Annotated in this window: 33 protein-coding genes and 1 pseudogene; 19 read left to right on the forward strand and 15 right to left on the reverse strand. The window is 57.5% G+C overall.

The features are described 5' to 3' along the window. A pseudogene (locus Q1K07_RS19810) lies at positions 1-513 on the reverse strand (transketolase); the annotation flags it as partial. A gap of 342 nt (positions 514-855) precedes the next feature. Here Q1K07_RS19810 and metK point away from each other — a divergent pair. Next, on the forward strand, positions 856-2076 hold the full coding sequence (gene metK, locus Q1K07_RS19815) for a methionine adenosyltransferase (protein ID WP_300315208.1): 1221 nt from the start codon (positions 856-858) through the stop codon (positions 2074-2076). 105 nt (positions 2077-2181) lie between these two features. Here metK and Q1K07_RS19820 read toward each other — a convergent pair whose 3' ends face one another. Then, positions 2182-3870, reverse strand: a complete 1689-nt coding sequence (locus Q1K07_RS19820) for an amidohydrolase (RefSeq protein ID WP_300315210.1) — start codon at positions 3868-3870, stop codon at positions 2182-2184. A gap of 314 nt (positions 3871-4184) precedes the next feature. Between Q1K07_RS19820 and ligB the strand changes: the two genes are divergently transcribed. The 3 genes from ligB (at position 4185) to Q1K07_RS19835 (ending at position 8605) form a co-directional block, all read left to right on the forward strand. Further along, complete coding sequence (gene ligB / locus Q1K07_RS19825; protein ID WP_300315212.1) at positions 4185-5966, forward strand: NAD-dependent DNA ligase LigB; 1782 nt, start codon at positions 4185-4187, stop codon at positions 5964-5966. Between the two features lie 129 nt (positions 5967-6095). Continuing rightward, positions 6096-7517 (forward strand): adenosylhomocysteinase, encoded by a 1422-nt coding sequence (gene ahcY / locus Q1K07_RS19830; RefSeq protein ID WP_300315214.1) that lies wholly within the window; start codon positions 6096-6098, stop codon positions 7515-7517. Positions 7518-7783: 266 nt separating this feature from the next. Beyond that, positions 7784-8605, forward strand: a complete 822-nt coding sequence (locus Q1K07_RS19835) for a UDP-2,3-diacylglucosamine diphosphatase (RefSeq protein ID WP_300315216.1) — start codon at positions 7784-7786, stop codon at positions 8603-8605. On the opposite strand, the gene Q1K07_RS19840 is transcribed toward Q1K07_RS19835, so the two are convergent. After that, positions 8575-9168 (reverse strand): TetR family transcriptional regulator, encoded by a 594-nt coding sequence (locus tag Q1K07_RS19840; RefSeq protein ID WP_300315219.1) that lies wholly within the window; start codon positions 9166-9168, stop codon positions 8575-8577. The genes Q1K07_RS19835 and Q1K07_RS19840 overlap by 31 nt on opposite strands. Positions 9169-9323: 155 nt before the next feature. On the opposite strand from Q1K07_RS19840, the gene Q1K07_RS19845 reads away from it, so the two are divergent. From Q1K07_RS19845 to Q1K07_RS19860, 4 genes are all read left to right on the forward strand, one after another. Continuing rightward, on the forward strand, positions 9324-9977 hold the full coding sequence (locus Q1K07_RS19845) for a glutathione S-transferase family protein (RefSeq protein ID WP_300315222.1): 654 nt from the start codon (positions 9324-9326) through the stop codon (positions 9975-9977). A 132-nt stretch (positions 9978-10109) separates the two neighbouring features. Next, complete coding sequence (locus tag Q1K07_RS19850; RefSeq protein WP_300315225.1) at positions 10110-10925, forward strand: IclR family transcriptional regulator; 816 nt, start codon at positions 10110-10112, stop codon at positions 10923-10925. A gap of 7 nt (positions 10926-10932) precedes the next feature. Then, the gene (locus Q1K07_RS19855; RefSeq protein WP_300315228.1) at positions 10933-12222 is read left to right on the forward strand and encodes an FAD-binding oxidoreductase; all 1290 of its coding nucleotides are present in this window, start codon (positions 10933-10935) and stop codon (positions 12220-12222) included. Between the two features lie 43 nt (positions 12223-12265). Next, positions 12266-13684 carry a Na+/H+ antiporter NhaC family protein gene (locus tag Q1K07_RS19860; protein WP_300315231.1) on the forward strand — a complete coding sequence of 473 codons (1419 nt, stop codon included), beginning with the start codon at positions 12266-12268 and terminating at the stop codon, positions 13682-13684. A 55-nt stretch (positions 13685-13739) separates the two neighbouring features. Here Q1K07_RS19860 and Q1K07_RS19865 read toward each other — a convergent pair whose 3' ends face one another. Further along, positions 13740-14669, reverse strand: coding sequence for an AEC family transporter (locus tag Q1K07_RS19865; RefSeq protein ID WP_300315233.1), 930 nt, complete (start codon positions 14667-14669; stop codon positions 13740-13742). 250 nt (positions 14670-14919) lie between these two features. Between Q1K07_RS19865 and metF the strand changes: the two genes are divergently transcribed. Then, the gene (gene metF / locus Q1K07_RS19870; protein WP_300315236.1) at positions 14920-15765 is read left to right on the forward strand and encodes a methylenetetrahydrofolate reductase [NAD(P)H]; all 846 of its coding nucleotides are present in this window, start codon (positions 14920-14922) and stop codon (positions 15763-15765) included. Positions 15766-15852: 87 nt separating this feature from the next. Here metF and Q1K07_RS19875 read toward each other — a convergent pair whose 3' ends face one another. From Q1K07_RS19875 to Q1K07_RS19900, 6 genes are all read right to left on the reverse strand, one after another. Further along, positions 15853-18039: a TRAP transporter fused permease subunit gene (locus Q1K07_RS19875; protein ID WP_300315238.1), complete on the reverse strand. Its 2187-nt coding sequence runs from the start codon at positions 18037-18039 to the stop codon at positions 15853-15855. 108 nt (positions 18040-18147) lie between these two features. After that, positions 18148-19128 carry a TAXI family TRAP transporter solute-binding subunit gene (locus Q1K07_RS19880; protein WP_300315241.1) on the reverse strand — a complete coding sequence of 327 codons (981 nt, stop codon included), beginning with the start codon at positions 19126-19128 and terminating at the stop codon, positions 18148-18150. A 306-nt stretch (positions 19129-19434) separates the two neighbouring features. Continuing rightward, positions 19435-20439: a GTP-binding protein gene (locus Q1K07_RS19885; protein ID WP_300315244.1), complete on the reverse strand. Its 1005-nt coding sequence runs from the start codon at positions 20437-20439 to the stop codon at positions 19435-19437. A gap of 137 nt (positions 20440-20576) precedes the next feature. Then, entirely contained in the window at positions 20577-22313 is a 1737-nt protein-coding gene (locus Q1K07_RS19890; RefSeq protein ID WP_300315247.1) for an amidohydrolase, read from the reverse strand. 79 nt (positions 22314-22392) lie between these two features. After that, a complete protein-coding gene (locus Q1K07_RS19895) occupies positions 22393-23784 on the reverse strand; it encodes a YjiH family protein (protein WP_300315249.1) in 1392 nt (463 codons plus the stop codon). Between the two features lie 55 nt (positions 23785-23839). After that, entirely contained in the window at positions 23840-24580 is a 741-nt protein-coding gene (locus tag Q1K07_RS19900) for a class II aldolase/adducin family protein (RefSeq protein WP_300315251.1), read from the reverse strand. Positions 24581-24816: 236 nt separating this feature from the next. On the opposite strand from Q1K07_RS19900, the gene Q1K07_RS19905 reads away from it, so the two are divergent. Continuing rightward, positions 24817-25764, forward strand: coding sequence for a LysR substrate-binding domain-containing protein (locus Q1K07_RS19905; protein WP_300315254.1), 948 nt, complete (start codon positions 24817-24819; stop codon positions 25762-25764). 10 nt (positions 25765-25774) lie between these two features. On the opposite strand, the gene Q1K07_RS19910 is transcribed toward Q1K07_RS19905, so the two are convergent. Both Q1K07_RS19910 and prlC read right to left on the reverse strand, forming a co-directional pair. Then, complete coding sequence (locus Q1K07_RS19910; protein WP_300315257.1) at positions 25775-26020, reverse strand: YheV family putative zinc ribbon protein; 246 nt, start codon at positions 26018-26020, stop codon at positions 25775-25777. A 58-nt stretch (positions 26021-26078) separates the two neighbouring features. Next, positions 26079-28127, reverse strand: coding sequence for an oligopeptidase A (gene prlC, locus Q1K07_RS19915; protein ID WP_300315259.1), 2049 nt, complete (start codon positions 28125-28127; stop codon positions 26079-26081). A 109-nt stretch (positions 28128-28236) separates the two neighbouring features. Between prlC and Q1K07_RS19920 the strand changes: the two genes are divergently transcribed. From Q1K07_RS19920 to Q1K07_RS19935, 4 genes are all read left to right on the forward strand, one after another. Further along, on the forward strand, positions 28237-29577 hold the full coding sequence (locus Q1K07_RS19920; protein WP_300315262.1) for a sodium-dependent transporter: 1341 nt from the start codon (positions 28237-28239) through the stop codon (positions 29575-29577). A gap of 73 nt (positions 29578-29650) precedes the next feature. Beyond that, entirely contained in the window at positions 29651-30679 is a 1029-nt protein-coding gene (locus Q1K07_RS19925; protein ID WP_300315265.1) for a patatin-like phospholipase family protein, read from the forward strand. 60 nt (positions 30680-30739) lie between these two features. Beyond that, complete coding sequence (locus Q1K07_RS19930; RefSeq protein ID WP_300315268.1) at positions 30740-31312, forward strand: gamma carbonic anhydrase family protein; 573 nt, start codon at positions 30740-30742, stop codon at positions 31310-31312. A gap of 111 nt (positions 31313-31423) precedes the next feature. After that, positions 31424-32095 carry a metal-dependent hydrolase gene (locus Q1K07_RS19935; protein ID WP_149286482.1) on the forward strand — a complete coding sequence of 224 codons (672 nt, stop codon included), beginning with the start codon at positions 31424-31426 and terminating at the stop codon, positions 32093-32095. Here the strand turns inward: Q1K07_RS19935 and Q1K07_RS19940 are convergent. Genes Q1K07_RS19940 through Q1K07_RS19950 form a run of 3 tightly spaced genes read right to left on the reverse strand, consistent with a single transcriptional unit; the run spans position 32071 to position 36190 of the window. Beyond that, the gene (locus Q1K07_RS19940; protein WP_300315271.1) at positions 32071-33447 is read right to left on the reverse strand and encodes a sigma-54 dependent transcriptional regulator; all 1377 of its coding nucleotides are present in this window, start codon (positions 33445-33447) and stop codon (positions 32071-32073) included. The two genes, Q1K07_RS19935 and Q1K07_RS19940, sit on opposite strands and share 25 nt — an antisense overlap. Next, positions 33440-35410: an ATP-binding protein gene (locus tag Q1K07_RS19945; RefSeq protein WP_300315274.1), complete on the reverse strand. Its 1971-nt coding sequence runs from the start codon at positions 35408-35410 to the stop codon at positions 33440-33442. The genes Q1K07_RS19940 and Q1K07_RS19945 overlap by 8 nt, the downstream gene beginning before the upstream one ends. A gap of 6 nt (positions 35411-35416) precedes the next feature. Next, a complete protein-coding gene (locus Q1K07_RS19950) occupies positions 35417-36190 on the reverse strand; it encodes a GntR family transcriptional regulator (protein WP_300315277.1) in 774 nt (257 codons plus the stop codon). Between the two features lie 191 nt (positions 36191-36381). Between Q1K07_RS19950 and Q1K07_RS19955 the strand changes: the two genes are divergently transcribed. The 5 genes from Q1K07_RS19955 (at position 36382) to Q1K07_RS19975 (ending at position 44428) form a co-directional block, all read left to right on the forward strand. Next, positions 36382-37137 (forward strand): (Fe-S)-binding protein, encoded by a 756-nt coding sequence (locus Q1K07_RS19955; protein ID WP_300315280.1) that lies wholly within the window; start codon positions 36382-36384, stop codon positions 37135-37137. Next, positions 37134-38591, forward strand: a complete 1458-nt coding sequence (locus Q1K07_RS19960; RefSeq protein ID WP_300315283.1) for a LutB/LldF family L-lactate oxidation iron-sulfur protein — start codon at positions 37134-37136, stop codon at positions 38589-38591. The genes Q1K07_RS19955 and Q1K07_RS19960 overlap by 4 nt, the downstream gene beginning before the upstream one ends. Further along, positions 38588-39268, forward strand: a complete 681-nt coding sequence (locus tag Q1K07_RS19965) for a lactate utilization protein (protein WP_300315285.1) — start codon at positions 38588-38590, stop codon at positions 39266-39268. Before Q1K07_RS19960 ends, Q1K07_RS19965 begins: the two co-directional genes overlap by 4 nt. Positions 39269-39440: 172 nt before the next feature. Then, complete coding sequence (locus tag Q1K07_RS19970) at positions 39441-41555, forward strand: hypothetical protein (protein WP_300315288.1); 2115 nt, start codon at positions 39441-39443, stop codon at positions 41553-41555. 11 nt (positions 41556-41566) lie between these two features. After that, entirely contained in the window at positions 41567-44428 is a 2862-nt protein-coding gene (locus Q1K07_RS19975; RefSeq protein WP_300315291.1) for an FAD-binding and (Fe-S)-binding domain-containing protein, read from the forward strand. Positions 44429-44604: the final 176 nt, after the last annotated feature.

Raw genomic sequence — 44604 nt, forward strand, 5'->3', positions numbered from 1 at the left:
GGCCAGGGAAGCCACTTCGTGGGAAATGCCTTCCATCAGGCAGCCATCGCCGAGGAAGCAGTAGGTGTAGTGATCGACGATGTCATGGCCGGGGCGGTTGAACTGAGCGCCGAGGGTACGCTCGGCCATGGCCATGCCGACGGCATTGGCCAGGCCCTGGCCGAGAGGGCCGGTGGTGGTCTCGATGCCACCGGCGTAGCCGTATTCGGGGTGACCGGCGGTCTTGGCATGCAGCTGGCGGAAGTTCTGCAACTCTTCGAGGCTCATGTCCTCGTAGCCGGTGAGGTGGAGCAGGGAGTAGAGCAGCATGGAGCCGTGGCCGTTGGACAGCACGAAGCGGTCACGATCGGCCCACTTGGGATCGTTCGGATTGTGGACGAGGTAATCGTTCCACAGCACTTCGGCGATGTCAGCCATACCCATGGGGGCGCCGGGGTGGCCGGAGTTGGCCTTCTGGACGGCATCCATGGATAGGGCGCGAATGGCGTTGGCCAGTTCGAAACGGGACGGCATGGGGGCAACTCCTCGCCTGTGGCGACAATATGCTATGACACGGCCTGGCCTGGGGCGCGACCGGACGTATTTCTGAACATTCTGGCTAGTGCGTGCCAATGTGGCACAGTCAAATACGGTGGCTTATTGTCGCCGAGAAGTGGCTGGCCTTCAAATATCCTTGTGTAGTGCTTGTGTAGTCAGCCAGTGTGAGGGTCATCCAGGCTGTGAACATATACAGCAAACGTGTAGAATCCGCGGGCAGCCAGTGTGTCTGGTTATGATGACACATAGGCCCCTCATCTTATCCCTGGCATCGAGCCCAGGCGCTGTCACCCAATCATGTAGAGGGTCTAGGACGCCATGAGCGAATACTCCCTGTTCACCTCCGAGTCTGTGTCCGAAGGACACCCGGACAAGATCGCCGACCAGATTTCTGATGCCGTGCTCGACGCGTTGATCGCCCGCGACAAGAACGCCCGTGTCGCTTGTGAAACCCTGGTCAAGACCGGTGTGGCCATCGTGGCAGGCGAAATCACCACCTCTGCCTGGATTGACCTGGAAGAGCTGGTACGCAAGGTGATCACCGAAATCGGTTATACCTCTTCCGACGTTGGTTTTGACGGTGAAACCTGTGGCGTACTCAACCTGATCGGCAAGCAAAGTGTCGAGATTGCCCAGGGCGTCGATCGCGAAGACCCTGATGATCAAGGGGCTGGCGACCAGGGCCTGATGTTCGGCTATGCCACCAACGAGACGGACTCCCTGATGCCGGCGCCGATCCACTACAGCCATCGACTGGTGGAGCGTCAGGCTGAGATGCGCAAGAGCGGCCTGCTGCCGTGGTTGCGTCCGGATGCCAAGAGCCAGCTGACATTCCGCTATGACGAGCACGGCAAGCCTTGTGCTGTCGACGCAGTGGTGCTTTCCACGCAGCATGATCCTGACATCGATCAGGAAAAGCTGCGCGAGGTGGTCAAGCGCGAGATCATCGAACAGGTGATTCCCGAGCAGTGGCTGAGTGACAGCACGCAGTACCACATCAACCCTACAGGCAAGTTCGTCATTGGCGGACCCGTTGGTGACTGTGGCCTGACAGGCCGCAAGATCATCGTCGACACCTATGGCGGTATGGCGCGTCATGGTGGCGGTGCTTTCTCTGGCAAGGACCCCTCCAAGGTCGACCGCAGTGCGGCTTATGCCGGGCGCTATGTGGCCAAGAACATCGTCGCTGCCGGTCTGGCCGAACGCTGTGAAATTCAGGTGTCCTACGCTATTGGCGTGGCTGAGCCGACTTCCGTATCGGTCAATACATTCGGGACCGGGAAAATCGGTGACGAGCGTATCGTCGAACTGGTGCGTGAGCATTTTGACCTGCGCCCCAGTGGCATTACCCAGATGCTTGACCTGCTGCACCCGATGTACCAGCTGACCGCTACTTACGGTCATTTTGGCCGCGAACCCTTCGAGACCAGCTATACCTGGACCGACACGGACGGGAAGACGCACACCGAGACGTTCACTGCCTTCCCCTGGGAGAAGACAGATCGTGCGGATGTATTGCGTGCCGCGGCTGGCTTATAAGGAAAAGCATCGCCCAAGAAGTACGCAGCCTGGAAACAACACAGCCCCACTGGCAGCTAGCCAGTGGGGCTGTGTTGTTTCAGGAAATACTTCAGGGCTGGACCACTACATCTCCTGCCCTTGGGAGGGGGCGTCTTTGGCCTGATGGATAGGTTCGCCACCAATCCAAGTCTCAAGCACCTGAGTATCGGCAACCGTGGCAGGGGCATCGCGAATGATGTCCCTGTCGATAATGATGAAGTCTGCCCATTGGTTTGGCAGCAGGCTACCAAGGCGCTCCTCCTGATGGGCGGCAAAGGCGGCATCTGCGGTGAAACTGCGCAGGGCCTCCGCCATGGTCAGCTTCTGGCCGGGAAGCCAGCCTCCGGGTGGTTGGCCGTCGCGATCCTGGCGGGTGACCGCGGCATGCAGGCCATAGAACGGGTTGGCAGGCTCGACCGGGAAGTCCGAACCACCTGCGATGAGGCTATTGCTATCCAGGAAATAGCGCCAGGCATAAGCGCCAGCCAGACGTGCTTCACCCAGGCGATCGCCGGCCATGTTCTTGTCACTGGTGGCGTGAGTCGGCTGCATAGAGGGAATGACGCCAAGTTCGGCGAAGCGCGGAATGTCCTCCACGCTCACCACTTGGGCGTGCTCGATGCGGTGACGCAGGTCGCGGCTCTGAGGGACCTGCTCCTGTTCGGCCTGATAGATGTTCAGGGCGATGTGGTTGGCTCGATCCCCGATGGCATGCATGTTGGCCTGGAAGCCATGCTGCACGGCCTTGTCGACCAGCCTGGCCAGCGTGTCCTCGTCTTCGATCAATAGCCCACGGGAGTCGTGGCGGTCGCTGTAGGGTTCGGTGAGAGCCGCACCACGGCTGCCCAGGGCGCCGTCGGCGAAGATCTTGATACTGCGAATGTCGAGCCAGTCCTGCGGGTCATCGATGATGCCCTGTTCCAGCCATTCCTCCAGCTTGTCGTCATTGGCCGAGATCATCGGATAAAGACGAATCCCCAGGGATTCCTGCGCCTTGCGCTGACGGTAGAAATCCAGCTCCTGCGAACTGGAGCCAGCGATATGGACACCTGTGATGCCGAGTTGCTGAACATGCTTTACGGCAGTGTCGTAGGCTTCGTTCATTTCCGCCTCCGTGCGGGCCGGAATCTTGTCAGTGATCAGCGCCTCGGCATTATCGATGAACACACCGGTAGGCTGGCCGCTTTCATCACGCAGGATTTCTCCACCTTCTGGCGCCTGGCTGTCGGCGTCGATACCGGCAAGCTCCATTGCACGGCTGTTGACCCAGATGGCGTGACCGTCGACACGCTGAAGCACCACGGGACGATCCGCTATGTGAGCGTCCAGATCCGCAGCGGTGGGAAACTGCTTGCTCTCCCATAGCACCTGGTTCCAGCCACCCCCACGCACCCATTCGAAGTCAGGATGTTCAGCAGCAAACTCGGCAACGGCAGCGGCACTTTCCTCGGCCGAACCGATACCCCGGAGATCTGCTTCAAGCAGGCTGTATCCCAGTCCCATCAAATGGGTATGAGCATCGATGAGGCCCGGTATCAGCGTCTTGCCCTGGACATCGATACGCTGCTCGGCTTCAGGATATTTCTCCGCGAGGCTCTCGCCACCACGAGCGACGACCTTGCCGTCTTCCAGATAGAGCGTGGAAAACGCCACCAACTGACGGTTCTCGTCGAAACCGTAGCCATTGGCATTGACCAGGAGAGAGGAGGCTGCTTGAACCCCAAGGCTGGCTGATGCCAATGAGATGCCCAGAAGAACCTTGTTCCATCGCATTGCATGGCTCCATTGTTGTCATGACCGGCTTGTACTGACCGGCTTGTCATTAATGAGTTGTTATGACTGGGCCGTAAAGCGAATGTGGTCGCTGAATGGCTCAGTAATGAGCTACGGAAGCTCCAGAACAGCATTGTCGCTATCTGAGATTTAGCCATGTCTAAATCAGCAAACAATGTATTTCCTGTCGCATTCATGAAACCTGTTGCTATGCCAAACAAGCTGTTGCTGTGACGCTTTTTGTTCGTGTCAGGCGTGCTATCTCCATTCCCGCCCAATTTTTCCTAGCCTCAGGATGGATAAGGAACGTCGGCATGGAGGATGCGATGGGAGCACAAGGACGTGTAGCGGTGCCGTTGAGCAGGGTGGTGAACTTAATGGTTGTGTGGCTGGCCATCGTGTCAGCCCCGCCGTCATGGGCGGCGTGCCCGGGATGGGGTGCGGAGCAGGCACGGCAGGAAATACGTGAGCTTGGCGCACGTCTGGAAGCCTGGAATCAGGCCTATCGTCATGATGGCAGCTCGCCCGTGGGTGATGATATCTATGATCAGGCCCTGCGGCAGTGGCAAGCATGGCGTCGCTGCTTCCCGGATGTCGTGGTGCCCCAGGATATGACGTTGCCGACACCGGAAGGTATCACCATTGCTCACCCGATCGCCCACACCGGAGCAAGAAAAGCCGTAGGGCGGACTGAAGTGAGTACCTGGATGGCGCATCACTCGGATGTCTGGATTCAGCCCAAGGTCGATGGAGTGGCGGTGACCCTGGTGTATACACAGGGGCGCCTGACACGAATGATCAGCCGTGGTGATGGTCTGCGTGGACAGGACTGGACGCGCCATGCCTACCGTATTGCCGCCATTCCCCAGCGTCTGCCTGCTGTTTGGCGAGATTATGCCGTCGACGGTGAACTGATCTTCCAGGGAGAGCTGTATCAGCGTCTTGATGGGCATCGCCAGCATGATGAAGGGGGCGCTGGCGCCCGTAACCGGGTGGCCGGATGGCTGGCTCGGGATAGTCTGGAAATGTCCACCGCAAAAGAGATCGGCTTTTTCCCCTGGGCCTGGCCGCTGGGGCCGGAAGACATGCCGGCACGGCTTGCCGGGCTCAAGCGCCTGGGGCTGGGTGATCTGAACGCCTATACGCAGCCGGTATTGGACATCAACGATGTCAGTGCCTGGCGAGAGCACTGGTATCGTCAGCCATTGCCCTTCGCTACGGATGGCATCGTATTGCATCAAGGACAGCGGCCCGATGGCAGTCACTGGGATAGCCAACCACCTGACTGGATATTGGCCTGGAAGTATCTACCCCGTGAGGCCTTGGCCGAGGTGCGTGACATTCGTTTCACCATTGGACGTACAGGGCGCATTACGCCATTGGCTCGCCTGATGCCGGTCAATCTGGATGGGCGCACCCTGCGCCAGGTCAGCCTGGGAAGCGTGGCTCACTGGCGGGAACTGGATGTGTTGCCTGGTGATCATGTGGTGGTGCAAATGGCCGGGCTGACCATTCCCCAGGTCAGTCGTGTGGCATGGCGAACAGGTACCAGGGTGACGGTTACGCCGCCGGATGAAGGGCGATACAACCTGATGAGCTGCTGGCACCCGATTGAAGGCTGCCGACAGCAATTCCTTGCCCGCCTGGCATGGCTGGGAGGGGCCAAGGGGCTGAACCTTTCAGGCGCAGGACCCGGAGTTTGGGAAGCGCTAGTGAATGCCGGCCTGGTGGATGGCCTATTGGACTGGCAGTCACTCAATGTCGAGCAATTGACGCAGTTATCAGGATTCGGGGTATCCAGGGCTAGTGTGCTGGTTGATCAATTTCGACGCGCCGAGCAGCGAGGTTTTCATGCTTGGCTGGTGGCTCTGGGAGCACCCCCGGGATGGGATGCAGGAGCGGTGATGAGCTGGAGTGAGCTGAGTGGGCGAAGTGAACAGACATGGCGCCGGTTACCAGGTATCGGGTCTGTTCGAGCTGCGGATCTCGTCGCTTTTTTCTCCCATCCTGAAGTGCAACGTCTGGCTGCCACTCTATCGGCGCAGGGGGTCGATGGCTTTGCCATGAGCACTGGAAATACACGAGGGAGTGGATGAATGCAGGGGCGGCCATTGGTGAAGGGAAACTAGGCTTAAGGGGCTCGGGGTTAGTGGTTGGCGAGCTAATGGAATCGCCGCCTATAGTGAGGTAAGCAAAACTTCCCGTCACAGCAGCAGGAGGCAGCGATGACCCAGATGCAGCAGGTAACCCCCATGGATCACTCCTTCAACGATTATCGTGTCGCCGATATCGGTCTCGCTGAGTGGGGGCGGCGTGAAATCCGTATCGCCGAAAGCGAGATGCCGGCGTTGATGGCGATTCGCGCTAAATATCATGCCGCCCAGCCGCTCAAGGGGGCGCGCATCGCCGGCTGCATCCACATGACCATCCAGACGGCAGTGCTGATCGAAACGCTGATAGATCTGGGCGCCAGTGTGCGCTGGTCATCCTGCAATATCTTTTCCACTCAGGACCATGCTGCTGCAGCCATTGCCGCTGCAAATATCCCCGTATTCGCCTGGAAAGGGGAAAGCGAGGACGAGTTCTGGTGGTGCATCGAGCAGACCGTAGAAGGTGCCGATGGCTGGACGCCGAACATGGTGCTCGATGATGGAGGTGATCTCACTCAGCTGTTGCATGAGCGGCATCCCCAAAAGCTGGATGTAATTCACGGCATCAGTGAAGAAACGACAACAGGGGTCCATCGCCTGCTGGAGATGTGGGCTGATGGCACGCTTCGGGTGCCTGCCATCAACGTCAACGACTCCGTGACCAAGTCCAAGAACGACAACAAGTACGGTTGCCGCCATAGCCTGAATGATGCCATCAAGCGGGGACTTGACCACCTGCTGGCAGGCAAGCAGGCCCTGGTCATGGGGTATGGTGACGTCGGCAAGGGCTCCGCGGCGTCATTGCGTCAGGAAGGCATGATCGTGCGGATCGCAGAAGTTGACCCCATCTGTGCCATGCAGGCATGCATGGATGGCTATGAGGTCGTGTCTCCTCATCGCGGAGGGATCAACCAGGGAGAGGCCAGTGTCGACCGTGAATTGCTTGGCAGGACCGATCTGGTCGTGACCTGTACCGGCAATATCTCCGCCTGTGATGCCGCCATGCTGGGAGCGCTGAAAAATGGTGCCGTAGTGTGCAACATTGGGCATTTCGATAGTGAAATCGATATCGCCTATATGCGCGAGAAGTGGCAATGGGAGGAGGTCAAACCCCAAGTCCACAAGATCTATCGTGACGCCGCACCAGGCCAACCCATTGATGCGGATAGTCGCAATGTGCTCTACCTGCTGGCGGAAGGGCGGCTGGTCAACCTGGGCAATGCTACCGGGCATCCATCCCGGGTCATGGATGGCTCTTTTGCCAACCAGGTATTGGCGCAGATGCATCTGTATGAGAGACGTTTTGCCGACCTTCCTGCATCCGAGAAGCAGGACGCCATCGATGTCACGGTATTGCCACGTCATCTGGACGAGGAAGTCGCGCGTTACATGGTGGAAGGATTCGGTGGCGTGATTACCCAGTTGACAGAAGAACAGGCCAGATACACCCATGTGCCTGTGGAGGGCCCTTTCAAGCCTGAGCATTATCGATACTGAGCGACGAGTAAACTAAGCCATAAGCTGTAGAGCTATAAGCTATAAGCTATAAGCTATAAGCTATAAGCGAAGGAATCTTTACACGGTTCTGTGAAGCGTTTTGACTCACTGGCTTACGGCTTACGGCTTACGGCTTACGGCTTACGGCTTACGGCTTACGGCTTACGGCTTACGGCTTACGCTTTGGAAACAGGATCGTCATTAAGCCGCCATGGGGTCGTCATGGCGGCTTGTCAGTCTAAATGAGCGCAATCAGGAGAACGCTCATGGCTACCACGCTGACGGTTCGTACCCTTTTCATTTCCGATCTGCATCTCGGCACTCGGGATTGCCAGGCGGAGCTGCTTTCTCGCTTGTTGCGCAGGGTGCGGCCCGAGCGCCTGTACCTGGTCGGTGATGTCATTGACCTGATTGCCATGCATCGCCGTGCGGCATTGCCTGCTCAGCAGCAGCGCCTGGTCGCACGTATTCTTCGCCTTGCTCGCAGTGGCTGCGAAATCATCTATATTCCTGGCAATCACGATGCTGCCTTGCGCCGTCTGTGCGGGCTGAAGGTTCATCGGGTCAGCATCGAACGCAGGGCCATTCATGAAACGGCTGATGGGCGCCGCTTGCTGGTCAGTCATGGCGATGAATTCGATACCCATGTGCGTCTGGCGCCCTGGGTGATGGCGCTGGGCGATGGCATGCACCAGTTCGTGCTATCCCTGAATCGCTGGGTCAACCGAGTACGTTCTGCCCTGGGGATGCCCTATTGGTCCTTGTCCGCAGCGGTCAAGGGGCGAATTGGTGCCGCTCAGCGTTATGTTGCCCAGTTCGAACAGGCAGCACTCCATCAGGCGGGTCGTGAAGGTCTCGATGGTTATGTCGGTGGGCATATCCACCAGGCCGGCTTCCGTGCCCGAGATGGTGTGCTCTATTGCAACGATGGCGATTGGGTCGAGCATTGCACGGCTCTGATCGAGCGCCCTGACGGTCGGCTGGCCCTGATCGATTGGCAAGGTGAAGTGATCGAACATGAGCCGGCGATGGAAGCTCAGCCAGCGGGAGGCCGGGCTCAGGATGACACCGATCTGGTCCGGGCCTGAGCCTGTTGTTCTCCCGTGCCAGGCACGCACGATGCCAGTGAGAGGCCTGCTTCCATCAGTTCTTCAGCGAAAACAGGGTCATTGACACTGCGGGCAATGGCCAGGCTGCCGATCATGGCGACGGCTTGCATGAGTGCGCGCTGTCTGGAGGCTGGCGAGCGATTCTCTTCACATAGAAAGCGGCAGATGAATCCTTCCAACAGGTCGGTATAGGTATCGCGTACCTGACCATCGCGATGGGCCACATCGCTGACGAGACAGGCAAGAGGACACGAAATCTCGCTTGTGTGCGGTGCCAGGCTCAGGTAAGCGGCAATACGTCGTTCGGTATCTGGAAGGGCTGCTAGGTGCTGGGCGCCCAACTGGGCTGCGTGGCGCATGGCACAGGCATACAGGTCCGACTTGCTGCTGAAGTGGGCGTAGAAGGCTCCTCGTGTCAGGCCGGCAGCAGCCATGATGTCATCGATTCGAACACCATCGAAGCCTCTCTGAGTGAAACAACGTGCGGCGGCATCGAGGATTCGCTCGCGACTCTCCTGCTTGTGTTCAATGTGCCATGGCATGGCGTATCTCCTATGGGAGTACTCGTGAGAGCGGGTATCAGTTTGGTTCAGGTTCCAAAAATGAGAGCTTGTCTTGCACCAGAATATGTTCTTGAACATATTCTGGTGCTTGTCATGCTGCAGGGGAAGTTTCTCACCCTACACAGGAGTTGATCATGGCGGCTGTACATCTTCTTGGGCCTGCGTTCAGCAACTTTGTACGCAGTGCGATGCTGGTGTGTGAAGAAAAAGGCATCGACTATAGTGTCGGTCTCGAGCACTCAGGCCGTCAGTACCAGATGCATTCTCCAGAACATCTCTCGGTCAACCCTTTCGGTAAGGTGCCGGTATTGTTCCATGGAGAACGGAAGCTGTATGAAACGGTTGCCATTTGTCGTTATCTCGACGCTGGCTTTGATGGTCCGAGCCTGCAGCCAGCAGACCCTTGGCAGCGTGCCTTGGTGGATCAGTGGTGTTCGGCGCTAGCGGTACAGGTCGACCAGGCTCTGGTTCGCCGCTATCTGCTGGAATTTGTCATGCCCCAGATCATGGGGGGTGAAGTGAATATGGACAAGGTTCGTGAAGCCGAGCCCGGAGTGGTCAATATGCTCGCCATTCTGGAAGACCAACTGCATGGTGATGGGTATCTGGTAGGGGACAGCTTTACCCTGGCCGATGTCATCGCGGCACCCATACTGGATTATCTCGTCGGCATGCCCCCTGCCCAGCCTCTGGTCAATGAGGCACCCAAGGTGCAGGCTTACGTCGCACGCATCAAAGATCGAGTCTCCGCACAACGCGTACTGGTAGAGCCAGTGTTTTCCGTCTGACCTGGTTGTCGATGGCGAGCCTTCAGGGCTCGCCAACATGCGGCATTATCCTGAAAGTCTCAATATACGAGACGAACTTTCGATTCTATCTCGCTAATCTGTGGTCTGGTTCCGCGACATAGGCGTTCAGTCATGACGCCCAGACCTACAACGACAGGCCAAAGTCCAGCTACAGGCCAAAGCCCATCTACGCTCATGCACGCCATGCAGGTGCTGCAGGTCACGGCTGCGTGTGGCTACCGTGGTGCAAGCATCGAAGATTATCTGGATGCCCTGGAGCTCAGCCGACCGACGATCTATCGCCTGCTGAAAGGCTTGAAGGATCAAGGGTTCCTCAGGGCTGCTCCGATACGGGGGCGTTACCTGCTCGGTTATGAATTACTGGTACTCGGATCCCAGGCGGGCAATGGCGCTGGCTTGCGGGATCTTACGCGTCCGCGTCTGCTGTCTCTGGCCCAGCGTCTCGGGGACAGTTTCTACCTGTTTGCTGCTGATGGCTTGAATGCTGTCTGCTTGGAAGTCCAGAACGGTGAGTATCCGGTAGGTAGCTTCGTCCGCGCGACCGGGGGGCGAGTGCCTCTTGGCGTCGGCCAGGCCTCCATCGCGCTGCTTGCCTATCTCGGGGATGAGGAGCGCGCGTCCATCCTCAAGCGTAACGCCGAGCGTCTTCAACACGAGTACCACATTTCACTGGAAGACATTGCGATAGAGATCGATCACCTGCGCTCGGTTGGCTATGCGCGCGGCGTCGAAGGCTCTCATCTGCCGGAGTACACCGGTCTGGCTATCCCCATTCTCGATCATGGCGGCCATCCCTTGGGTGCCATGAGCTGCTCGATGCTCAAGTCGCGCATGACCGAGACCCACAAGCAGAGCGTCCTTCAAGGCATGCACGAGGAGGTACGTGAATTGGTGCAACAGGCCCACGGCCTTCTGTATATCGAGTAACGGATACATGGCTTATCTTTCTGTCCCCGTACATGAACGCCCCTGTGGCTGGAATGCACAACTTGCCGAGCGCCCCATCCCTCCTAGCGTGCGTGGTTCATTGACTGCCGAGCTTGTGATCGTCGGTGCTGGTTATACCGGATTGGCAGCTGCCAGTGCCTGGGCGGAGGCGCGTCCGAATGACCGCGTTGTGATTCTGGATGCTGATCGCTTGGGAGAGGGAAGCCCGGGGCGCAATTCCGGTTTCATGCTGGAGGTTGCACTGGCCAACGATGCTTCTCCCGACGAGCTCGAGCGTATGTCTCGACTCAATGCGCTGAGCCGGAAGACCATGGCCCGGCTGCGCCACAAGGTGGAGCAACATGGTATCGATTGTCACCTGCAGCATGTTGGTACCTACCGGGCTGCGGCTACCGCGCAGGGCATGCAATCGCTGAAGAGCTATCAGGCGTTTCTCGAGTCGGCGGGGCTGAGTTATGAACGCTTGTCACGAGAGGCGCTCAAGGAGCGGATTGGCACCCGTTATTACGCCCATGGGCTCTATTCTCCCGACTGTTACCTGGTCCAGCCGGCGGCGCTGATCAGAGGTCTGGCCGATGCCTTGCCGGATTCCGTGAGCATACACGAGAACAGCCCTGCCATGAGTGTGAGCAAGGCTGGGAGTGTTTGGTGTGTCCGTACGGCTGAAGCCGAGATTCAGGCGCAACACGTCATTCTGGCCAACAACGCTTTTTCTCGCGCGCTTGGGGCCGATGCTTCCCGGCTGACGGCCATCTATACCTACGCCGCGGTCACTCCGGTACTGCCCGAGTCCACTCGTGCTCGCCTGATGCCTCAGGACTGGGGGCTGCTTCCTGCACATCGGCTCGGCTGCACACTGCGTACCACCCATGATGGGCGGCTGATGATTCGCTCCCGATATAGCTATGAGCAGGAGGACAGCAATCGTCGAATCAGCGCTGGCCTGATCAAGAGTCTTGCTCGGCGCTACCCCGAGCTGGCCGGTACAGGATTCGATTACGTCTGGGGAGGAACCACAGGCCTGACCTACAACGGCGCTCCGTTGTGGGGGGAAATACACCCTGGGTTGTATGTCTCGGCAGGCTGTAATGGCGGGGGCATCGTCAAGGGGACGTTCCTCGGTGATGCCTTGGCGCGTCATGCGCTGGGCCAGACCGTCGAACCTATCCACCAGTTGTTTGGCAAAGCCAGCTGGATGCCTCCGGAGCCGGTTCGCCATCTCGGTTTTCAATTGATATCCGCCTTGGAGCGGAAACGCGCAGAGCGCGAAACCTGACGTTTGAACGACACCTTGCTGCATAACAATAAACGAGGATCATATGGACGCCACGACGCATCTCGGCATGCTTTCGATAGTCCCTGCCACTTTGGCCATTATCCTGGCCTTCATCACCCGCAATACGGTGTTCTCTCTCGCCGTAGCCTGCTTCGTCGGTGTCATGGCGATGGGCGAGGGGTTGATGGGCTTTCCTACACTGCTCAAGGAAACGCTCGGTACCACCAGCTTTTCCTGGATTCTGCTGCTGGAGCTGTTCATTGGCACCGTCATTGCTTTCTTCCAACGTACAGGAGCCATTCAGAACTTCTCATCCTGGGTAGAACGTCGCGCCCTGACACGCATCAAGGTGCAGCTCATCGGCTGGGTAATGGGCATGTTCGTGTTCTTCAGCGATTACTTCAGCCCGTTGTTCGTTGGCAGCACCATGCGCGGGCTCACCGATCGCTATCGGGTGTCTCGGGAGAAGCTGGCCTATATCGCTGACTCCACGTCAGCGCCGGTCAGTGTGCTGGTGCCGATCACCGGGTGGGCCGTGTTCATTGCTGGCCTGCTCATCGGCATGGGGCCGATCGAGAATGCCGAGCAGGCGATGTCGGTGTTCCTGCATGCCATTCCCTTCAACATTTATGCTTGGCTTTCGGTTGCCATGGTCGGGCTGGTGATCGTGGGTATCGTTCCGTTGTTTGGCCCGATGAAGAAAGCCGAGAGGCGTGCCCAGGAAGAAAACAAGGTGTTGCGCGATGGCGCCGAGCCCCTGTTGGGTGAGGAACTGACGGATATTGAACCCTATCCTGCAGCACGGACATCGCTGCTGCTGAATTTCTTCATGCCGGTATTGATTGTCATTGGGGTGGCAATCGGCACCTTTGCCACCACAGGTTCGGCCAAGACCATGGAAGCCTTCCTGGCGGCGGCTGTCTTTCTCGGCATTGTGATGCGGCTGCAGGGCATTCCTTTCAACGACATCATGAAAACAGCGACGTCGGGAATGAAAGGTGTCATGCCAGCGATCATCATCCTGGCCCTGGCCTATTCGCTCAATCAGCTTTCCAAGAACATGGGCACGGCAGACTATATCGTCGAGCTGACCCAAGGTTGGTTGACCCCCGCGCTGCTGCCGGCCATGACCTTCCTGATTGCGGCGGTCATCGCCTTTTCCACAGGCACGTCATGGGGGACCTTCGCTATCATGATGCCGTTGTCGGTGCCTGTGGCCTTCAACTTCACCGGCGATGCCATCTCGCCATTGATCTATGCCACGGTGGCGGCTGTCGCTGGGGGCGGTGTATTTGGCGACCACTGTTCTCCTCTGTCGGATACCTCCGTTCTTGCGTCGACCGGGGCGGCTTCTGATCATATCGATCACATCAAGACGCAGATCCCCTTTGCCCTCGCTGTCGCGATCATCGCCCTGGTGGCCTACCTGGCAGTAGGGTTCTGGTGGATTGAGGTGGCCTAATGCATGGATAGCGCCTGGCCCCAGGCTGCCCGGGGCATGTACCAGGCTCGGTTCCCTAACGGATCAGTGGCAGCATGGCGCCCAGATAAAGGGGGATGATCAATGGGGCTGCCAAGGTGGTGATCAGCACTGCCAAGGCGCCTTTTTCCGGTGCGATACCAAGCTCCATGGCCACGACGACGACGTTGGCGGCCATGGGGACTACGCCAACCAGCAACAGTGCCATGGCCAGCTCTGGTGCCAGGTCAAAGGTCATATTCAGCGCCAGCACCACGCCCAGCATCAGTAGTGGCCATAGTACATAGCGTACCGCCACACAGGCCCCAATGAAGCGCCCGTCCAGGGAACGAAGCGAGACCCGGCCCAGGGTCATGCCGATGATCATCATGCCAAGCAAGGTGTAGGTGGCAGGGAACACGCTGAGTGCCTCTGTCACTGGTGTAGGGACTTCGATGCCAATGGCTTCGACGGCGAGGGCAGCCAGGAAGGCATAAATCAGCGGCAGACGCAGGATCTTGAGCAAGCTGTCGCGGACGGAAAAGCGGCCACGGGCACTGAGATAGAAACCCACCGTGAATTCATACAGGGTGACACCAAGCACGCAGAACAGATACAGGGTGACGCCATCCGGTGGCAGCAGCACCAGTGCCACCGGCAGGCCGAAGTAGCCGGTATTGCCCGTGCCGGAGGAAAAGGCCAGTACGGCGCCTTCTTCTGCCGGTAGCGCGCGCTTGGCCAGGATGTTGATGCACAGGGCCACCAGGCTCGCCGTGATGAACAGTGCTGCCGTCAGCCCCAGGTAGGCGGGTGTCGGGCCACCCAGAACCAAGGCACGAAAGAACGTGACAGGGGCAATCAGATAGATCAGCAAGGTGGCGACAGGGCGAGGATCCACCTTCAGGCCACGGGCTGCCAGTATACCGAGGGCGGCGAAGGCGAGCAGCGTCCAAAGAGGGCCCATGAGGGCAGATGGGTCAAGTGCCATTGGTGATGTCCTTATCAGAAGCAGCATCTCAAAGCGGGCATTCATGATGCCGTTGTGCTGGCCGCTTGTCAGGTCGCATCAACTGGAGAGGACAGTTTTAGAACTGTTGGTTATGTTGGTTCTGGTTTTTATATGAATGGAATTGATAGTGAGCCGCTAAACTTTTCATTGGTCGCTTTGCTGCGCTGCCGTCACAATACTCAGCACATGATCCAACTTACCTACCGTCTATTGTGACGAGGACATTGAGATGAGCGCACAACAGCATCCGCTGGGTATCAGCTTCGAATTCTTTCCGCCTAACACCGACGCTGGGCGTGACAAGCTGATGCAGGCCCGTGACATGCTGGCGGAACGCAATCCGCGCTTCTTCTCCGTGACTTATGGCGCCGGCGGTTCTACCCAGCATCGCACGATCGATACCGTTCAGGCCGTACGCCAATGCGGTATTTCTACCGCACCTCACCTGTCATGCGTAGGCAGTGCGAAGTCCCAGATCCGCGACCTGATCAACCATTACAAGGACGAGGGCATCAATAGCCTGGTGGCCTTGCGTGGTGATCTGCCGTCCGGAATGGGCAGCATCGGTGAGCTGCGCTATGCCAATGAGCTGGTCGAATTCATACGCGAAGAAACCGGTGACCATTTCGAGATCGCTGTAGCAGCCTACCCCGAGGCCCACCCGCAGGCATCGAATTTTGAAGCCGACCTGCAGAATTTCGCACGTAAAGTGAAGGCTGGCGCCAATCTGGCCATCACCCAGTATTTCTTCAACGCTGACGCCTATTTCCATTTTGTCGAGCGGGCCCGCCAGTTGGGCGTCGAAGCCCCCATCGTGCCAGGCATCATGCCGATCACCAACTACAGCAAACTGGCTCGCTTCTCCGATGCCTGTGGTGCCGAGATTCCGCGCTGGGTTCGCAAGCAACTGGAAGCCTATGGTGATGACAGCAATGCCATTGCCGCCTTTGGTGAAGACGTCATTACTCGCCTGTGTGAACGCCTGTTGGATGGCGGGGCTCCGGGCCTGCACTTCTATACCCTGAACCAGGCCGAGCCGACGTTGAAGGTCATCAAGAACCTGACGGGGCGTTAAACAAGACAACAACAACGCTGGACACGGAAACGGCCCTGCCATCTGGCAGGGCCGTTTCTTTATGATGGCGCCATGGTGATGGCTGTTTCAGGTGATGATCTGCTTGGCGCCACCGCGATGGGCCTTCTGCATCATGTACAGGGCTGCGGCAATGGCCAGGCCTGCTACATCGGTATAGATACCGCCATAGATCAGGAACAGGGCTCCGACCAAGGCGACCAGGCGTTGCCAGGATTTCAGCGGGCCGAAGAACCATGACTGCACGGTGGACGACAGCAGGACGATCCCCAGCGTAGCGGTCAGGCCAACGCGCAGAATTTCCAGCCAACTACCTTCCAGCAACATGGCCGGGCTATAGAAGAACATGAACGGCACGATGAAGGCTGCCAGACCGATCTTGAACGATGCCACTGACGTTCCCATGGCGTTATCGCCGGAAATACCTGCCGCTGCATAGGAAGCTAGCGCCACAGGCGGCGTGATGGCTGATACCACAGCGAAGTAGAAGACAAAGAAATGAGCAACCAGCGGCTCGATGCCAATGTTGATCAGGCCCGGGGCGACCACCGAAGCTGCTACGGCGTACGCGGCGGTGGTGGGCATGCCCATTCCCAGCAGAATGCTGATGCACATGGCAAAGAACAGGGCCAGAAGCTGACTGAATCCCGCCAGGCCAAGCAGCAGCGAAGAGAAGCGTGCACCGACCCCGGTCAGGGCAATGACACCGACGATCAAGCCAGCGCAGGCACATACGGCGATGATCTGGATGGCCATGGTGCCAGCCAGTTGCAAGGCCGTGATGATCGCCCGCAATCCCATCTTGTGCGGTGACAGCCAACTGACCACCGCAGCAGCAGCAGTGGCGATGGTACCTGCGCGAATCACCGAGTAACCCATGAACAGGGCGACGACGAGAATGATGATGGGCGCAAACAGATAGGCCTGACGAGCAAGCCGGGCAAATTGCGGAATCTCGTCCTTGCGCATGCCGCTCATGCCCTTGCGGGCGGCCTCGAAGTCCACCATGAAGTAGATCGATGCAAAATACAGAATAGCGGGGATCACGGCAGCAATGGCGATCTCGGTATAGGGAATCCCAGTAACCTCGGCCATGATGAAGGCCCCGGCGCCCATGATGGGCGGCATGATCTGCCCACCAGTGGAGGCGGCTGCCTCGATGGCCCCGGCGCTGCGTCCTGGATAACCGACTTTCTTCATCAATGGAATGGTCAAGGAGCCAGTGGACACTACGTTACCGGCGCTGGTGCCATTGATCATGCCCATCAGGCCCGAGGCAAAGATGGCTACCTTTGCAGGACCACCACGAGCGCGACCGGCAGCAGCGAAGGCAAAATTGACGAAATAGTCACCGACCTTGGAAGCCTGGAGGAAGGCGGCAAAGATGATGAACAGGATGATATAGGTCGAGGAAACGGCAGTGGTCGGGCCGAGTACACCGGCATCGGTGTAGACCTGGCTGAAGAAGCGTCCCACAGAAAGCCCTGGATAACCGAGAAAGCCCGGCAGGTAGGGGCCAGCAAAGACGTAGGCCAGGAAAATGGTGGCAATCACCACCAGCGCCATGCCAGCCACGCGACGAGTCATTTCGAGTATCAGCAGCGAACCGGCGATGGCGGCCCAGGAGATACCCATGGGCGCGAAAGCTGTGCCAGTAGAAGCGCGTAATGGGCTGTTGAACATCACCAGCAGATAGCCGGCGGAGGCCAGGGCACAGACCATCAGTACGACATCCGCCAGCAACAGGCTGTTGCGCTGCTGGCGGTGCAGCCACGACAGCACAATTGCGACCACGGTTGCAGCGATGAGCGGTGCGCCAAAATGCCAGTTCTCGATGGCCGGTTCGATGCGCATGGCACCCCCTGCCATGGCCTGACGCATCAGTATCACCTGGATCAGTGCATAACCCGCCGGAATCAACATGACCAGGGCCAGTACATTCGACCAGCTGGGAGCCCCGCCTTTCTCGCCATCGGAGACAAAGCGAGAGCCGGTGTAGAGGCCGAAGCCCAGGATCAAGGCGCCGCAAACGTGAATGATGCGAAACGACCAGGTCTCCATGGGATAGATATTGAGAGACACCAGGTGGAAGGTGGCATAAGCCACGGCCAGAGCGCCGAACAGCCACCATTTCCAACCATCGTAAAGACGGCGGTTGGGTTCAACGGGCTCTTCGTCGACACCCTCGGCCACGATGGGCTCGAGCAGCTCTTCGGCGCCATGCTCGTTGCGGGAAGGATCAGGAATGTGGGACATGGAGCAATACCTTGAAAGGTAAAGCAAACCCTGAAAGGGGAGTGATCAGGGTTTGCCGAACATCATCGATGGAAGCCATCCCACGGTTGCCCACAGGATGGCCGTCCCTTACTGCTTGACGAGCTTCGGGTCGATTTCGTAGCCGTTTTCTTCATACCAGCGGGCGGCACCAGGGTGGAACGGCAGTACAGTGTTGTACTGAATGTTCTCGGGAACGCTGGTTGCAGCACTGCGGTGGATGCTCTGCATCTTGTCGTTATTTTCCATGGTTACCTTGGTGACTTCGTAGACGAAGTCCTCGGGCAGGTCGCAGGCGCCAATGGCGAAGTTCCACATGGAAACTGCACGAGCATCATGATCCAGCGTGGTATAGGTGCTGGCCGGGATGGAGAAAGCCGAGACAGGGAACTTGTCGAGGACCTGCTGCTGCTCTTCCTCGGTGAATTCGATGATGTTGACGTCGGTCTGAACTTCCAACTGGCTGACGGCCGGAATCGGGATACCTGCGGCAAAGGCGACGACGTCGAGCAGGCCATCCTGCAATTGTCCGCCAAGATCGGACCAACCACCGTTGCGGCGCTCGAAGTTCACGCCCAGTGCTTCAAGAATAGCCGGGAAATAGGTATCGGAGGTGGAGGCCGCGGGGCCGAAACCGATACGGGCACCATCGGGAATTTCCGAGATGGAGGTGATGCCGCTGGATGACAGGGCCGCGATGGAGAACGGTGTCTCGTACATCGGGAACAGCGCACATACGTTGTCCATCTTGACGCCCGGTGCCAGCGGACTCTTGCCCTCGACAGCATCTGCGGCAGGGCCCATGGTCGTGAGTCCAAAGGCGACATCGCCACTCTGGACCAGAGCCAGGTTCTGGGTTGGGCCGCCGGTGACTTCGCCACCGCCGGAAATTCCCAGTTGATCAGCAACCAGGTTGGCCCAGCCGGAACCATAGACGAAGTAAGTGCCGCCCTGGCTTGCCGTGCCTACCGTGAAGTTCTGGGGCCAGTCCTCGCGTTCTGCCTGAGCCGTGCCAACCAGCAGGAGTGAAGAGGCGATAGCACCGGTCAGTATCCGGGTAGTGGTGTTCATGGCATGTCTCCAATGCGATGTCATTTGTAACGGTGTTGTTGTGATGGTGTTGCTGTTGTGTCGTCTTCCAGCCTAGGCCGGTTGTCGGGAAAGACTATCGCAAGGGGTGTGCCTGAAATGTTTTTGTTTATATAAATCAATTTTTTATGTTTTTCATTTCAGACGAAAGTCGAAAATGAACATGTCGCGAGATGGCGGAAACCCACACGTCACCCAAGATGAAGTGTGCGGGTTTCCGCACATGACGTGACAAGGTCTGTGGTTTCTGTCTGTGGTGATGCTCCTCAGGCTCCATACCTCTGATATCTATATCGTCGTATCAGTATCGATCGGTGATATTTGTGCAGCGATGCAGCCATCGAGGGTATGTTGAAGAGCATCTTGATCAATGCCACCGCGAATCCCGATGAACACCAGGCGTGAAACAGGAGCTTCTCCTTTCCAGAGGTCTCCTGGCTGAATGTCATGGCGGCTACCGACCACATGCACAATAGCGCTACGTTCAGGCAACTCGACCAGTTGGCAGAATCCTTTGGCTCGATAGATGGTCGATGGCAGCTCCGCAAGGGCTTGGCGCAAGGCACTCAAGGATAGAGGCCGCTGGCTTTGCCAGTACCAGGTGTCGAACATCTGTTGATGATCATGCGAATGGCAGTGAGCGCTGCACCGATGGTCATGTTCGGCGGCGCAGTGATGCTCGTCGAAGTGATCGGGATTGAAGTGCCCGGTACCCAGGATCAAGGAGAGTGGCACATCGCAATAATGGGTGCTGTAAAGGCGCAGACCAGGGTAGGACCAGCGTTGCTTGAACGCCGAGATTTGCGCATCGGTGGCGATATCGGCCTTGTTCAATAGCACGATGTCGGCAATATCCAGCTGGTCCATGGCCAGTTGAGCTGGCTCGCCCTCAAGGTCCGCAAACTGGCTGGCATCGACCACAGTAATCGTACTGTCAATGGCAAGCTTTCCTGTGAACTGTGGGTAGCGCAGGGTATTGACGATCTTGGCCGGATTGGAGACCCCGCTGGCTTCGATGATCAAGTATTCAGGGCGGATGTCCGGTGCATGGATCAGTTGGGTCAATTGCTCGATCAGGTCACTCTCAACTGTGCAACAGATACAGCCGTTGGTCAGACTGATCATGGTTTCTGTCTGGCTGACGATCAGCTCGCTGTCGATATTGACGGCACCAAAGTCATTGACCATGACGGCGATACGCATGTCAGCGCTGGTATTGAGAATACGATTGAGCAGGGTGGTCTTTCCTGAGCCGAGAAAGCCGGAAACGATGGTGACGGGAATGGGGCTCATGCATGACCTCATGAATAGGTAGAAGGCTGTGATGACAGCCTTCTATGGGACTACCTGAAATGGCCTGTACAGCAGTTGTGTCTTTCTGAAACAAGGTTCAAATACGGAGGTGATCAGAGGGCAGGATCGTTCCCTGATCAGAAACAGGGCAAATCGCGCTGCCAGACCGCTTGATGCTCTGTGCCATCAAGCTCTCCATGAGCGTCCCAGACCCATTGGCCTTCCATTAGGGTCATCTCGACCTTGGTGTTGTGAATGTTGCCCTTGGGCTCGATCTCGAACAGGTTACGATCCAGCACGATCAGGTCGGCGTACTTGTCGACTTCGATGGAACCAGCACGATCATCGATGTCCATGGCCTTGGCGCCATTGATGGTCATCACTCGCATGGCTTGCTCAAGCGCGATGGGTTCGCCATAGAAACGGCCTTCCTCTTCACCCCAGGGATTTTCCCGAGTGACCATGGCTTCAAAGCCAATCCACGGATCGAAGCTGGATACTGGCCAGTCGGTTCCCATGACGGCAGTGCCGCCAGCCTCCAGGACACCCTTGAAGTTGTAGGCCCGCTGCATGCGATCCTCGCCAAACACAGCGCGTGCATAGCTGAACGATGACGGATACCAGCCTACAGGGGAAAACTCGGCAATGACGTTGAGTTCGGCAAAGCGTGACAGATTCTTGTCGAGTAGCGTGGTGCAATGGGCGCATTGATGCTGTACACCGTTCGGGCCATTACGACGACGGGCCTCGGCCACCGCGTCGAGGAAAATGTCGGAAGCACCGTCACCGGTGCAGTGAGCGATGACACGAATGCCCTTGCGGTCCATGTCGACGACCATGTCGGTAATGTGCTCTGGCGTCAGGTTCAGATGGCCGCGCCAACGGGTGTCACCTGGCCATGCTGTAGACAGGTAGGAAGAGCGTGATTCGTGGGTACCGTCGAAGTGGAACTTGACCGCATTGGCGTTCAGCCGTGAACTGCGATAGAAGTGGCGCTCACCAGCAAGTAGCTCCCAGCGCCGTTTGACCGGGAAGATATCATCCTGCCAACTGATGGCGGCCTCGACACGTACCGTCAGCTTGCCGCGCTGGTCGATGGCTTTGAGCGCATTGAGGCGATGCTCGCAGACATGGACAAACTTTGTGCCGACCACGCCACGTCCGCTTTGGAAATGCACCGCTTCTCCGTAAGCACGTTGCAGCGCGTGTGCCGGTGTCGGTGGCATGGCGGCATGAATCAGGGCATAGGCGCCATCGACCAGAATACCGGTAGGTTCACCGGTAATGCTGTCACGTTCGATATAGCCATGGCGCGGATCTGGTGTATCCGCGGTGATACCGGCAAGTTCCAGAGCCTTGGAATTGACCAGCATGCACCCCCAGGAGCGGTCGAGGATAGCGGCAGGTCGGTCGGGAAGGAAACTGTCTAGCCAGGCTCGACTGGGCACAATGCCAGCCTGCTTGAAGGTGTAGCGTACAAAATAGGCGCCATATACCCAACCTTCGGCATCTGCTGGAGCATTGGCGGCATAGTCCAGCATGGCCTGTTTGACTTGTTCTGGCGTCGGGTCTTCTATGCCGACATCGAGGTAGCCGGCGTACTCGGGCGCCAATGCCAGGTCTGGATGGGTGTGCATGTCATAGATTCCTGGCATGACAAAACGGCCATCCAGGTCAATGACCTGGGTACGATCATTGATGTAAGGCGCAATGTCTGTTGTGCTGCCAACGGCAATGAAACGACCGGCTTTGATCGCTACGGCCTCGGCCCATGGTTGGGCATCGTTCACGGTATAGATGCGGCCATTGGTCAGCACCAGGTCTGCGCCAGGAGAGGGGGCCTGTGATGCGGCCAATGCGTCTGAATGGTTCATTGTTCGATTCTCGACGGTGAATGGGACGCTAAGATGTTGTTAGTGAGTTGCTCAGGCCACGGGTGTGCCCGACACGGCGTCAGTTCAGGACTAGATGACCCAGAAGTGCCAGGATGGGCAATGAAATAAGTACCCGAAGCACATAGATCATCAGCAGATCGCGTAACTTCAGACCAATGTCAGCACGCACCAGAATGATGGCGGCTTCGGTAAAGAAGATGATCTGGTTGACGGCCACGCCAGCCAGCACGAACCGCGTAACTTCACTTTCGATGCTGGCACCCAGCAGAGTCGGCATGATGCTGTCGACGATACCAGCGAGCAGTGCAGGTGCGGCCTGCTCTGCTTCTGGTAATTGCAACAGTTGGAATAGTGGCACCAGCGGTTGCGCCAGATAGTCGAATATCGGGGTGTAGGCAATGAGCGCCAAGCCTGTACAGCCCACCACCATCATGGCGGGGTAGACGGAAATGGCGATGTCGAGACTGACATGAATGCTGCGCTTGACCAGTTCGACGGGAGTGGCGGCGCTATCGGCGCGTTCCACGGCACGCCGCAGTCCGAGGGCCAGAAGGCTTTCACCTTCGAGACGGTCGGATTTCAACTGCTTGCCGACAGAGGGAAAGTATTCATCTTTCTTGCCGCGCAGGGGAGGTAGTTTCGGCACAATGATGGCACACAGGACTCCGGTGATTGCAACGCAGGCATACCACTGCAGGAACACATGCTGCATACCAATGAGACTGAGCAGCAGGTAAGAGTAGGCAATCGAGACAATCGAGAAGTTGGTGGCGATGACGCAGGCTTCACGGCTGCTGTAGTAGCCTTCACGATACTGCTGGGTCGTCAGAATGATGCCGACTGATGAGGCCGACAGCCAGGAAGCCAGACTGTCGATGGCAGCGCGCCCAGGTAATCCGAAGAGTTTCTCGAAGACCCGGCTGACGAGGCTGCCTGTAAATTCCATCAGGCCATAGTCCGTCAGCAAAGGCAGCAGCAGAGCAGACAGGAAGTAGATGGCCAGTACCACAGGGCCCACATCGTAGAGCATGACGCCACCGGTGTTTCTGCTCCAGATCCACTCCGGCCCGATCTCCAGGTAGACCATCAACATCAGGATGGCCCCGATAACCCGTACTGTTGTCCAGCCCAGGCCAGGGTTGAACAGTTGAATGAAACGATTGGAGTGGTACTTCAATGGGCTGAAGGTCACCAGTACGGTGATCAGGCTGGGAACAACGGCGATGAACACTGTGACCGGCACCATCAGCGGTTTGATGACGGTATTGATATAGTCGATGACGAAGGCAATCATCACGGTCAAACGACCATCAACGCTGATGGGGGTGAGGAAAAGCAGAATACCGAACAGAGTGGGGATGATGAACTTGGCCAGTTGTTTTGCAGAATATGGGCTCAGTAGTCTTGCATGGTTAGGATCACTCAATTTGGAACGTGGTTGCTCAATCATGGTGTTACCTTCTTTGTTGTAATATAAAAGCCTTTAACATCAGCTTGTTATGAGGCTATTTGCGATAGCTGGCATCCATGCGGTCCAGTTTTCTACGCAAGGCATTCCATACCAGTTCGACGCTTTCGCTGTGGTACTTCTCGTTATCGAACTGTTGAGCGGTGAACTCACAATCAGCGTCCGAGGGAAGGATCAATTTCCGTCCGGTTTTCATGGCCTCAATTTGAATCTCGCAAGCCTTATTGAGGTAGTACATATAAAAAAAGGCCTCAGCTACGCTCCGGCCTACGGTCAACAGCCCATGATTGCGCAGAATCATGCACTTCTTGTCGCCGAGCGCTGCTGCAATGCGTTCGCGCGCACTTAAATCAAGAGGGATGCCTTCATAGTCGTAGTAGGAAACACGCTTATAGAACGCCATGTTGGTCTGGTTGAGTGGCAACAGGCCTTCCTCGAGCGCGGCAACGGCCATGCCTGCTAGCGTATGTGTATGCATGACACAGACGGCGTCGTGACGCGCTGAGTGAATCGTACTGTGGATAGTGAAGCCGGCTGGATTGACGTCGATGTTCTGGTTATCGACCTTGTTGCCATTAATGTCGATTTTTACCAGGTTTGAAGCCGTGATTTCCTCTGGCATCAGGCCATAGGCATTGATCAAAAAAGTGGGTGTCTCGCTGGGGGTGCGCACGGAAATATGGGTAAAAACCTGATCACTCCATCCATAGTGATCCAGTAAGCGATATGCAGCGGCAAGATCGGTTCGCAGGGATGATTCAGTGCCCGGGTGGTTCATGTATTCGTGTCCTGAGATTCGATAGTTTTTGTGGAAGCGCAACGTTGTAGACACCCTGCCTTGCGGCAGCTCAAGCTTTCCTTTGCTTAGTCCAGGCTTTGTGGGAGCTGTCTTGTTGGGAGCTCGAAAGAGCGTTGTACTGATGTCCTGGCGTTATACGCCGGAGAATAGGTCACTTGTTACTGCCGAGATAACGACTTAGATTTCACAGGTCATTCCAAAAAGGAATCACTCTGATGCCGAGAGGACTGCCGACGACCATTGCGCTGTGCTGTTTCGAGGCAACTGCTCGCCATATGAGTGTGACGCAGGCCGCAGAGGAACTGAGCCTCACGCAGAGTGCTGTCAGCCGCCAGATCAGAAAGCTGGAAGCATCGCTGGGTTGTCAGTTGTTTCGCCGAGTCAAGCAACGCCTGGTCTTGACCGAGAGTGGGCGATGTTATGCGCAGGACATTGCACCGCTGCTCGAGCGTCTGGCGATAGTGACACGGGAGGTGCGACGTGATTATGCCAAGCCGCTGCAAGTCGGTGCTGAACCGTCCTTCACGACACGCTGGCTATTACCGAGAATGGAAGCTTTTGCTGATAGCTATCCTGGCTTTGATATAGAGTACTTCGGCGATCTCGATCAGCTCTATGTCACTCAGGAAGGCTTTGATATCGGGATTCTCTATGGCCAGGGGCGCTGGTCGGGGTTTGTTACGCAGTTACTGCTACCCTGCGAGCTGGTGGCAGTGTGCACGCCATCCTTGAGAGAGCACCATGGCGTGATCACCCATCCACGGCAGTTGCAGGATTACCCATTGTTATGCCATGTACCGAAAGCTAGTCCTGTGCATCTGTCCTCCACCTATCTATGGTTTCATGCGGCGGGGTTGAGTGATGAGGAGGTTGCGGCCTTGCCGGGACAGCGCTTCGAGCATTTTCAATTCGTACTCGATGCAGCGCTGCATGGCATGGGCGCTGCAGTATTGCCACGCTACTTTGTGGCCCATGAACTGGCACAGGGGCGTTTGGCCGAAGTTTCTCAGACTCCTTTGATATGCGGCGCTTACTATCTTGCGATACGCCATACCTGCATTGGTGATTCGCGAGTACAGGCATTTGTCGACTGGCTCATGCAGATTGCTGACGAGCCAGTCGAGGAAGAAAGGCAAGAGGTCGAGAAAGACCCGACAGGCTAGGCAGGATGACTCAGTGCAGCTTGGGGTCGATGATCTTGACAGTGCTGATCTCTTCGCTGGGAGATGCTTCCTGGGGGCGATTGACCCGGGTTTCGAGCTCTTTGGGGGGGGCACTTTCGATCGGCAGTTGCTCGAAGAAGTCACAATTGACGCACTCGCGATAGCGCACCCCGTTCTGTTCCCAGGCACGAATGCGGTCCATCTCGGCGCAGCGAGGGCAGACGACACCGGCAATGAAGCGTTTCTTGAGGGACATGTAGCCTCCGGTGGCTCATCCGTGCCCTGCCACAGGGCACGGATGAAGGGTAAATGGATCAGGCGGCCTTGATGCCACTATGACGCAGCAGCGGGTCGATGCTCGGCTCGCGTCCACGGAACGCGCGGAACAGTTCGGCGGCATCCCGGGCGCCGCCTGGTTCCAGGATCTCCTTACGGAAACGAGACCCGGTGGTGGCATCGAAGATACCGCTCTCTTCGAACGCGCTCCAGGCATCGGCAGAAAGCACTTCCGCCCACTTGTAACTGTAGTAGCCAGCTGCATAGCCACCGGCAAAGATATGTGAGAAACCATTCTGGAAGCGGTTGAAATCAACCTTGGGTACTACCGATACCGCTTCACGTACCGTATTGAGCAGATCCTGGATGTCCTCTGCGCTGGGAGCTGCCAGCTCCAGGTGCAGGCGGAAGTCGAACAGCGAAAACTCGACCTGACGCAACAGCCCCATGGCCGACTGGAAATTCTTGGCGGCCGTGAGCTTGTCGAACAGCTCATCAGGCAGGGGATCGCCGCTATCCACATGGGCGGAAATCAAGTCCAGTCCTTCGCGTTCCCAGCAGAAGTTCTCCATGAACTGGCTGGGTAGTTCCACAGCATCCCAGGCCACACCGTTGATGCCGGAGACATCGGCCACTTCCTGACGGGTCAGCATATGATGCAGGCCGTGTCCGAATTCGTGGAACAAGGTCGTCACTTCATCATGGGTCAGCAGAGCGGGTCGGTTGCCCACGGGGCGCGTGAAGTTGCAGACCAGATAGGCGACTGGCAGTTGCAATTCGCCATCCTGGCGGCGGCGAACCCGGCATTCATCCATCCAGGCACCACCACGCTTGCCTTCCCGGGCGTACAGATCCAGGTAGAAACCTGCGATGGGAGTACCATTTTCCAGCAGGCGATAGAAACGCACATCTGGATGATACGTTGGCGTTGTCGCATCCTCTTCCACCTGTACACCGTAGAGGCGCTCGACCACGGCAAACAGACCATTCACCACCTTGGGAGCAGGGAAATAGGGTCTCAGCTGTTCCTGGGAAATGGCATAGCGGGCTTCGCGCAGTTTCTCGCTGGCATAGCCAATATCCCAGGGCTGGAGGTCGGCCAGGTCCAACTCGTCCCTGGCGAAGGCTTCGAGTTCGGCAAATTCCTGTTTGCCCTGGGACAGGGCGCGGGCCGCCAAGTCATCCAGGAAGCCGAGTACCTGTTCGGGACTTTCTGCCATCTTGGTGGCCAGGGAGTAGTCGGTGTAGCTGTCAAAGCCCAGTAGTTCGGCAAGCTCACGACGCAGACGCAGGGTTTCCACCATGATTGGCGCATTGTCATATTCGCCGGCATTGGGCCCCTGGTCGGAGGCTCGGGTGACAAAGGCGGTATAGACTTCACGGCGCAATTCCCGGTCGTTGGCATAGCTGACGACGGGATAGAAACTGGGGAAGTCCAGGGTCAGTCGATAACCGCTGAGCCCTTTGGCTTCCGCATTGGCGGCGAGGGTCGCGAGTGCGCTTTCCGGAAGACCTTCGAGGCGTTGATCATCCTCCAGGTCCAGCGACCAGGCCTGTGTTGCATCGAGCAGCTGGTTGGAGAAGGTGCTGGCCAGGGTGGACAGCCGCGAGCGTAGCTCGGCCGCACGTTGCTTCTTTTCGGCGGGCAGGCTGACACCGGCCAGGCGAAAATCGCGCAGGGCATTATCTACGGTGCGGCGCTGGGCCTCGTCCAGGTCTGCCCACGCCGGACCGTCCTTCAAGGCTTGCCAGGCCTGACACAGTCCTTCGTGCTGACCCAGCCAGGTGCTGTATTCGGACAACTTCTGCAGACAGCCATCATGCGCTTCGCGCAGCTCGGGCGAGCTCATGGTGCTGTTGAGATGCGATACCGGAGACCAGGCCTGGGACAAGCGATCGTTCAATGCTTCCAGAGGTGCAGCCAGTGTCTCCCAGCGAGGTGTTTCCTGTTCAGCGCGTGTCACCAGTGCCTCGACGCCCTGACGCAGCTCTGCCAGCAGTGTATCCACTGCGGCTGCCACATGTTCGGGGCGGATGTCGCCGAAGGGCGGCAGGTCATGGCTTTCGAGCAGGGGATTACGGGACATACGCACCTCTTTATGGAAGGTTTCAAGTTCTCTTTAGATGCGGGCACCAGTCGCGGGTTTCAATGTGCTAGTCTTGCGCACTTCGAATTGTGACTGGATGTAGAACAACATGAACCAAACGCTGGAGCGCTGGAGTTCGCGACGTGCTTTTATCCTGGCGGTAACAGGGGCCGCTGTAGGACTGGGCAATATCTGGCGCTTTCCCTATATCACCGGTGAAAACGGCGGTGCCGCCTTCCTGCTGATCTATGTCGGTTTCGTGGTACTTCTGGGGCTGCCGGTGATGATGGCGGAGATTCTGATTGGTCGTGCCGGACGCAGCAGCCCCATGTTGTCCCTGGGAAAGCTGGCCCGTCAGGCCGGACACAGTGAACATTGGTGCTGGTTGGGCCTGTTTGGTGCCTTCACGGTGTTCTGCATTCTGTCTTTCTATTCTGTGGTCTCCGGCTGGGCCATGGACTTCATGGTCACTGCATTCTCCGGTGGTTTCCAAGGAATGAGCGCAGACCAGGTCGGTGCAGGGTTTGGCGACTTTCTCGCCAATCCGTTGCGCATGGCCATGGATCATACGCTGTTCCTGGTGCTGACCATGCTGGTGGTGGCTGCCGGGGTTTCCAAGGGGCTGGAGCGTCTCAACAACCTGCTGATGCCAGCCTTGTATCTATTGCTGTTCGTGCTGGCGGGTCATGCGATTTCCATGGAAGGTTTCGGCCCTGCGCTGGAATGGTTGTTCACTCCGGATTTCTCCGCTGTCACGCCTATGGTCTTCCTTCATGCCATGGGCCATGCCTTCTTCACTTTAGCAGTGGGCGCCTGTGCGTTGATGGCCTATGGCGCTTATATGCCGGATCATCAGAGCCTGCCGGGGGCTGCCGCCGCCGTGGCGATACTCGATGTGATCGTGGCCTTGCTTGCGGGTATCGCGATTTTCTCGGTGGTCTTCACACAGGGTATGGATCCTGGCGAGGGGCCGGGGCTGATGTTCATCACGCTGCCGGTGGCCTTTGCTGATCTGCCTTTTGGGGCCTTCTGGCTGGGCTTGTTCTTCCTGTTGCTGGTATTGGCTACCTGGACATCTTCGATCAACCTGGCCGAGCCGATTGTGGCGACGTTGATCGGTTGGGGGATGACGCGTCGCCGTGCGGCCCTGGTGACCGGTGTCTGCGTGTGGCTGGTGGGAATGCTGTGCGTGTTGTCCTTTTCTACCCTATCGGACTTTCATGTCCTCGGATCGATGAACTTCTTCGATGTGGTCAGCACCATTCCCCCGGAAATCTTCCTGCCTTTGGGTGGTTTGCTGATTGCCATCTTTGCTGCCTGGGTAATGCTGGAGCAGGAGGCCTTGCGTGCACTGGATGCAGGGCCCAATGGCTTCCGCCTGTGGCGCATCGTGCTACGCTGGATTTCGATTCCATTGGTGGTCGTGGTGCTGATCAGCGGCTTGGTGTAGACGGAGACATGCTTGGCTGAGCGTCTCTCTGCCGCTGGTGTCGTATTTCCGATGAAGCGAGCAGGGAAGAAAAATGACGGAACGCAAGCGTATTGATCTGGCTCTCCAGGGAGGGGGTGCCCACGGTGCTTTCACCTGGGGAGTGCTGGACCTGTTGCTCGAAGATCCTCGTATCGATATCGAGGGTGTCAGCGGTACCAGCGCAGGTGCCATGAATGCCGTTGTCATTGCCGATGCCCTGACCCGCGGCAATGAACAGACTGCCCGGGAAGCACTGAATGATTTCTGGAATGCGGTCAGCCAGGCAGGTATCACCAGCCCGATCAAGCGTACGCTGCTGGATGCCTGGTTGGGCAACTGGAGCCTCGACCACTCTCCCGGTTATGTTGCAATGGACCTGTTGGGCCGGCTGGTCTCGCCCTACCAGTTCAACCCCTTGAATCTGAACCCGCTGCGCGACATCGTCGCTGAACGTGTCGATTTTGATCATGTGCGCAGTTGTCCGTCGCTCAAGCTGTTCGTGGCCGCTACCAATGTGCGTAGCGGCAAGCAGCGTATCTTCCGCCGCGAGGAGATGAGTCTGGACGCCGTCATGGCCTCGGCATGCATTCCCAGCCTTTATCAGGCGGTAGAGATCGATGATGAAGCCTACTGGGATGGCGGTTACATGGGGAACCCCAGTCTGTTGCCGCTGATGCAGCACTGTAGTTCCCGAGATATCGTCATTGTACAGATCAATCCCATTCGCCGAGAGCAAGTGCCTGATACGGCGGCCGAGATTCACAATCGGCTTAATGAGATCACGTTCAATGCCTCATTGATCAAGGAAATACGCTTGATCGACATGATGCAGAAACTCATGGTCAGCCAGGGCGTCGAGATTGGCTGTTATGCTGGCACCCTGTTTCACCGAATCGGTGGAGATGATGCGCTGTCAGAGCTCTCGGCCTCAAGCAAGCTCAACACGGAGTGGGCTTTCCTTTGCCACTTGCGTGATCTGGGGCGCAAGGCTGCTGCCGCCTGGTTGGGAGAGAACTTCGATGCTCTGGGCTGCCATTCCACCCTGGATACGGAGAGTGTCTACCAGGATACCGAGGCCTGAGACTGACACTCGCAAGACACTTTCCATCGCTTCGATGAACCGCACAAGGAGAAGGAAATAATGGCAAATATTCCAGGTTATCCAACACTGCGCCCTTGGCAGGGACATTCGCCAAGACTGGGTGAGCGTGTGTATATCGATCCGCAATGCATGGTGCTCGGTGATGTGGAACTGGGTGATGACTGCTCGGTATGGCCCATGGCGGTCATTCGCGGCGACATGCACCGTATCCGCATTGGTTCTCGCACCAGCGTGCAGGACGGCAGCGTACTGCATATCACCCATTCCAGTGACTTCAATCCGGATGGACACCCTCTGACCATTGGCGATGAGGTCACGATCGGCCATAAGGCAGTACTGCACGGTTGCACGCTGGGCAACCGCATTCTTGTCGGCATGGGGGCTATCGTCATGGATGGGGCAGTGGTCGAGGACGAGGTGATCATCGCAGCCGGTGCGGTGGTGCCGCCGGGCAAGCGCTTGGAGGGAGGATATGTCTATGCGGGCAACCCGGCCAAGGCGCTACGGCCCTTGAAGGACAAGGAGCGGGCCTTCTTCCCATACACCGCGGGGAATTACGTGAAGCTGAAGGATCAGTACCTATCCGTTGCTTGTGGCGTCGCTGAACGGTGAGAAAGTGCTGAATACATCCTTGTTTTTCTAACGCATTGTTATAATTGAACTGTCAGGCGATAATCTGGTCATTTATCCAGTATTTGACGAGATTCAAGGAGATTGCCTGGCATGGCCGACTTTCGCACCCATCTCAGCGTAGCCGCCGTAGGTGGCTCCGCGCTGGCCGTGGCCGCTTGGCAAGCACAGCTGCTGGCACCAGGAGAGGCTGTGGCGGCAGCTCTGCTGACGGCCTTCGGAGGCATCCTGCCGGACGTGGACTCCGACCATTCCCATGCCGTGCGCCTGGTGTTCAGTGTAGCTGCCGTGCTGGCGGTGATTGCAGGAGCAGTATTGCTGCGACCTTGGCTGGAAGCTGGCACCCTGCTGGTGACCTGTGGAGGACTCTATCTTGCTGTGCGCTACGTGCTGGCGCCGATCTTCAAGCAGTTTTCCGTCCATCGCGGTATCTGGCATTCGCTGTTAGCCGCCGTACTGTGTGGTCTGGCTACCAGCGTGGCCAGTTATCAATTGCTGGGAGAGGCCGCCACTCTGGCCTGGAGCCTGGGAGTGGCACTGGTGGTAGGCTTCTTGATTCACCTGCTGCTGGACGAGCTTTACAGCGTCGACCTGGAAGGCACTCGCATAAAGCGTTCTTTTGGTACCGCCTTGAAGCTGTTCGACTATAGAGAACCCGTCAACTCCGCCATCATGCTGATCATGGTGGTGGCGCTTGGCTATTGGATGCCACCCTGGCAGTCGTTCATGGATATCTGGTCTCAGGGCGTGGCGTTATGGCGATAATGCTCCGCCTTGAGACCGTGCTTGCGCAGTTTGTCGTATAACGTCTTGCGTGGCACCCCCAGTTGTCTGCACACCTCGATGACATGGCCACGGTGGCGATCCAGTGCCTGGCTGATCAACTGCTTTTCGAAGAGGTCCACCTGCTGGGGCAGTGTCAGCTCCCCACCATCGCTGTCGACACCCTGCATCAGGTTGTCCAGGCGGTGGTCACAGGTGGCGCCCAGCAGCACATAGCGTTCCGCCAGGTTGCGCAATTCACGCGCATTGCCTGGCCAGTCATGGGCCAGCAGCACAGAAACACCGGTGGAATCCAGCGGCGGCGCTTCCATCCCGCTGCGGCTGGCGGCCACGGCGGCAAAGTGCTGGAACAGCAGTGGAATGTCTTCGCGCCTCTCGCGCAATGGAGGGATCGGCAGAGTGACCACGTTGAGCCGGTAATACAGATCCTCACGAAAGTCCCCGGCCTCGGAGGCCACCTTGAGATCGACCTTGGTGGCGGCGATGACACGGATATCCAAAGGGACCGGTATATTGCTGCCAAGCCTCTCCACCATTCGTTCCTGCAGCACTCGTAGCAGCTTGACCTGCAATGACAGTGGCATGGACTCGATTTCATCGAGAAAGACCGTGCCGCCATTGGCATATTCGAATTTGCCTACGCGTCGCTCTACGGCTCCGGTAAAAGCGCCTTTCTCGTGGCCGAACAGTTCAGATTCGATGATGCTTTCCGGTACGGCGCCACAGTTGATGGCGACAAAAGGCTTGGCGCTGCGTGCGCTGCGTTCATGAATCGCCCGGGCGACGAGATCCTTGCCAGTTCCGGTTTCACCAAACAGCAACACATCGGTTTCCACTTGGCTGATACGTTGCACCATGGCAGCGAGGCGTTGAATGGCGGGGGTTCGTCCTACCAGCCGAGGGCCAGGTGCGGATTGCTGAGCTTCCAGCTCCGCTTTTAGATAACGGTTCTCGAGGCTCAAGCGGCGCTTGTCGATACCACGTTTCACGACTTCTTCCAGGCGTTCTCCGGGGAAGGGTTTCTCCAGAAAGTCCCAGGCCCCCTGACGCATCGCCTCGACGGCAGTAGAGATATCGCCATGACCGGTGATCAGTACGACGGGCAGGTCCGGGTCGCGTTGGTGGACCTCGCGCAGCAGCATCATGCCATCCATGCCAGGCATGCGAATGTCGCTGATCAGTACGCCGGGGAAATCGTGATCAAGCTCGGCCAGGGCCGCCTCGGCGCTGTGATATGTCAGAGGCTGATAGCCGGCCAGCTCCAGCGTCTGGGCAACGGTGAAGCGCAGATGTTCTTCATCGTCAATGATCATCACCGGTAGAACATCATTCATGGAGCTGACCTTTTGTTGAGTCTGGTGCTGTTGAGTTCATCGTTGTTGAGTCTGCCATCGGCGAAACGATGCTGTCGGAGGCATGCGGTCGAGAGGCCGGAGCACTACCAGCTTCGGGCAACAGAATGACGAAGCGTGCCCCTCCTTGAGGAGAAGTCGTGACGGTCAGGTTGCCACCGAGATCGTCGATGATACGAGCAGAGATTGACAAGCCCAGGCCCAGGCCAGAGCCAGGCGCCTTGGTGGTATAGAAAGGCTCGAAGATATGCTGTCGCTGCTGTTCCGGGATGCCGGGACCATTGTCATCCACCCACATGCGAACCAGTTTTTCTTCCCTGGCGATACCTAGCGTCAGGCATGGCCCGTCTGCTTCTGTCATGGCCTGAAGGGCGTTGCCTATCAGGTTGACCAGCACCTGTTCCAGGCGGACCAGGTCGGCCAGCACCCAAAGTTCATCCTCGGGATAGTCATGTGCCACGTTGACATGCTGCTCACGCAGGCGAGCCTGAAACAGACGCAAGGCATAGTCGAAGCAGGCTGGCGCCGAGACTGCGGTGGGGCGGTCGCCACTCTTGCGCGAGAATTGGCGTAATTGAGCACTGATATCCGCCATGCGCTCGGTGAGTTCGACGATCTGGCTGAGGTTGGCGTCAGCCGTATCTACCTTGTCTCGGCCGAGAAAGATGCGCGCATTTTCGGCATAGGCACGGATGGCCGCGAGCGGTTGGTTGAGCTCATGGTTGATGCCGGCAGCCAATTGGCCAAGTACTGCAAGCTTGGCAGCCTGTACCAGTTCATCGCGCGTCTGGCGCAGCGTCGCCTCGGTCCGTCTGCGCTCCTCGATCTCATCGGACAGAAGGCGGTTGGTGGCGACAAGGTCCTGAGTACGGCGGGCCACATTACGTTCCAGTTCATCTCTGGCTCTGGCCAGGGTCGCACGCTCACGGTCGGCGAACTTTTCGCGTTCGCGACGCAGGCGGTAACGCTGCCAACTGATTCCGCCAGCCAGCATCAGTATGCCGTAGAGCCCGCCTCCGAGCAGCATGGCCAGCCATTGGGCTTCGGTGACAGAAGTTAGTGGCTTGAGGATATGCATTGACCAGCCCAGTTGCGGCAGTGGCTGGCTCAGGCTCAGATACTTGCTGCCAGCCAGGAGACCATGATCGAAACCAACCAGTTGGGTATCGTCGCTCAGGCGCTCGTCTTCTGTCAGGCCCATGGGCTCCAATGGCTCGTTGGCGTATCGACGCGTGTCCTGCAACGTCTGGCGGCGCAACTCGTCCAGAGGGTGCAGGGCCTTCAAGCGCAGTTCAGGCTGACTGGCCATGAACACGACATCGTTGTGATCAACGACCAGCAGTTCGGTATCAGGGTTTTTCCAACTGGTTTCGATCTCATCGATGGGAACCTTGACCACCATGACGCCCACCGGAGATGCATCGGGATTGAGGTCATCGGACCATATCGGGGCGGAGAAGTAGTAACCACGATCCTGGGAAACCACTCCCAGGCCATAGAAACGTCCGTTCCTACCATGGATGGCATCGCGGTAATAGGGGCGGAAGCTGTAGTTCACGCCGATGAAAGTATCGGGGCGATGCCAGTTGCTGGCGGCTAAAGTGGTCCCTTCATTGTCGAGCAGATAGATGTCGGAAACGTTAGTGGTACGCCGGAAGCGGTCAAGTAACTGGTTGAGCGGCATCGTGTCCTGTGTGCGTGGGCCGCTGAGATAACGTTGGACGGTTTCCCGGCTGGCCAATAGCTCAGGCAGGTACTCGTGACGGGACAGGTAGCCGGTCAGGCCGGCAGCGGACAGGCGCAATTCATTCCTGGCATCGCGTTGCAGAGATTCCAACGCTGTTTCGCGTGCCAGTTGGGCTGACTGCCAGAGACACAGCACCAGTCCTGCCGGAATCAGCAACCACAACAGGGCTCGGGTGACATGAGAAGGCAGAGGGAGCATGGCAGCTCAACGTGACCTTGGCGGCATCACTTTAGCGCGGCGCAGTGCACGCTGGGCCCGAGTTTCCGCACGCTCTGCATCAAGCAATCCTTCTTCGACATAGACCAGGTGTTCATGAGCTCTGGACTGGGCGTCTTCGGGGCGCCCATCGAGAATGGCATCAAGCAGGGCTCGGTGCTGCTTCATCAGTGTCGGGCGGGCATTGGGTTTCTCGAACAGGTGGCCAAGGTTGTTGGCGATGCTGCGCTCGAGCAGATGAAAGATGCCGCGCATGGTGTGCAACAGCAGAATGTTATGCGCTGACTCTGCGATGGCCAGATGAAAGGCGGCATCAGCCTTGGCCTCGTCGCGAGGATTCTCGCCAAGAAAGCTGGTTTCAAGTTCCTCGAAACGCTTGATCAGTGTGTCCTTGTCGGCAGGTGTTGAGCGCAGCGCTGCATAGTAGGCGGATAGCCCTTCCATGGCGTCGCGAAACTCCAGCAGATCAAGGTGAAACTCACCATGCCGAGTCAGCATGTCGAGCAGAGGGTCGCTATAGCCCGTATTGAGGGACTCGGTGATATAGGTGCCGCCCCCCTGGCGGCTGACCAATAGGCCTCGAGCGGCCAGTTTCTGTATGGCTTCGCGCAGAGACGGGCGTGAAACGCCAAAACGCTCAGCCAGTTCCCGTTCCGGTGGCAGACGCTGACCAGGCGTCAGGCTACCTTCAAGAATCAAGGCTTCGAGTCGTTCCGTGATGGCATCGGCCAGACGAGGCTGGCGCACGGGCTGGTAGGCCATGGAGAGGTCCTGTCGTACCGGATAAGTACCGGGTTGGTTGAATCACTGGCCACATGGTAACGAGATTGCGTTGCCATTGCCGCTATTCAAGCGTGATGAAGAGCGGTGCGTTTGACATGAAGGCAGTGGCCCCCTAATGTGCACTGGACTTTAATTGTCAATTGGTATTACCAATTATAGAGGTTTCGCCGATGACAGCCACCAGACATTATCCTTCGCGCCCGGAAAAGGTTTATCTGTTCGGGACCTGTCTGATCGACATGTTTTTCCCTGAAGCAGGAATGGACGCAGTCCGCCTGCTTGAGAAGCAGGGTATCGAGGTGCTTTTTCCCGAGGACCAGACCTGCTGTGGTCAGCCGGCTTATACCTCGGGGTATCATGATGAAGCTCGTGCGGTTGCTCGGGCCCAGCTTGACCTGTTTCCTGAGCCCTGGCCGATTGTGGTTCCCTCTGGGTCCTGTGGTGGCATGATGCGTCTGCATTACGCGCAGCTGTTCGCTGGTTGTCCCGAAGAGCGGAAGGCTCAGGAAGTCGCTTCGCGGGTCTTCGAGTTGACCGAGTTCCTGGTACATGTCTGCCATATCGAACTGGAAGATCGGGGTGCTCCCGAGCGGATTGCCATGCACACATCATGCAGTGCCCGCCGCGAGATGGGGCTGGCGGACACTGGCCCGGCGTTGCTCGCCAGACTAGGGCAGGTGGAACTGGTCGAGCAGGAACGTGCTGCAGAGTGCTGTGGCTTTGGCGGGACCTTCGCTGTTCGTCATCCGGAGGTCTCTGCTGCCATGGTCGAGGACAAGGGGCGCGCACTTGAGGAAGCTGGTGCTCAGCACTTTGTCACATCCGATTGTGGTTGTCTGATGAACATCGCTGGGCACCTGGCACATCGCGATAGCGCCTTGCAGGGCGAGCATATTGCCTCTTATCTGTGGCGGAGGTGTTCATGAGCCAGCCAGTGCAGACTTTCACGCCTGAAGCTTTCCATCGCCAGGCTCATGATGCCTTAGGTAATCCCCAGATCCGGGCTAACTTCCGCAAAGCCATGGATGGGTTGATGGACAAGCGCCGTCAGGCCTTCGAGGAATGGGATCTCGAAGCACTGAGAACCCTGGGGGCGAGTGTACGCCTGCGAGCCTTGTCCAGGTTGCCGGACTTGCTGGAGCAGCTGGAAGCCAAGTGTGAAGCCAACGGCATTCGTGTGCACTGGGCTGAAGATAGCGAGGAGGCTTGCCGTATCGTCACCGGGATCTGCCAGGAAAACGGCGCGCAATCAGTGATCAAGGGCAAGTCGATGGTATCCGAGGAGATGCATCTCAACGCCCATCTGGCAGAGGCGGGCATCGATGCGCTGGAATCGGATCTGGGAGAGTATCTGGTGCAGCTCAATGAGCAGACACCTTCCCATATCATCATGCCGGCTATTCACCTAAATACCGATGAAATCTCGACCATCATGCACGAGCATACCGGTACGGCTCCTACCCGTGATGTCGATGTCATGACCGCGGCTGCTCGCGCCCAGTTGCGCGAACGTTTCATGGCAGCGGATGTAGGGGTGTCCGGCGTCAACTTTGCAGTGGCCGAAACGGGGACCTTGTGCCTGGTGGAAAATGAAGGCAATGGCCGCATGACGACCACGGTACCGCCAGTTCACATTGCCGTGACGGGGATCGAGAAAGTGGTCGAGAACCTTTCCGATGTCCCGCCTCTGTATGCCTTGCTGACGCGCTCGGCGACAGGCCAGCATGTCACTACCTATTTCAACATGATTACCTCTCCACGCAAGGAAGGCGAGCGGGATGGGCCGCGAGAGGTTCATCTGGTGCTGGTGGACAATGGCCGGTCGAGGATCTACCAGGATGACGAGTTGCTCGACACCTTGCGCTGTATCCGTTGTGGTGCCTGCATGAATCACTGTCCGGTATATACCCGGGTGGGCGGGCATACCTACGGCACGACGTATCCTGGTCCGATCGGCGCCATTCTGATGCCTCACCTGATGGGACTGGAGGCGACCAAGGACCTGCCTACTGCCTCGAGTCTATGTGGTGCCTGTGGTGAGGTGTGCCCGGTGAAGATTCCCATCCCAGACTTGTTGGTACGCCTGCGTCGTGAATCCGTGGGAGAGGGGCGAGGGAATGTGCCAGGTGCTGGCGTCAAGCGTTCAACCAAGGAAGTGGCAGCCTGGAAAAGCTGGCAGTGGTTGGCCACGCACCCCACTGCGTGGCGTGGAGCCAGTATCGTGGCGGGCAAGTTGCGTGGTTTGGCGCCGAGTCATCTAGGCCCCTGGACGGAATGCCGGGTAGCTCCGAAGCCTGCCAAGGCGTCCCTGCATACCCTGATAAAACAGAGAACTAAACACAAGGAGCTGCGGCAGGGGCAACAGGAGGGGGAATCATGACAGCCAGAGATCGTATCCTGGGGCGATTGCGCAAAGGGCGTGAAGAGCGCATGCAGCGCGACGGTGGTCGAGGGATTGTGATACCGGAGGCTGATGCCTCTGTTATCGGTGATCGGGGGTGGTCACGCCAGGAACGCCTGCAGCGCTTCGAGCGCTGGCTCACTTCCGTGCATGGAGAAGTGATTCATTGTGAAACGGATGACTGGACCGAGACTCTGTGCCGAATATTGAAGCAGAAGGGCATCAAGCGTCTGGCCCTGGGCCATGAGCAAGAAGTCGCCAGGCAGGCTCGCCAGGCCCTGGAAGGGAAAATGGATATCGCATTGGTAGATGCAGCCCGAGATGTCGAAAGCTGGCAGCAGGAGCTGTTTTCCCAGGTCGACGCCGGTCTTACCTCGACCGGGGGCGCCATTGCCGAGACAGGTAGCCTATGGCTATGGCCAACCGTGGACGAGCCTCGTTTGCTCAGCCTGGTGCCGCCTATTCATATTGCGATCCTCGATGCAGAGGCTATCGAAGATACTTTCCATGATGTCATGGTCAGCCATGAGTGGGCGGGCAGTATGCCCACCAATGCCCTATTGGTCTCGGGGCCGAGCAAGACTGCTGATATCGAACAGACGTTGGCCTATGGCGTGCATGGTCCACGTGAGCTGGTGGTGATCTTGAGGCATTGACACCATCATCGGGAAGACTCTTCCGGTATCACGGTTGAAATATCTCATCTAGATAGATCTATCTGGTGTCACAGCTGACTCCGATATATGTTGTGGGCAGTGAAGGACACAGGCTGTTTTTCACACTGCTTACCGTGCGCCCTTGTGCGCTGCAACCAGGAGTGACGACGAGATGGACCGAGAATTACCCAGTAGTGACAGGCGCCCCTTGGCCCAGGCTGTACGTCAGTTCGGTAGAGCCTCTGGCGCGGCGGCAGGGGTGATTGTTGCAGGTGCCTTGCTGGTCGGCTGTGATGATGGCGGTGAAACCCCGTCAACACGTTTTACCGAGGCCCCTGAAGTGAGCCTTGGACAAGCGATCGAAGGCGAACTGAGCTCTGCCAGCGACGTCAACCTGAAGGATGGGTCTCGCCAGGGTAGCTATTGGGTTTGTGCAAACAAGGATGCCGATTCTTCCGGCGTGCTCTACCAGCTTGATGCGCCTTTCGCTGCGGATGTCACTGTTTTCGATGACGCCGGGGGCTGGCTTGGTGATGCCCATTCTTCCTCTGACCAACAGGTGCAGTTACTGCTTGCGCCCACTGACAGTTGTTCTTTGGTGGTGGTGAGCGGGCGAGATATGTCGGCCTTTGGTCCTTGGTCCTTGAAGCCTGGCAAGCAGCCGGCGGAAGCTGAGCCTGCAGGAGAAGGTGAGGATACCGCAACGTTGAAGGATGGCCAGGTTATTGCAGGACATCTCGGCCAGGAAAACACCACCTATTCTTTCCGTCTGCAGGAAGCCAGTCGTGTCGAACTGACGCTATCCGGTGCTCGTGGCGCTGCGTTGACGCTCACTGGGGATAATGTGTCAGAAAAGGCCGCGCGTTGTGCGGATGATCAGCAGACGCTGGAGACCTTCCTTGAGCCGGGAAACTACGAGGCCAACCTGAAGCCAGGGCAACTGGCCAAGGAGCAAGTCAATACCGAGTGTGAGGATAGCCTGGTAAGTGTTGGCGATGGCTTCCGCCTGGGCCTGGGCGTTTCTGACCTCTCCCGGGGGCAGCGCAATTCCGGTCCTTTGCGCAATGGCGACCGGATCAGTGGAACCCTGACAGAAGACGCACCGAGCAATGAATATACCTTGGAGATCACTGAGCCCACACAGGTCAAACTGAACCTGAGGTCGAGTGATTTCGACACCATCCTCAATGTCCGTGGTGAGCAGACAGACATCAGCATTGATGATTCCGGCAACAGCACCGATTCCATGCTCGATACCGTATTGATGCCTGGAGAATACCGCATTGAAGCGACCAGCTATGAGGATAGCGGCACGTACGACATCGAGTTGGCGACCGCGCCTTTCGATGGTGAAGTACAGAACAGCGGCGAGCTGACGCCAGGCCAGGGCCTTTTGGGCATTGCCGGTGGAGGAGAAGGTAATGTCTATACGCTGTCTCTGGACCAACCATCGGAAGTGACCATCAAGCTGTCTTCAACGGCATTCGATACCATGCTGTATCTTGAAGGCAATGGTATTTCCCTGAATGACGACGACGGCGGCGGCAATACCAACTCTCAGCTCACCAGCATGCTCGAGCCTGGGGAGTATCGGGTCACGGTCGATAGTTACGATGGAATGGCTTCCGGCATGTTCCGCATGGAGACCATGGTCACTCCCTTTAATGGCGAGCAGCAGGACAGTGGTGAATTGACGGCGGACGAGGTCGTTAGAGGAAAGCTTTCCTCAAGCGGTTCCAACCATTACGAGTTTACCCTCGGTGAGCCGACAGAAGTGACTCTGGATATGCGCTCGAATGAATTCGATGCGCTGCTGGGAATGACGGGGCCGGATATCGAACTGCGTGACGATGACAGCGGTGGGCGCACAGATGCCCGGATTCATGCGGTGCTGGCGGCAGGCACATATGAGGTCGAGGCATCCAGCTACGGTGGCAGCGGCGCTTTCACTCTTCAGTTGAACACCCAACCGTTCGATGGAGAGATCCGTTCAAATGGTGAGGTTCGCCCTGGCGAGACGGTGTATGGCCAATTGCTTCCCGGTGGCTCTCTGACCTATCAACTGGTAGTGGAAGAAACGAGTGATATCAGTATTGAAACCCAATCGGATTCCGTAGATACGCTGCTGCAACTGGAGGGTGAAAACATCAGTCTCCAGGATGATGATAGCGGGAGCACGGAACTGGGCTCCATGATCGAGACGCAGTTGGAGCCAGGTACCTACGAAGTAGTGGTGACAGGGTATGAAGGTGTCAGTGGTGTGGTGCGAGTGGATGTGAAGGGATGATAGCTCATCATGTGTCGAGTGAACCTCCTCCGAGAGAGTCACTTGATCACCTGATCTCGGCGCTTTGCGCACGACTGCCTGAGGAACGTCTGATCCGAGATCCCCTCAGGCGGCTAGCCTATGGAACTGATGCAAGTTTCTATCGCATGGTGCCCAGTCTGGTGGTGCGGCCTGAGAATGAACAGGAGTTGGTTTCGGTAATTGAAACCTGCCGCGAAAAGGGGTGGCCGATGACCTTTCGGGCCGCCGGGACCTCGTTGTCAGGGCAGGCGGTGACTGATGGTGTTCTGATTCAGCTCCACCAAGGCTGGCGCCATGCTGCAGTACTGGATGATGGGGCTCGGATACGCCTTGACCCTGGTGTCATCGGTGCACGAGCCAATGAGCTGCTGGCGCCCTATGGGCGCAAGATTGGCCCGGATCCCGCCTCGATCTCCAGTTGCATGATGGGAGGGATTGCCGCTAACAATGCTTCCGGCATGTGCTGTGGCACGGCTCATAACAGCTATCACACCCTCGATAGCCTTCGGGTTGTATTGCTTGATGGAAGTATTCTCGATACCTCGGACTCCGACAGCGTGGCTGCCTTTCGCCAAAGTCACGCGCCGTTGGTGGAAGGGCTGGAGCGAATCTCCGCGAATGTCCGTACAGATGTAGACCTCGCCCGCCGCATTAAGCACAAGTATCGGCTCAAGAACACCACGGGATATGCGCTCAATAGTCTGATCGATTTCCGCGATGGCGTGGATATCCTCGCTCATCTGATGATCGGTTCCGAGGGGACATTAGGTTGCCTGACCAGTCTTACTTACCGGACTGTACCGGAGCCGCCATGTAAAGCAGCGGCGCTGATGCTATTCCCTGATCTATCCAGCGCATGTCGAGCGACCATGGTCCTGCGCGGGACCTCAGTGGCGGCAGTAGAGTTGATGGACCGGGCTGCCTTGCGTGCCGTGGACCATGCGCCTGGCATGCCCGAGAATCTGCGTAGCCTGCCGCCAGGTGCAACGGCGTTACTGGTGGATGTTCGTGGGGAAAATGATGCAGCGGTGGAACATGCATCTGAAGAAGTGCAGCAGGTGCTCGAGGGTATAACAACCCTGGAGCCGATAGCATTCACCACGAACCCCGACACTTATGCATTGTACTGGAAGGTACGCAAGGGGTTGTTCCCTGCTGTGGGAGCCGTGCGCCAGGTAGGCACGACAGTTGTCATTGAAGATGTTGCTTTTCCCATTGAGTGTCTGGAGCAAGGCGTCGCTGCCTTGACCGAAGCTTTTCATCGCCATGGCTATCAGGATGTCATCCTGTTTGGCCATGCTTTGGAAGGCAATTTGCATTTCGTCTTTCCGCAAGGTTTCGAAAAGCCGGGCGAAAAAGAGCGCTATGCTGCTCTAATGAAAGATGTGGCGCAATTGGTAGCAGTGGAATTTGGCGGTTCGCTCAAGGCTGAGCATGGTACTGGAAGAAACATGGCTCCCTTTGTTGAGCTGGAGTGGGGAGCAGAAGCCTATGCCTTGATGTGGCAGATCAAGGCACTGTTTGACCCTTGCCACTTGCTCAACCCTGAGGTGATGCTCAGTCGGAATCCCAGCCTTCATCTCGAGAATCTCAAGCCGCTCCCGGCGGCCGATGAGATTGTTGACCATTGCATAGAGTGTGGTTTCTGCGAGTTGGTATGCCCGTCGCGCGATCTGACGCTCACCCCACGCCAGCGTATTGTTCTTGTCCGAGAGCGAGCCCGGCTGGAAGCGTTGCAGGCATCGGGGAATCAGGTGCTCAACGACACTGAGCAAGCCTGGCTTGCTGCCTATGAAGATCACTCCGGCTATGACCTTGATACCACCTGTGCTGCAGATGGAATGTGCAGTACTCGTTGCCCTGTTGATATCAACACCGGGGAACTGGTATTGAAGATGCGCCAAGAACGCCTACAAGGCCGGGCAATGCTGGCTCGCCGCATTGGGCATCATTTCTCCGGAGCGACGCGGTTTGCGCGCACGGGGCTGCGTTTGCAATGGATAGGCAGGCAACTGCTGGGGCATCGAGCAATGTCCGCGATCAGCCAAGGCATGCACCGCCTTAGTGGTGGTCAACTGCCGCAGTGGATACCTGTACTGCCCAAGGCGGCGCCGATCAAGCTGCTGGGGCGGGTGGGGGCTCGTGGGCGGCCTGACAAGGTGGTTTATTTTCCTTCCTGTGCAACTCGTGTCCTGGGGGGCGATGGGAGTTCTCGGGCCGTGATGGATATCACCCTGAAATTATTGGATAAAGCCGGTTACGACGTCATTATCCCGGCCATGCCAGGACATTTATGTTGCGGCATGGCCTTCAGCTCCAAGGGCATGGCCAATGAGGCTATCCATAAAGCACGGGAACTCAACAGGGAGTTGCTGATTGCCAGTCAGAATGGTCGCTACCCTATCCTTTTCGATACCAGCCCTTGCAGCCTGCAGGCCGAGGATCATCTGGATGCTCGTTTGAAGGTCCAGGAACCGGTCGCATTTGCTCATGATCACTTGTTGCCACGGCTCGAGCTGACCCCGCTGAATGAACGCGTAGCCGTTCACGTAACGTGCTCGAGTCACCGTAAAGGCTTGGCGGACCGTTTCATTGCCCTGGCCCAGGCCTGTGCCAGAGACGTGGTGGTCCCTGAAGATATTGCGTGTTGTGGCTTTGCAGGTGACAAGGGGTTACGTGTCCCTGAACTGAATGCCTCGGCTCTGCAGACGCTGGCTCAAACCGTCGAGGGCTGTGCGTTTGGCGTGTCCAATTCGCGTACTTGCGAGATGGGGCTGACTCAGCATTCAGGCATCGCCTACTACTCCATTTTTGATCTTCTCGACAGGGTCAGTCTGCCCGCAAGAGCCTGATAGTAGGGATCGAAAGAAGCGAATGTCATGCCAGATTCATGGCCGCGTCATTGCCCTGAAACTTTTTTACAGAAAGTCCTTGCAGGGCTCCGGTGAAATCCGTAAAGTACGCATCCGCTGCCGGGGACGAGACAACGTCACCAGCGGTAAGAGGTGGTAAAAGCAATTGATTTGAA

The organism is Halomonas sp. (assembly GCF_029263665.1).
Classification (GTDB): Bacteria; Pseudomonadota; Gammaproteobacteria; order Pseudomonadales; family Halomonadaceae; genus Halomonas.

Excerpts from the sequence above, each read along its gene's own strand:
- Q1K07_RS19860 (WP_300315231.1), top strand. The coding sequence starts at position 12,266 with ATGGACGCCACGACGCATCTCGGCATGCTTTCGATAGTCCCTGCCACT.
- Q1K07_RS19890 (WP_300315247.1), bottom strand. The coding sequence starts at position 22,313 with ATGAACCATTCAGACGCATTGGCCGCATCACAGGCCCCCTCTCCTGGC.
- Q1K07_RS19925 (WP_300315265.1), top strand. The coding sequence starts at position 29,651 with ATGACGGAACGCAAGCGTATTGATCTGGCTCTCCAGGGAGGGGGTGCC.
- Q1K07_RS19920 (WP_300315262.1), top strand. The coding sequence starts at position 28,237 with ATGAACCAAACGCTGGAGCGCTGGAGTTCGCGACGTGCTTTTATCCTG.
- metK (WP_300315208.1), top strand. The coding sequence starts at position 856 with ATGAGCGAATACTCCCTGTTCACCTCCGAGTCTGTGTCCGAAGGACAC.
- Q1K07_RS19965 (WP_300315285.1), top strand. The coding sequence starts at position 38,588 with ATGACAGCCAGAGATCGTATCCTGGGGCGATTGCGCAAAGGGCGTGAA.
- Q1K07_RS19900 (WP_300315251.1), bottom strand. The coding sequence starts at position 24,580 with ATGAACCACCCGGGCACTGAATCATCCCTGCGAACCGATCTTGCCGCT.
- Q1K07_RS19855 (WP_300315228.1), top strand. The coding sequence starts at position 10,933 with ATGGCTTATCTTTCTGTCCCCGTACATGAACGCCCCTGTGGCTGGAAT.
- Q1K07_RS19820 (WP_300315210.1), bottom strand. The coding sequence starts at position 3,870 with ATGCGATGGAACAAGGTTCTTCTGGGCATCTCATTGGCATCAGCCAGC.
- Q1K07_RS19950 (WP_300315277.1), bottom strand. The coding sequence starts at position 36,190 with ATGGCCTACCAGCCCGTGCGCCAGCCTCGTCTGGCCGATGCCATCACG.
- Q1K07_RS19840 (WP_300315219.1), bottom strand. The coding sequence starts at position 9,168 with ATGCCATGGCACATTGAACACAAGCAGGAGAGTCGCGAGCGAATCCTC.
- Q1K07_RS19910 (WP_300315257.1), bottom strand. The coding sequence starts at position 26,020 with ATGTCCCTCAAGAAACGCTTCATTGCCGGTGTCGTCTGCCCTCGCTGC.
- Q1K07_RS19940 (WP_300315271.1), bottom strand. The coding sequence starts at position 33,447 with ATGAATGATGTTCTACCGGTGATGATCATTGACGATGAAGAACATCTG.
- Q1K07_RS19895 (WP_300315249.1), bottom strand. The coding sequence starts at position 23,784 with ATGATTGAGCAACCACGTTCCAAATTGAGTGATCCTAACCATGCAAGA.
- Q1K07_RS19930 (WP_300315268.1), top strand. The coding sequence starts at position 30,740 with ATGGCAAATATTCCAGGTTATCCAACACTGCGCCCTTGGCAGGGACAT.
- Q1K07_RS19905 (WP_300315254.1), top strand. The coding sequence starts at position 24,817 with ATGCCGAGAGGACTGCCGACGACCATTGCGCTGTGCTGTTTCGAGGCA.
- Q1K07_RS19865 (WP_300315233.1), bottom strand. The coding sequence starts at position 14,669 with ATGGCACTTGACCCATCTGCCCTCATGGGCCCTCTTTGGACGCTGCTC.
- metF (WP_300315236.1), top strand. The coding sequence starts at position 14,920 with ATGAGCGCACAACAGCATCCGCTGGGTATCAGCTTCGAATTCTTTCCG.
- Q1K07_RS19845 (WP_300315222.1), top strand. The coding sequence starts at position 9,324 with ATGGCGGCTGTACATCTTCTTGGGCCTGCGTTCAGCAACTTTGTACGC.
- Q1K07_RS19970 (WP_300315288.1), top strand. The coding sequence starts at position 39,441 with ATGGACCGAGAATTACCCAGTAGTGACAGGCGCCCCTTGGCCCAGGCT.
- Q1K07_RS19960 (WP_300315283.1), top strand. The coding sequence starts at position 37,134 with ATGAGCCAGCCAGTGCAGACTTTCACGCCTGAAGCTTTCCATCGCCAG.
- Q1K07_RS19955 (WP_300315280.1), top strand. The coding sequence starts at position 36,382 with ATGACAGCCACCAGACATTATCCTTCGCGCCCGGAAAAGGTTTATCTG.
- prlC (WP_300315259.1), bottom strand. The coding sequence starts at position 28,127 with ATGTCCCGTAATCCCCTGCTCGAAAGCCATGACCTGCCGCCCTTCGGC.
- Q1K07_RS19880 (WP_300315241.1), bottom strand. The coding sequence starts at position 19,128 with ATGAACACCACTACCCGGATACTGACCGGTGCTATCGCCTCTTCACTC.
- Q1K07_RS19945 (WP_300315274.1), bottom strand. The coding sequence starts at position 35,410 with ATGCTCCCTCTGCCTTCTCATGTCACCCGAGCCCTGTTGTGGTTGCTG.
- Q1K07_RS19935 (WP_149286482.1), top strand. The coding sequence starts at position 31,424 with ATGGCCGACTTTCGCACCCATCTCAGCGTAGCCGCCGTAGGTGGCTCC.
- Q1K07_RS19875 (WP_300315238.1), bottom strand. The coding sequence starts at position 18,039 with ATGTCCCACATTCCTGATCCTTCCCGCAACGAGCATGGCGCCGAAGAG.
- ahcY (WP_300315214.1), top strand. The coding sequence starts at position 6,096 with ATGACCCAGATGCAGCAGGTAACCCCCATGGATCACTCCTTCAACGAT.
- Q1K07_RS19835 (WP_300315216.1), top strand. The coding sequence starts at position 7,784 with ATGGCTACCACGCTGACGGTTCGTACCCTTTTCATTTCCGATCTGCAT.
- Q1K07_RS19850 (WP_300315225.1), top strand. The coding sequence starts at position 10,110 with ATGACGCCCAGACCTACAACGACAGGCCAAAGTCCAGCTACAGGCCAA.
- Q1K07_RS19885 (WP_300315244.1), bottom strand. The coding sequence starts at position 20,439 with ATGAGCCCCATTCCCGTCACCATCGTTTCCGGCTTTCTCGGCTCAGGA.
- ligB (WP_300315212.1), top strand. The coding sequence starts at position 4,185 with ATGGAGGATGCGATGGGAGCACAAGGACGTGTAGCGGTGCCGTTGAGC.